Genomic DNA, 55914 nt, shown 5'->3' with positions numbered 1-55914 from the left:
CGACATTCCCGCCACGGCCGCTCAGCACCGACGAAAGCGAGACGACGTGGTGGACGAACTGCGGGGCCAGAAGCCGCTGACCGCGAAGCAGCAGACGATCCTCGACGCCATCCGTGCGTCCATCGCCTCGCGGGGGTACCCGCCGAGCATGCGCGAGATCGGCGACGCGGCCGGGCTGTCCTCGTTGTCGAGCGTGTCCCACCAGCTCGGCCAGCTCGAGCTCGGCGGTTGGATCCGCCGTGACCCGAACCGCCCTCGCGCGCTCGAGGTCCTGGTCGACGAGCCGACGCCCGACGTCACCGGACCCGACGTCGACGCCACCACGCTCGTCCCCCTGGTCGGCCGGATCGCCGCCGGTGTGCCGATCACCGCCGAGCAGCACGTCGACGAGATCGTCCCGCTCCCCCGTCAGCTCGTCGGTTCGGGCGACCTCTTCATGCTCAAGGTCGTCGGCGAGTCGATGATCGACGCCGCGATCTGCGACGGCGACTGGGTGGTCGTCCGCTCGCAGCAGACCGCCGAGAACGGGGACATCGTCGCCGCGATGCTCGACGAAGAGGCGACCGTCAAGGTCTTCCGCCAGCGCGACGGTCACACGTGGCTGCTCCCCCGCAACACCGCGTTCGAACCGATCCTCGGCGATGCGGCATCGGTGCTCGGCAAGGTCGTCGCGGTCCTCCGCTCCCTCTGACCCGCGCACAACCAAGATCGGCTCGAACCACGAGATCTCGTGGTCCGAGCCGATGTGCGTTGTGCGGTGTTGAACGGAACCGCGGCCGGACCGGACCCGCGTGGCGGACGCGGGGCGGGCCTCCCGGCCGTCAGCCGTCAGCCGTCGCCGGCCGTCAGGACGAGACGGGGGCGACCACGTACGGGTCGAGCTCCGCGACCTGGCGCTGGAAGACGCGCACGCGCAGGCGCGTGCCGTCCTCCACGTAGTCGACGGACTCCACCGCACCGGTGTCGTGCAGCGTCGACACCAGGTCGCCGCGGTCGTACGGCACGACGACCGTGAGCTCGACGTCGGGCTCCGGCAGGCGGTCCTCGATGACGCGGAGCAGCTCGTCGATGCCCTCGCCCGTGCGCGCCGACACGAAGACCGCGTCCGACGCCAGGCCGATGAGCACCAGACGCTGGGCGTCGTCGATCAGGTCGGCCTTGTTGAACACGACGATCTCGGGGATGTCGTGCGCACCGACGTCGCCGATGACCTCGCGCACGGTGGCGAGCTGCGCCGCGGGGTCGGGGTGCGAGCCGTCCACCACGTGCACGATGACGTCGGCCTCGCCGACCTCCTCGAGGGTGGAGCGGAACGCCTCGACCAGCTGGTGCGGCAGGTTCCGGACGAAGCCCACCGTGTCCACGAAGGTGAACTCGCGGCCCTTGGTGCTCTCGGTCCGGCGAACCGTGGCGTCGAGCGTCGCGAACAGCTGGTTCTGCACCAGCACACCGGCGCTCGTCAGGCGGTTCAGCAACGAGGACTTCCCCGCGTTGGTGTAGCCGGCGATCGCGACGCTCGGCACCTCGTTGCGGTGCCGGTCGGCACGCTTCGCCTCGCGCGCGGGCCGGAACCCGGCGATCTGGCGGCGGAGCTTCGACATGCGGGTGTGGATGCGACGACGGTCGAGCTCGATCTTCGTCTCACCGGGGCCACGGGACCCCATGCCAGCACCGCCGGAGACCTGGCCACCGGCCTGCCGGGACATCGAGTCGCCCCAGCCGCGCAGTCGTGGCAGCAGGTACTGGAGCTGCGCGAGTTCGACCTGGGCCTTGCCCTCCCGGGTCTTCGCGTGCTGGCTGAAGATGTCGAGGATCACGGCCGTGCGGTCGATGACCTTGACCTTCACGACGTCCTCGAGCGCACGGCGCTGCGACGGGGCGAGCTCGGTGTCCGCGATCACCGTGTCGGCGCCGGTGGCCTTGACGACCATCGCGAGCTCTTCGGCCTTGCCCTTGCCGAGGTAGGTCGCCGGGTCGGGATTCGGCCGGCGCTGCAGGAGTCCGTCGAGGACGACGGCGCCCGCGGTCTCGGCCAGGGCGGACAGCTCGCGCAGCGAGTTCTCGGCCTCTTGCGCATCGCCGTGCGGGTACACGCCGATCAGGACGACCTGTTCGAGCCGCAGCTGGCGGTACTCGACCTCGGTGACGTCCTCGAGCTCGGTGGAGAGGCCGGCGACGCGGCGCAGGGCCGCCCGGTCCTCGCGGTCGTACTGGTCGCCGTCGCCGTCCCAACTCGGGTCGTCGACCGAGCGGGTCTGGATCGCCTGGGCGGGGGCGAAGATGGACGATGCTGCGCGGCGGTCGGCGTTGCGCAACACCCGTTCGACGACACCGTCTGCGCTGTCGTCGTTGGTCTGGTCGTTCTGCTGATGGGTATCCGTCATCCTGTCCACAGGGTACCTCCGGCGGCCCTCGGACACACCGGGTTCCCGCTACGGTTCATCCATGGCGAACGACCACTACTTCTCCGCGAACCCGTCATCGGACACCCGCGAACGCCAGATCGACGTCACCCTCGCTGGCCGACCGCTCACGCTGACGACCGCGGCAGGGGTCTTCAGCCCGGACGGCCTCGACCGCGGCACGCGCGTGCTGCTCGGTGCCGTCCCGCCGCCCGCGCACGACGGCGCGCTGCTCGACATCGGCTGCGGCTGGGGGCCGATCGCGATCACGATGGCGCTGCACTCCCCCGACGCCCAGGTGTGGGGCGTCGACGTCAACGAGCGCGTGCTCGGACTGGCGCGTGCGAACGCCGAGGCAGCCGGAACCGCCAACGTCACGATCGCCCTGCCCGATGACGTGCCGGCCGACCTGCGGTTCCGGACGATCTGGTCGAACCCGCCCATCCGCGTCGGCAAGGACGAGCTGCACGAGATCCTGCTGACCTGGCTGCCCCGGCTCGAGGTCGAGGGCGACGCCTGGTTGGTGGTGTCGAAGGACCTCGGGGGCGACTCGTTGCAGAAGTGGCTCGTCGGCGCGCTCGGCACCGGGTTCCACGTCGCGCGGGCGTCCACGGACAAGGGGTTCCGCGTCATCCGCGTGCGCCGGACGGCGTAGGGACGGCACCGAGCGCCGGCGTCGCCCGGCCGGGCCGCGCCCGCGCCACTTCGTGAGCAGAAATGGTCGAGTCGCCGCAGCGCACCCGACCATTTCTGCTCACGAAGCGAAGCGCGCCGCGCGCGCCGCCCGGCTCGCGGCCCACGCGGCCCACGCGGCCCGCGGCCCCCGCGCCCGGCGTCAGACCGTCAGGTCCCCGGAGAACACGAGCTCGGCCGGCCCGGACAACGACACGTGCTCGCCGTCCTCCGCCGCGAACATCCGAACCGTCACGACCCCGCCCGGCACCCGGACGCGCCAGGTGTCCGGCGCGCCGGAGCCCACCCAGTACCGCGTCGCCAGGGCCGCCGCCACCGCACCGGTGCCGCACGACAGCGTCTCGCCGCTGCCCCGCTCGTGCACCCGCATCGTGATCTCGCCGACGCCGTCGTTGATGAGTGGGTCGCCGGGCAGCACGAACTCGACGTTGGCGCCGTGTTCGGGCGCCGGGTCGAGCACCGGCAGGAAGGTCAGGTCGAGGTCGGCGAGTTCGTCCTCGGTCGCGACGGCGACGACGACGTGCGGGTTGCCCACGTCGATGCCGATCCCGGGACGAGCACCGTCGAGGTTCTTGGCGCGCACCATGACGTCGTCGGAGCCGCCGTCCTCGATGCCGAGTCCCCACCGGCCGAGGTCGGCAGCGAAGCCGTTCGTGGTGCGCTGGATGTCGACGAGGCCCTTGCGGCTGCCGACGGTCAGCGTCTCTCCGGGCGCCAGCTCGACCAGGCCGGACTCGGTCAGGTAGCGCGCGAACACCCGGATCCCGTTGCCGCACATCTCGGCGACCGTGCCGTCGGCGTTGTGGTAGTCCATGAACCAGGTCGCCGCGGGTTCGACGGCCACCAGGGCGCGCCCCTCGGGGATCGCCTCGGACCGCACCGCACGGATCACGCCGTCGCCGCCCACGCCGAAGCGTCGGTCCGCGATCGCGCGGATCCGCTCGGGGGTCAGGTCGACGGTGGCGTCGGGGTCGGCGAACAGGACGAAGTCGTTGCCGGTCCCCTGGCCCTTGGTGAAGTGCAGCTCGGTCACGGGACGATCCTACGGGCCAGTTCCGACAGGTCCCCGCGGTCCGCTCCGGTGACGTCGAGGGTCTCGGCGTCGGCGTAGCGGCGGAACCAGGACACCTGCCGCCGTGCGTACTTGCGCGTCGCGATGCCGGTCGCCTCGACCGCGGCCTCGACCGTGGAGCTCCCCCGCAGCACGTCGAGCGCCTGCGAGTACCCGATCGCGGCCCGCGCCGTCTTGCCCTGCTCGATGCCCTGCTCGCGCAGCGCGGCTACCTCGTCCACGAGCCCGGCGGCGAACATGCCCGCCGCGCGCGCGTGCAGCGCCGCGACGAGTTGCTCGCGGTCCCGTCGCAGGTGCAGGATCCGGGACGGTCGCCACGCGCGGGGCGCGGACGGGAGGCTCGGGGTCACGACCTCGGATCGGCTCGCGATCTCGAGTGCGCGGATCAACCGCCGTGGGTTGCGTGCGTCGATCGTCGCTGCGGCTGCCGGGTCCATGCCGCGCAGCCGTTCGAGCAGGATGCCCGGACCGAGCTCGTCGTGCTCGCGTTCGAGCCGCGCGCGGAGTTCGGGGTCGGTGCCGGGGAACGCCAGGTCGAACAGCACCGACGACACGTAGAGCCCGCTGCCGCCGACGAGCACGGCGACGCCACCGTCGGCACGGATCCGGTCGACCTCGGCTCGGGCAGCCACCTGGTAGGCGGCGACGCTCGCCTCGTCGGTGACGTCGAGCACGTCGAGTTGGTGGTGCGGGATGCCGTGCCGTTCGTCGAGCGACAGCTTCGCGGTGCCGATGTCCATGCCGCGGTACAGCTGCATGGCGTCGGCGTTGACGATCTCGGCGTTCCGGCCGACGGCGCGGAGGCGCTCGGCGATGGCGATGCCGAGGTCGGACTTGCCCGTCCCCGTCGCACCGACGACCGCGATCAGGTCGGCATCGGTCGCGTCGCGGGGGTGCCCGTGGTCCGGGACCGGGTCGCGCCCGAGGTCGTCCGGTCCACCGAGGGCTTCAGCGCCCGACACGGAGCGTGGGCAGCCCGAGCGACACCGGGCGTGGGCCGTCGCTGGGCGCCGTCGGCGTCGGCACGCCGCAGCTCTCGGCCTCGGCACGGTCCCAGGCGTCACCCGCGCGGGTGCGTCGGACGCGCAGCGGAGCATCGTCGTCGGCGATGAGGAAGTGCGGAGCAGCCCGGGTGATCTGGACGGTGACGACGTCACCGGGGCGCGGGACCGCGGAGCCCTCCGGCACGGCGAAGTGCACGAGCCGGGAGTCCTCGGCGCGTCCGGACAACCGGCGGGTGGCGTCGTCCTTCCGCCCCTCGCCCGTCGCGACCAGCACCTCGACGCTCCGGCCGACCTGCGCCGCGTTCTCCTCGGCGGTGATGCGTTCCTGCAGGGCGACGAGCCGCTCGTACCGCTCCTGCACCACCTGCTTCGGCAGTTGGTCGTCCATCGTCGCCGCGGGGGTGCCGGGGCGGATCGAGTACTGGAACGTGAAGGCGCTGGCGAACCGTGCCTGCTCCACCACGCGGAGCGTGTCCGCGAAGTCCGCTTCGGTCTCGCCGGGGAACCCGACGATGATGTCGGTGGAGATGGCAGCGTTCGGGATCTTCGCGCGCACCCGGTCGAGGATGCCGAGGAACCGCTCGCTCCGGTAACTGCGGCGCATCGCCTTGAGCACCCGATCCGAGCCGGACTGCAACGGCATGTGCAGCTGCGGCATCACGTTCGGGGTCTCGGCCATGGCGTCGATGACGTCGTCGGTGAAGGCCGCCGGGTGCGGGCTCGTGAAGCGGATGCGCTCGAGGCCGTCGATGGTGCCGGCCGCGCGCAGCAGCTTGCCGAAGGCCTGGCGATCGCCGAACTCGACCCCGTACGAGTTCACGTTCTGTCCGAGCAGGGTGACCTCGATCGCACCGTCGTCCACGAGCGCCTGGATCTCGGCGAGGACGTCGCCGGGGCGGCGGTCCTTCTCCTTGCCACGGAGCGACGGGACGATGCAGAACGTGCAGGTGTTGTTGCAGCCGACCGAGATCGACACCCACCCGCTGTGGGTCGAGTCGCGCTTGGTGGGCAGCGTCGACGGGAACACGTCGAGCGCCTCGAGGATCTCGATCTGTGCTTCGTCGTTGTGGCGTGCACGCTCGAGCAGGGTCGGCAGTGACCCCATGTTGTGGGTGCCGAAGACGACGTCGACCCACGGCGCCTTCTCGAGGATGACGTTCTTGTCCTTCTGCGCCAGGCACCCACCGACGGCGATCTGCATGCCGGGGTGGTCGCGCTTGATGCCGGCGAGCTGCCCGAGGTTGCCGTACAGGCGGTTGTCGGCGTTCTCGCGCACAGCACAGGTGTTGATCACGACGACGTCGGCCTGCTCGCCATCCGCCGCCGTGTAGCCCGCCGCCTGCAGCGACCCGCTCAGTCGCTCGGAGTCGTGGACGTTCATCTGGCACCCGTAGGTGCGGACTTCGTAGGTGCGCTGGCGCGCTGCGACGGTGGCCATGGTCGTCCCAGTGTAGGTCGGGGCGACTACTCGAAGCGCACGGTCCCGCGGCCCGTCGGAGGCCGACGTCCGCCGCCGTCGAGGGCACGCTGGACGGCGATCCGCACCACGCCCGAGCCGTAGCCCTTGCGCATCAGGAAGCCGGACAACCGACGCTCGGCGGTCGCTCGGTCGAGCCCGCGCAACTGCGGCGCGCGCTTGTCGGCGAGCTCCTGGGCGCGGATGAACTCGTCGTCCTCGTCGTCGGCGGCTTCGTCGAGCGCGGTGTCGATCGCGATCTGGTCGATGCCGCGTCGCCGGAGCTCGGTCACGACGCCCTGCCGCCCCAGACCCTTGCGGGCGTGCAGGCGGTCCACCAGGTCGGTGGCGAGCGCGACGTCGTCGAGCAGCCCGACGCGGGTCAATCGTTCGATCTCGTGCTCGACCACGTCGGGGTCGAGGTCCTGTTGCGTGAGGAGCGTCCGCATCTCGGACTCGCTCACGCCCTTGCGACCGAGCGCGCGCATGCTGAGCCGCTCGGCGTCGGCACGCTGTTCGTCGAGCGGACGAGGAGCATCCGCAGGGTCGAGTTCCCCGCCACCGGCGATCGAGAAGACCGATGCCGTGGTGGCGTCCGCGCCGTCGTCGGCGTAGCCGTCCTGCTCGGCCCGAGCGCTCCGGCCGGACCCGTCACCGATGACCGGCGAGACCCAGTCCGCCTGCGCACGCGCCCCGCGGATCGGCAGTGGGACGGGGGTGTCCGCGTCGTCTTCGAGCACGGGATCCGGGACGTCGGACAGCGGCCGGTCGGGCGTGGGAGGAGCGGTGGGCTCCGCAGATGCCGGGGCCCGACGACGGGACCTCGCACCGAACAGGTCGGTGACCGGTGCGAGGCCGTCGTCGTCGTGGTCGGTGCTCACGCGCCCTTGCGCTCCGCGAGCTTCGGCGCGATCGACTCGACCGGGGCGTCCTCGGCCTTGGCACCGCCGACGCCGAGCTTGGCGAGGATCTTGCCTTCGATCTCAGCAGCCGTGTCCGGGTTCTGGATCAGGAAGGAACGCGAGTTCTCCTTGCCCTGCCCGAGCTGGTCACCGTCGTAGGTGTACCAGGCACCCGACTTCTTGACGATGCCGTGGTCGACACCGAAGTCGAGCAGCGAGCCTTCGCGCGAGATGCCGACGCCGTACAGGATGTCGAACTCGGCCTGCTTGAAGGGCGGCGCCATCTTGTTCTTGACGACCTTGACGCGCGTGCGGTTGCCGACGGCGTCGGTCCCGCTCTTCAGCGTCTCGATGCGACGGATGTCGAGGCGGACGGACGCGTAGAACTTCAACGCCTTACCGCCAGAGGTGGTCTCCGGGGAACCGAAGAACACACCGATCTTCTCGCGCAGCTGGTTGATGAAGATCATCGTGGTCTGCGTCTGGTTCAGCCCACCGGCGAGCTTGCGCAGGGCCTGTGACATGAGGCGGGCCTGCAGACCGACGTGGGAGTCGCCCATCTCGCCCTCGATCTCGGCGCGCGGCACGAGTGCGGCGACGGAGTCGATGACGATGAGGTCGATCGAACCGGAGCGGACGAGCATGTCCGCGATCTCGAGCGCCTGCTCGGCGGTGTCCGGCTGCGACACGAGCAGGGCGTCGATGTCGACACCGAGCTTCTTCGCGTACTCCGGGTCGAGCGCGTGCTCGGCGTCGATGAAGGCTGCGATGCCACCGGCGCGCTGGGCGTTGGCGATGGCGTGGATCGTGAGGGTCGTCTTACCCGACGACTCCGGACCGTAGATCTCGACGATGCGGCCGCGGGGCAGTCCGCCGATGCCGAGCGCGACGTCGAGCGCCACCGACCCGGTCTGGATGACGTTGACGGGGGCGCGTTCGTCCGAACCGAGGCGCATGATCGCACCCTTGCCGAACTGCCTGTCGATCTGTGCGAGTGCGGTCTCGAGGGCCTTTTCGCGGTCTGCCGGTGATGGCATGGGGTGCTCCTTCGTGCTCGTGTTCGGCCGCCTGTAGGCTGTCGCGTCCACGCCGGCCGGTGGTGCAAGGCCGATGGTTCTGCGACAAGGCTTCGGGCTGTTCCCGATGTCCATCAACCTATGGCTGGCCACCGACATCACTGCCGACGGTCACGCGATCTGTGGATGGAACACCCGGGCGACGCCGCTGTGGAGGAACGTACCACCGATCGAACACCCGTTCGAGCAACACGCCGAACAGAGTTTCGGGCGACGGAGCCGGCACGATCGGAGGAGCACGCGCCTCAGTTCTGCGGCTCGGCCAGCCCCTTGCCGTGCCGCCGGTCCAGCGGGACGTCCTGCGAATCGCACAGCGCGTCCCACACCCGGCGGGCGTCGATGCCGGCGTCCAACGCGTCCACGGCCGAGCGGCCACCGAGGTCCTCGAGCACGACGTCACGGGTGACCACGGATCCGTAGGCCTCGCCGAACACCTGGTCGACGGCACGCCAGAACTCACTCACCCGCATCCGCCAAGCCTAGAGCGTCCGCGAACGCAGGGCCTCCCCGCACGCGCAGTACTCCCGGACGCAGAACGCCCCCGCCGGGAGGTTCCGGCGGGGGCGTTCAGTGCGAGGCGCTCAGCGCACCGCGAGGTCGTTGTCGAACTCTGCGACGAGGTCGTCCGGGAGCGTGTCGGGGACGGGAGTGAGTCCCTCGACGATCGCGAGACGGTCGCCCACCTCGCGCATGATCGTGGAGATGGGGGTGTCCAGCGCATCCGCGACGGACGCGAGGATCTCCGAGCTGGCCTCTTTCTGACCACGCTCGACCTCACTGAGGTACCCGAGGGCCACACTGGCCTTGGACGCGACCTGACGGAGGGTCCGGCCCTTCTGCAAGCGGAAGTCCCGAAGCACATCGCCGATTTCCTGACGAACGAGAACCATGAGAACTCCTCCTCTCTGTCGTCTCCGCGCCCGCCCGATCCGGAGGATCGAGTTCGGGTTCAGCAACTTTAGCGTTGCCGGTTGAAGCATGCTAACCAGGCTGGCTGCCGTCCTGCTGGAGATTGCGTGAGATGTAACCCAGTGGAAACGGGACCTATTCCCGGCCCCGGACCACGGACGACATCCGTGTCAGGAGTTCGGAGACGGACGCCGTCCGGATTGCACCGCGGTCCCCGTCGAGGTGGAGTTCCCAGGCAGTGGCGCCGTCCGCCGACGCGATCCCGACGAACACGGTGCCGACGGGCTTGCCGTCCTGCGGGTCCGGCCCCGCGACGCCGGTCGTGCTGATCCCCCACGTCGCCGGCTCGCCGTCGACGGACAGCGCGGTCCGGACACCGGCAGCCATCTGCCGCGCGACCTCCGGGTCGACGGCGCCGTTGGCGGCCAGCAACTCGGCCGAGACCCCGAGCACGCTGTGCTTGACGGGCGTCGCGTAGGCCACGACTCCCCCGCGCACCACGGCGCTCGCCCCCGGTACGCCGACGAGCGTCGACACCACCGATCCGCCGGTGAGCGACTCCGCCACGGCGACGGTCTCACCGCGACGCGTCAGCTCGGCGACCAGGGACTGCGCGATCGCGTCGACCGTGTCGGCCGGACCGGGAGGCACGGTGCCGGTCGCGTCGTCGGCCTGCGTCACGCGGTGGTCCGGTTGTGCTTCCACGCCTGGTACAGGTAGTCGATGCCGCTCAGCACGGTCGCCAGGAAGGCGGCGGTCATCAGGATGCCGTTGACCCAGTGCGCCCAGTCGCCGACGAGCTCCCACCACGGGAACAGTGCCGCCGTCAGGGCGACGGCCTGCAGCACGGTCTTGATCTTGCCGCCGCGGCTGGCCGGGATCACCCGGTCCGACAGCACCGCGAAGCGGAACACCGTGATGCCGATCTCGCGCACCATGATCAGGACGGTCACGTACCAGGGCAGCTCCCCGAGGATCGACAGGGCGACGAGCGCGCCGCCGATCAGGACCTTGTCGGCGATGGGGTCGACGAGCTTGCCGAAGTCGGTGACCAGGTTCTGCCGGCGGGCGATGATGCCGTCGGCACTGTCGGTGACGATCGCGACGACGAAGACGACCGCGGCCCAGATGCGCAGTGGACCGTCGTTGCCGGCGTCGGCGAGGAGCAGCACGAAGAACAGCGGCGCCATGAGGATGCGCACCACGGTGATGATGTTCGCGACGTTCGCCGTCGATGCGGGGCCGGGGCCCTTGCGGAGCAGTCGCCCGCGCCAGGGGAACTTCGCGCCGTGTGTCGTGTCCGTGCCGTCCGAGGCGGTCATCGCCTTCACTCCCTGCCCGTCAGTCCCCACGCGTCCTCATCGGGCTCGTCGTGCACTTCATCGTACCCGCGGGTCATGTCGCCCACGGGGTCGGCGCCGTACCGGTCGCCGTCGTCACTCGGACCGGGCGCGGGGGCCACGGGCGCCGGAGCGGCGGGCGGCTCCTCGCCACGGAGCTTCGCGAGCACTGCGGGCAGCTGGTCCGCGGTGACGAGCACGTCGCGAGCCTTCGACCCCTCGGACGGCCCGACGATGTCGCGGGACTCCATCAGGTCCATCAGTCGACCCGCCTTCGCGAAGCCGACACGGAGCTTGCGCTGCAGCATCGAGGTGGACCCGAACTGCGTCGAGACCACCTGCTCGACCGCCGCGAGGAGCAGCTCGAGGTCGTCGCCGATGTCGGCGTCGATCTCCTTGCGCTCGACCACGGCCTGGACGTCCTGGCGGTACTCGGGCTGGGCCTGCCGTGTGACGTGCTGGACGACCTCGGCGACCTCGCCCTCCTGCACCCAGGCACCCTGGACGCGGAGCGACTTGGACGACCCCATCGGCAGGAAGAGCGCGTCGCCCTGCCCGATGAGCTTGTCCGCACCGGGCTGGTCGAGGATGACGCGGGAGTCCGTGACGCTCGTGACCGCGAAGGCGATGCGCGACGGCACGTTCGCCTTGATCAGGCCGGTGATGACGTCCACCGACGGACGCTGCGTCGCGAGCACCAGGTGGATGCCGGCTGCACGGGCGAGCTGGGTGATGCGGACGATCGACTCCTCGACGTCGCGCGGGGCGACGAGCATGAGGTCGGCGAGCTCGTCGACCACGACGAGCAGGTACGGGTACGGCTTGAGCTTCCGCTCGCTGCCCGCCGGCAGGACGATCTCCTCGTTCTCGATCGCCTTGTTGAAGTCGTCGACGTGGCGGAACCCGAACGACGCCAGGTCGTCGTACCGCATGTCCATCTCCTTCACGACCCACTGCAGCGCTTCGGCCGCCTTCTTCGGGTTCGTGATGATGGGCGTGATGAGGTGCGGGACACCCGCGTAGATCGAGAGCTCGACGCGCTTCGGGTCGACCAGCACCATGCGGACCTCGGACGGCTTCGCGCGCATGAGCAGCGACGTGATCATCGAGTTGATGAAGACCGACTTGCCGGAACCGGTCGAACCGGCGACGAGCAGGTGCGGCATCTTCGCCAGGTTCGCGACGACGAAGCCGCCCTCGACGTCCTTGCCGACGCCGATCGTCATCGGGTGCTTCGACTTGCGGGCGGCGTTCGAGCGCAGCACGTCGCCCAGGGACACGATCTCGCGGTCGGTGTTCGGGATCTCGACGCCGATCGCGCTCTTGCCGGGGATCGGCGAGAGGATGCGGACCTCGTTCGAGGCGACGGCGTAGGACAGGTTCTTCGACAGCGCCGTGACCCGCTCGACCTTGACGCCCGGACCGAGCTCGATCTCGTACCGCGTGACCGTCGGCCCACGGGAGAACCCGGTGACCTTCGCGTCGACCTTGAACTCGGTGAGCACACCGGTGATGGCGGCGACGATGTCGTCGTTCGCCTGACTGCGGGCGACCGAGGGCGTGCCGGAGCTGAGGGTCGTGGCGGCGGGCAGGCGGTACGGCTTCGACGGGTCCTCGTCGGACCCGGCTGCGGCCGCACTCAGCTCGGCGGCGGCGTCGTCCGGCTCGTCGACGACCTCGGGTTCGGACAGGACCGCAGGCACCGCCGGTCGGATGTCGGCGGTCGGTTCCGGACGCGCGGGGACGTCGGTGCCGAACGCCCGGAGCGCCTGCTCGGCGTCCTGCAGGTCCTGCTCGACGGAGTCGTTGAGGTTGACCGACGCGGGCTCGGCGGGTGTCAGGTCGACCAGGCCGGCCGCGGCGCCGGCGTTCGGGTTCGTGGTCGGTGCGGCCGCCGCGGGAGCAGCCGCAGCCGTGGGCGGGGCCGTCGGAGCGACACCGGTCGCCGGGGGCAGGACGGGGCTGTCGTACGCCGGGTCCTCTTCGCGCCCGGACTTGTTCCGGCGCCACCACGGCACGTTGTCGCCGTCCGCCGCGCCTTCGGCAGCGGCCTGCTCGTCGCCGAAACCGAGGTCGTCGAACAGCTGGAAGTCGGTGTCGCTCTTCTTGCCGCGCTTCGACGTGCGGGTGCGGGTGGCGGGCTCGGCCACGGCCGCGGCAGCCTCGGGCTCGGCAGCCGGGGCCGGCGCACCGAACAGGTACGCGTACAGCTCGTGCAGGCGACGACCGACCTTGTTCGGCGGCGTCTTGGTGATGATGAAGAGCGAGAGCACGAGCAGCACGATCGCCACCGGGACCGCGACCCACGCGGTCGCGATGGTCACGAGCCAGCCGATCACGACCCAGCCGAGCACCCCGCCGGCCGCGGCCAGCGCGGGCATGCCGTCGGCTGCGCTCGGCTGACCACCGAAGACGTGGCAGAGCGAGGCGATGGAGACGAGCAGGATCCCCAGGCCGATGCCGATGCGGGTGTTGTCGTGCACGGAGGCCGGGTGCCGGAACAGCCATCCGGCGAAGACGATCATGATCACCGGCAGCGCGAACGCCAACCGGCCGAACAGTCCACCGAACGTGTAGGCGTCGAGTGCGACGGACACGTCGTTCGTCGGGTTGAGCCACTCGACGACCGCACCGGCGATGGCCAGCACGAACAGCAGGAACGGGAACCCGTCGCGCCGCTGGTCCTTCTCGAGCGACTCCTTGCCGAGCAGCCGGAACACCGCGCCGACGCCGTGCGCCATCGCGAGCCAGAAGGTCACGAGCGGGTTCTGCTCGCGGAACACCGGTGTCGGTGCAGCCTGCGGCAGCTTCTTCGTCGTGGCCTGGGTGCGCGACGAACCACGCGTCCCGTTCCCACGGGACGACGTGGACGCGCGCGAGCGCGTGGTCGACTTGGTGCCTCCGGCCATGGGCAGAACCCTAATCCCCACTCAGGACAAACCAAGGGAGGCCCGCCGCAGCGTCCGTGACGGACGCTGGACGGGCCTCCCGGTCGACCGCGATGAACGCGACTGACGCGACTGACGCGCTACGCCTCGATGACCACCGGGACGATCATCGGACGGCGGCGGTGCTTGGTGTTGACCCACCGGCCGACCGTGCGGCGGACGACCTGCGCGAACGCGTGCGAGTCCCGCGTGCCGTTCGCGGCCGCCTCGGCGATCGCCTTGGCGATCTGCGGACGGACGTCGTCGAACACGGAGTCGTCCTCGGCGAAGCCGCGCGACTGGATCTCCGGGCCGATGACGCACTGGCCGGTGGTGAAGTCCACCGCGGCGAAGACCGAGATGAAGCCCTCTTCCGACAGGACACGGCGGTCCTTGAGGTCGGCGTCGGTGATCTCGCCCACGGTCGAGCCGTCGACGTACACGTACCCGATGTCGAGCTGCCCGGCGACCGTCGCGACGCCGTCCTTCAGGTCGACGACGATGCCGTCCTGCCCGAGGATCACGTTGCGCGGCGGCACACCCGTCTGGATCGCCAGGTCGGCGTTCGCGTACAGGTGGCGGTGCTCGCCGTGGACCGGCAGGACGTTGCGCGGACGCAGGATGTTGTAGCAGTAGAGCAGTTCGCCGGCCGAGGCGTGTCCGGAGACGTGCACCTTGGCGTTGCCCTTGTGCACGACCTTCGCACCGAGCTTCGTCAGCCCGTCGATGACGCGGTACACGGCGTTCTCGTTGCCGGGGATGAGGGACGACGCGAGGATGACGGTGTCGCCCTCGCCGATCTCGATCTGGTGCTCGAGGTTCGCCATCCGTGCGAGCACGGCCATCGGCTCGCCCTGCGACCCGGTCGACATGTAGACGATCTGGTCGTCGGGGACGTTCTTCGCCTTCTTCGTGTCGATGAGGACGTTCTCGGGCACCCGGAGGTAGCCGAGGTCGGCGGCGATGGTCATGTTGCGGATCATCGAGCGCCCCATGAACGCGACCTTGCGGTTCGCGGCCGCGGCGGCGTCGAGGACCTGCTGCACACGGTGCACGTGCGACGAGAAGCTCGCCACGACGACCTTCTTGCGTGCCCGCATGATGATGTTCTCGAGCACCGGTCCGATGTCCCGCTCGGGCGCGGTGAAGCCCGGCACGTCGGCGTTGGTCGAGTCCGGCAGGAACAGGTCGACGCCGGCCTCACCGAGACGCGCGAACGCACGGAGGTCGGTGATGCGGTCGTCCAGCGGGAGCTGGTCCATCTTGAAGTCACCCGTGTGCAGGACACGACCGGCAGGGGTCGTGATCGCGACGGCGAGGGCGTCCGGGATGGAGTGGTTCACGGCGACGAACTCGAGGTGGAACGGGCCGAGCTGTTCGGTCTGGTCCTCGGCCACGACGAGCGTGTACGGCTTGATCCGGTGTTCCTTGAGCTTCGCCTCGACGAGCGCGAGGGTCAGCGTGGAGCCGATCAGCGGGATGTCGTCGCGGAGCTTCAACAGGTACGGGACGGCGCCGATGTGGTCCTCGTGACCGTGCGTGAGCACGACACCGAGGACGTCGTCGAGGCGGTCACGGATCGGCGCGAAGTCCGGCAGGATCAGGTCGACCCCGGGCTGGTGCTCCTCGGGGAAGAGCACGCCGGCGTCGACGATGAGCAGCTTGCCCTCGTACTCGTAGACGGTCATGTTGCGACCGATCTCGCCGAGTCCCCCGATGGGGATGACGCGGAGGGTGCCGGGTTCGAGCGGCTGCGGTGTGGAGACTTGTGTGGGCATTCGGTCCTACGGATTCGGGCGACGCGCGGGGAGCGCGCCGCGGTGTTCGCTAGCGGGTGGTGCCTGGCACCTTTGGCAGTGCGCCGCCGGCCGCTGCGTTGCGGTCGGGGCGGAAGTTCGAGAAGTCGGCGCCGGGCACGTCGCGCACGGCTTCGAGCGAGGTCTCGATGGCGTACGCCTCGGAGTCCTCGGGGCCGACGAGCGGCAGACGGACGCGCGGGCTGCCGATGCGGCCGAGCCCGTGCAGGATGTACTTCGCCGCGACGGTGCCGGGCACGTGGGTCATCACGGCGCGGACGAGCGGCTCGACGCGCTTGTGCTCGGCGGTGGCGGTCGCCAGGTCGCCGCGGTTCACGGCGTCGACGATGGTGCGGTACGGCGTGCTCGTGATGTTCGCGGTGACGCCGATCAGGCCCGTCGCGCCGATGGACAGGTGCGGGAGCACGTTGGTGTCGTCGCCGGAGAAGTACATCAGGTCGGTGTTGTTCAGCACGCGGGACACCTCGGCGAAGTCGCCCTTGGCGTCCTTCACGGCGAGGATGTTCGGGTGCTTCGACGCGCGCAGGATCGTGTCGTAGGTGATCGGGATGCCCGTGCGCCCCGGGATGTCGTACAGGATCACCGGCAGGTCGGTGGCGTCGGCGATCATCCGGAAGTGGGTGAGCACGCCCGACTGGGTCGGCTTGTTGTAGTACGGCGTGACGATCATGACGCCGTCGGCGCCGGCCCGCTCGCTCTGCTTGTAGAGGTGGATCGCGTGCGCGGTCTCGTTCGAGCCACCGCCCGTGATGATCTTCGCGCGGCCCGCGGCGACGGACTTGCCGACCTCGACCAGACGGAGCTTCTCGGGATCGGTCAGGGTGCTCGTCTCGCCGGTGGTGCCGGTGACGACGATGCCGTCGGCGCCGGCCGTGATGCAGTCGTCGATGTGCTGCTCGACGCCGGGCCAGTCGACCTCGCCGTCGGCCGTGAACGGGGTCACGAGGGCGACGAGGACCTGACCGAAGGGATTCTCACGCGGGGACACGGGCACCAGCGTACCGGGGATGGGCGCGATGGCCGCCGTCCGGGTGGACGGTCGCCTGCCTGCGGCGCGGACGGGAGGCCCGGATCACGTCCGTCAGGCGCTGCCCGCCCGGTGGGAACCAGGTTCCGGACACCACACCACGCGATTGCGCGGTGCCGTGTCCGGAACCTGGTTCCGAACGCTCAGGGGCGCCGCCACTCGAGGAAGCGGTAGCGGGTCCCGGTGCGGGATTCCTGCCACGGGCCCTCGTCGACGAGCGACCAGTCGGCCGACCCGGCGAGCGTCGGAGCGACGGTGTCGCCGGGCACGTCGACGTCGATGACGGTCTCGGACACCCGCTCGGCACGGTCCAGCGCTGCGGCGTAGACCTGCCCGCCGCCGATGACCCAGACGGTCTCGTCGGCACCGTCGGCACCGTCGAGGGCGGCCGCCAGCTCGTGCACGACCTCGGCGCCGTCCGCCGACCACGACGGGTCGCGGGTGAGCACGACGTTGCGCCGACCGGGCAGCGGACGGAACCGCTCGGGCAGGGACTCCCAGGTGCGACGGCCCATCAGCACCGTGGCGTCACCGGTGACCTGCTTGAAGTGCGCGAGGTCCTCGGGCACGTGCCAGGGCATGCCACCGTCGGCCCCGATGACCCCGCCGGTCGACCGGGCCCACACCATGCCGATCATCAGACCGCGACCGCGGCCTTGATCGACGGGTGGTGGTGGTAGCCGACGACCGTGAAGTCCTCGTACTCGTAGTCGTCGATCGAGTCCCTCGGTGCGAGCTCCAGGGTCGGCAGGGCGTACGCCGTGCGGGACAGCTGCTCCTCCACCTGCTCGACGTGGTTGTCGTAGACGTGGCAGTCGCCGCCGGTCCAGACGAAGTCACCGACCTCGAGCCCGGTCTGTGCGGCGATCATGTGGGTGAGCAGGGCGTACGACGCGATGTTGAACGGGACCCCGAGGAACATGTCCGCGCTGCGCTGGTAGAGCTGGCACGAGAGCTTGCCGTCGTTGACGTAGAACTGGAAGAACGCGTGGCACGGCGCGAGTGCCATGTCCGGGATGTCCGCCACGTTCCAGGCCGACACGATGAGCCGTCGGCTGTCCGGGTTCGTGCGGATCTGGTCGATCACCTGGGCGATCTGGTCGACGTGCTCGCCGGACGGGGTCGGCCACGAGCGCCACTGCACGCCGTAGACCGGGCCGAGGTCGCCGCCCTCGTCCGCCCACTCGTTCCAGATCCGGACGCCGTGTTCCTGCAGCCAGGTCGCGTTGCCGTCGCCGCGCAGGAACCAGAGCAGCTCGTACGCGATCGACTTGAAGTGCACGCGCTTCGTGGAGACGAGCGGGAAGCCCTTCGACAGGTCGTAGCGGAGCTGCGCACCGAACAGACTGCGGGTCCCGGTGCCGGTGCGGTCGCCCTTCGGCGTGCCCTCGGTGAGGACCCGTCGGAGCAGGTCTTCGTAGGGGGTCGGCACGGTGGGGTCGGGCTGCACGGTCTCGCTGTCGCTCACACACAGAAGACTACGTCGGCATGAGTAGCGTTGGCGGCATGGCAGACACGGCGGCAGAGCCGCTCTCGATCCTGATCGCCGGCGCGTCCGGTTTCATCGGCACCCCGCTCGTCCGCGCCCTGCGCGAGGCGGGCCACCACGTGACCACGCTCGTGCGACGCGAGCCGCACACGGCCACCGAGTTCCGCTGGGCCCCCGGACAGCGTCCGCTCGACCCCGCCATCGTCGACGGCGCCGACGTGGTGATCAACCTGGCGGGTGCGAACATCGGCAAGTTGCCGTGGACCGCGAAGTACCGCGAGGAGATCCGGCGCTCGCGCGTCGACGCGACCGACACCCTGGTCGAGGCGATGCGGCACGCCAGCACGCCCCCGGCGCTGTTCCTGTCCGGATCGGCCTCGGGCGTGTACGGCGACCGCCCGGCGGACGTCCTGCAGGACGACGCGGCGCCCGGCACCGGGTTCCTCGCCGAGGTCTGCACCGCATGGGAGGCCGCGGCGAACGCGGCGCCGGACGGCGTGCGCGTCATCACCCTGCGCACCGGCATCGTCATCGGCGAGGGCGGCGGCGCGCTCGCACCGATCCTGCCGCTGACCCGGTTCGGGCTGGGCAGCCGCCTCGGCACCGGCGGACAGCACTGGCCGTGGATCGCGCTCGAGGACGAGGTCGGCGCCATCGTGCACCTGGCCACGAGCCCGTCGGCGTCCGGGGTCAGCGGGCCGGTGAACCTGGCCGGGCCGGAGGCCGTCGTCGCCGACCGCATCACGAAGCGCGTCGCCGAGGACCTGCACCGGCCGTACCTGTTCCGGATCCCGGAGTTCGCGTTGCGCCTCGCACTGCAGGACGCGGCGGACGAGATGCTGCTGTCGAGTCAGCAGATGGTGCCGACGAAGCTGCTCGAGTCCGGCTACGCCTTCCGCTACACCCACGCGTCGGACGCGGTCGACGCGGTCCTCTGACCGGGGGTCAGGCGCTCGCCCGCGACAGCGCGGTGCGCATCGCGGCGCGGGCGCGCTTCCGGTCTCCCGCGGCGTCGTAGACGACCCCGAGCCGGTACCACGCGCGCCAGTCGGCAGGATCCTGCTCGACGGCAGCCTGGTACTTCGGGAAGACCTCGTCGGCGGCTTCGCGCGTCGGACGTCCCGACGGTCGCACGGGCACGACGTCCTCCGGCGCACCGCCCTCGGCCTCGAGCCGGGAACCGAGCCGGGTGATCCGGACACCGAACCGGAACTCGAGCACGAGCAGGAGTGCCCCGATCGCGGCGACGACGAACAGGGCGACGCCGATGCCGATCCCGATCGGGATGCCGGTCGCGATGAACGCGACGGCCCGCTGCCCGACGAGCACGATGTAGAGCGCCAGCAGCAGGGTCATCAGCGCCGCACCCCAGAACGGCGACCGGATCGCGCGCCCGGCCCGCGCTGCACGTCCCACCGGGTCAGCCGATGCCGAGGACGCTGCCGAGCCCCACGGTGAGTCCGCGGGCGGACCCGAGTGCCGACAGTGCCGCCCGGATCCCGGCGACGTAGGCGACGTCGTCGTTGGTGTCGTGCCGGATGGTCAGGGTCTCGCCGGGGCCGCTGAGCAGGACGTCCTGCACCGCCTTCACCCCGGGCAGCCGGAGCGAGTGGATCGGCACGCTCGCCACCTGCTGACCGCGGGCGCGCTGGTCGACGTGCGGGGCCTCGACCGGACCGACGTCGCGCCGGGCCTCGGCGATCAGTTCGGCGGTGCGCACCGCGGTGCCGGACGGCGAGTCGATCTTGCCGGCGTGGTGCGTCTCGACGATCTCGACCGAGGGGAACCACGGCGCCGCGATCGTGGCGAGGTGGGTGCCGAGCACCGAGCCGATCGAGAAGTTCGGGACCACGAGGACGCCCTGGTCGGGACGCTCCTGCAGGGCGGTGCGGAGCTTCGCGAGACGGTCGGCCGACCACCCCGAGGTGCCGACGAGCACGTTCGCCCCGCTCGACAGGGCGTTCTCGACGATCGCGGGGCTGAGCGCCGGCACCGTCACGTCGACGACGAGCGCGGCGCCGCCGAACACCGACGGAGGCGCCTCGTGGGCACCGTCCTTCGACGACAGACGGGCGACGAGCTCGAACTCCGGGAGTTCCTCGACGACGGAGGCCACGAGGCCCCCGAGACGACCGGTGGCGCCGACGACGGCGACGGGAGTGACCATGCGGTCCATCCTAGGATCGACCCATGTCAGTCGAGGTCAGGACCGTGCCCGCCGATCTGCCCGAGGTCTACGTCCTGCTCGACGCGTACCTGGACGAGCGCGAGGCGACGTTCCCGAGCGCGCAGGGCGCCTACTCGCGCAAGCGGACACCGGCTGCCGAGTTCACGCCGCCGAACGGGGTCTTCGCGGTGGCCTACGACGGCGGCACCGCGGTCGGGTGCGGCGGGCTCCGGCGGATCCCGGACGGGGTCGACGAGACGGGCGCCGACGACGTCCGGTTCGAGGTCAAGCACGTCTTCGTGACCCCGGGCGGACGGGGCAAGGGCATCGCTTCGGCGCTGATGGACCTGCTCGAACGGGAAGGTACGGCGCTGGGAGCGACGAGCATCGTGCTCGACACGAACGACTCGCTCGTCGCCGCGGGCGCGATGTACCGCGGTCGGGGCTACGAACGCGTCGCAGCGTTCAACGACAACCCGAACGCGACCGCCTGGTACCGCAAGCCGACGACCCGCTAGACGGGCTGGTCGACCGGCAGCCCGGTCCGCAGCTCCACCGGCAGGTGGGCCAGGTCGTTCAGGGCGACCACCTCGGCCGGCTTCGCGGAGCGGATCCGGATGATCGTGAGTGCGGTGTGCGCGACGTTCGTGCCCATCCAGCGCCACTCGGGGGCCTGGAACGCCTCGCGCACGAACCAGCCGATCACGGCGTTGTGCGTGATGAGCAGGTCGTGCCGGTCCTCGCGCGCCGGGGTGAACCACTCGGAGACGGCATCACCCATCTGGGCCTGTCCGGCGACGATCTCCTCTTCGGTGACGCCGCCGTACCAGCCCTGGTAGGCGTGCGGCATGTCCGGGGTCGGGCCGGAGGGGACGCAGTCGAACAGCAGCGTCGACGGTTCGGGCTGGATCGAGGGCAGCCGTTGCGCCAGGAACGCAGCCGTCTCGCTCGGGGCCTGCAACGGGGAGTGGTACACGCCGTCGAAGGGCAGGCCACCCAGGCGGTCGGCGACGAGCATCGCCTGCCGCTTGCCGCGCTCCGACAGCTTGCCGTCGCGGAGGCCGTGCTCGGCGTCCTGGTGTTCGCCGTGCCGGACGAGGTACAGGTAGTGGGACATGTCCGTGCTCAGCTGCCCATCCCGATCGCTGCGGCGAGTTCGTCCTGCTGCACCGCTCCGACCACCGACGTGATCGTCGGACGGGTCAGGAGGTCGCGGGCGAGTTCGAGCACGCCGTCGGTGGTGACCCGGTCGACGCGCTCCAGTGCGGTCGACAGGTCGGTGTACTCCCCGGTGCCGAGCTCGGACCGGCCGAGGCGCGTCATCCGGGCGTCGGAGTCCTCGAGCGAGAGGGTCAGGGCGCCCTCGATCTGGCCCTTCGCGCGGCGGAGCTCGTCGTCGGTGATGCCGTGGTCCACCATGCGGCGGAACTCGGCGTCGATGATCTCGATGACCCCGGGGACGTTGTCGGGCGCGCAGCCCGCGTAGACGCCGAAGGCGCCGTTGTCGAGGTAGGCGGGCGCGAACGACGACACCGCGTAGGCGAGGCCGCGGCGCTCGCGGACCTCTTGGAACAGCCGGGAGCTCATGCCCCCGCCGAGCACGGCGTTCAGGACGCTGAGCGACGGCCGGCGGTCGTCGCGCAGGTCGAGTCCCTGCGAGCCGCGGAGCATGCTCACCTGCTCGGTCGGCCGGTGCACCACCGACAGCTTCGGCTCGATGGGGTCTGCGACGGTCTGGGGGGTGCGGCGGGCGAGCGGTTCGGCGCGCGGGGCGTCGTGGAACACGGCGGCGACCGCGTCGCAGAACCGGTCGTGGTCGACGGCACCGGCGGCGGTCACGACGATGCCGTTCGGTGCGTAGTGCTCGCGGTAGTGGGCCAGGACCTCGTCGCGCTGGACCGCACGGATGCTGTCCGGGGTGCCACCGATGGGGCGACCGAGCGGGTGTCCGCTGAAGGCCGCGGCGAAGAACGCCTCGCCCGCCACGTCGGCCGGGTCGTCGGCGGCCATCGCGAGCTCTTCGAGGATGACGCCGCGCTCGACGGCGAACGCCTCGGGGTCGAGCACCGAGCCGGTCACCATGTCCCCGATGACCTGCACGGCCATCGGGACGTCGGCGTCCCGCACCCGTGCGTAGTAGCAGGTGTACTCCTTGGCCGTCGCGGCGTTGTGCTCACCGCCGACCGAGTCGAACGCGATGGCGATGTCGAGCGCCGAGCGGGTCTCGGTGCCCTTGAACAGCAGGTGTTCGAGGAAGTGGGTCGATCCGAACTGCCCGTCGCGTTCGTCCCGCGAGCCGACGCCGACCCAGAACCCGATGCTCGTGGAGGCGGCACCGGGAACGGCTTCGGTGAGCACACGCACACCCGACGGCAGCACGGTGCGGCGGACGAAGGCCCCGCCGGACGTCAGGAACGACGTGTCCGGGGCCCCGAGCGGCAGTGGCACTGGCTGGTTCATCGCAGACGAGCCTACTGATGCTCCGGAGCCCGCATCCCAGTTTCCACAGGCCTGCCGACTGTCACTCGAAGAGGGGTACAGAAATTGCGGACAGACCGACTCGTCTGTCTGTCCTCCTTGTGGTACAGTCGTTCACGCCGGATCGAAAGCCCCCCTAAGTTCCGATCCGGCGGCTCGGGACATCAGTCCTCGCGGCCACGAGTCCCCCCACTCGTCCGCGGAGCCGATGAACCAAGGAGCCACGCTGTGACGGTCGATTCCCCCCAACCGGCCGTCCAGCGTCTCCTCGGTCCGAGCACGAACCTCGCGTCGCCGGACGGGTCGAGCGTCCCCCCGACTCCCCGCTCCGGCGGCGCGAAGGTCCGCGTCCTCGAGACGGCCACGCGACTCTTCTACGAAGAGGGCATCCACAGCGTGGGCGTCGACCGCCTCATCTCCGAGGCGAGCGTCACGAAGGCGACGTTCTACAAGCACTACGGGTCGAAGGACAACCTGATCCTCGCCTACATCCGCACCCAGCACGAACGGGTGCAGGAACGCATGGAGCGACTCGTCGCCGACGCCGGCTCCCCCGCAGCAGCCGTCCGTGCCTGGGTCGCCGCCCTCGCCGACGAGGTCAACGACCCCGACTTCCGCGGGTGCGCCTTCCTGAACGCCGCCGCCGAGTACCACGACCCCCGTGACCCCGTGCGCGAGGTGGTCGCCACCCACCGCGACTGGTACACCGACCGGCTCGCCACCCTGCTGCAGGAGTCCGGCCACCAGCTGCCGGGCGACGGCGCCGACGAGCTCATGCTCGCGCGCGACGGTGCGATGGCCGGTGCCTACGCCGGTGACGCGATCGCCGCGACGGCCGCCCTCGGTCGCGTCGTCGACCGCGTCCTCGCCGACTGACGTCCGGCGGTCGAGGCCGCCTTCCCTGACGCTGACGCCTTCGCGAAAGCGACAGATCACCGCGAACAGTTCGCGGGATCGTGTCGCCTTCGCGGCACGGATGCACCCGCGTGACGCAGATCTGTCGCTTCCGCAGGGCGGTCGAGGCGACCGCGGACAGACGGGAGGCCCGTGGCGGGCCCGCACCGCGCCTCCAGGCCGTCGCGTGCGGACTCTCACAGCCCCGCGCGCGCGCCGAGCGCAGCCCGAGGCTGCGGGTGTTGGCTGGTGGCATGGCCAACGACCCCAACTGGAACCTCCCCGAGGTCCCCTCGTTCACCCTGACCAGCCCCGACTTCACCGACGGCGGCGAGCTGCCGACCTCGGCGCGCGGCACCGACGCCGGTGGTGAGGACCGCTCCCCCGCACTCGAGTGGTCCGGCGCACCGGAGGGCACGAAGAGCTTCGTCCTCACCGTGTACGACCCCGACGCCCCCACCGGCTCGGGCTTCTGGCACTGGAGCCTGACGGACATCCCGGGCTCCGCGACCTCGCTGCCCGCCGGCGCCGGCACCGACGACGCCCTGTTGCCCGCCGAGGCACTCCGCCGGCGCAACGAGTTCGGCACCGACACGTTCCTCGGCGCAGCCCCGCCCGCGGGCCACGGTGTGCACCGCTACTTCTTCACGCTGAGCGCCCTCGACGTGCCGCTGCTCGAGGCACCGGCCGACGCGACCCCCGCGGTCGTCGGGTTCGTGCTGCGCGAGCACCTGCTCGGCCGAGCCCAGCTCGTCGGCACGCAGGAGACCCCCGCCGCGTAGAAGGATCCCGCAACGACGAACGGCCGCCGTCCCGCGAGGGACGACGGCCGTTCGTGTGCCAGGGGTTGATCAGACGGTGGCGTCCGTCGACTCCTCGCGAGCACCGCTGGAGTCGGTGTCCGACTCCTCGGCGACGACCGGCGCGAGCGACAGCTTGCCGCGGTCGTCCACCTTGGTGACCTCGACCAGGACCTTCTGACCGACGCCCAGGACGTCCTCGACGTTCTCGACACGCTTGCCACCGGCGAGCTTGCGCACCTCGGAGACGTGGAGCAGACCGTCACGGCCCGGGAGCAGCGACACGAAGGCGCCGAACGTGGCGATCTTCACGACGGTGCCGAGGAACTGGTCCCCGATCTCCGGGTTGGTCGGGTTCGCGATCGCGTTGACCGACGCACGAGCGGCCTCGGCCGACGGACCGTCGACGGCACCGATGTAGACGGTGCCGTTGTCCTCGATCGAGATGTCGGCACCGGTCTCGTCCTGGATGCCGTTGATCGTCTTGCCCTTCGGGCCGATCAGCTCGCCGATCTTGTCGACGGGGATCTGCACCGAGATGACGCGAGGAGCGGTGTCCGCCATCTCGTCGGGAGCGTCGATCGCCTCGTTGAGCACACCCAGGATGGCCGAGCGGGCCTCCTTGGCCTGCTTCAGCGCCGCGTCGAGCACCGTCGACGGGATGCCGTCGAGCTTGGTGTCGAGCTGGATCGCGGTGACGAACTCCGAGGTACCGGCGACCTTGAAGTCCATGTCGCCGAGGGCGTCTTCCGCGCCGAGGATGTCGGTCAGCGCCGCGTAGCGGGTCTGACCGTCGACGGTGTCGGACACCAGGCCCATCGCGATGCCGGCGACCGGGGCCTTGAGGGGCACACCGGCGTTGAGCAGCGAGAGGGTCGAGGCGCAGACGGAACCCATCGAGGTCGAGCCGTTGGAGCTGAGCGCCTCGGAGACCTGACGGATGGCGTACGGGAACTCTTCACGCGTCGGCAGCACCGGCACGAGGGCGCGCTCGGCGAGGAAGCCGTGCCCGATCTCGCGACGCTTCGGCGAACCCACACGGCCGGTCTCACCGGTCGAGTAGGGCGGGAAGTTGTAGTGGTGCAGGTAGCGCTTCTTCGTGACGGGCGACAGCGAGTCGATCTGCTGCTCCATCTTGAGCATGTTCAGCGTGGTGACGCCGAGGATCTGCGTCTCGCCGCGCTGGAAGATCGCCGAACCGTGGACGCGCGGGATCACGGCGACCTCGGCGTCGAGCGGACGGATGTCGGCGAGGCCGCGGCCGTCCATGCGGATCTGCTCGGTCAGGATGCGGCCGCGGACGACCTTCTTCGTGACCGACTTGTACGCGGCGCTGACCTGCGAGTTGGCGACCTCGGGCAGCTCGCCCGCGGTGACCTGCTCCGCGATGGCGGCCTTGACGCGCGACTTGAGCGCGTCGTCGGCGTCCTGACGCTCGGTCTTGGCGGCGATCTTGTAGACGTCACCGAGCTCGGAGAGCGCGAGGGCCTCGACGGCCGAGTAGACCTCGGGCGCGTACGGCGGGAAGACCGGGTAGTCCTGGATCTCCTTGGCCGACTGCGCGGCGAGCTTGGCCTGGGCGTCGACGAGCGACTTGAGGAACGGCTTGGCCGCCTCGAGCCCCTGCGCGACGACGGCCTCGTCGGGCTTGGTGGCGCCGCCCTGGATGAGCTCCCAGCTGTGCTCGGTGGCCTCGGCCTCGACCATCATGATGGCGACGTCCTCGTTGCCCGCCTCGTCCGTGACGACACGGCCGGCGACGGTGAGGTCGAAGACGGCGTCAGCGAGCTGCGACGCCTTCGGGAACGCGACCCACTGGTCACCGATGAGCGCGAGGCGCACACCGGCGATCGGGCCGGAGAACGGCAGACCGGAGATCTGCGTCGAGGCGGACGCGGCGTTGATGGCCAGCGCGTCGTAGAACTCGTCCGGAGCGATGCTCAGGACGGTGATGACGATCTGGACCTCGTTGCGCAGGCCGTCGACGAAGGACGGGCGCAGCGGCCGGTCGATCAGACGGCAGACCAGGATGGCCTCGGTCGACGGGCGGCCTTCGCGGCGGAAGAACGAGCCGGGGATCTTGCCGGCGGCGTAGGAGCGCTCCTCGACGTCGACGGTCAGCGGGAAGAAGTCGAATCCTTCACGCGGGTGCTTGCCGGCGCTGGTGGCCGAGAGGAGCATCGTTTCCTCGTCGAGGTACGCGGCGACCGCGCCCTGCGCCTGCTGTGCGAGCCGACCGGTCTCGAACCGGACGGTGCGCTTGCCGTACTTGCCGTTGTCGATGACGGCTTCGGCGAACTTGATCTCGGGACCCTCCAAAAGGGTGCCTCCTTGAAGTGTGTTCGGCAGGCCTTGGCGACGGCACTCGATGGTGCGTGCGCGCCGATCGTTCCGGACGCATGTCTGGCCAGCAGTAGAAGCACTCGGGAAACCGTTCCGGCCCGCGAGCCACCACCGATGACCAGCTCCGTGCCCGGCCTGCGCAGTGTTTTTTCGTGCGTCCGGGGAAACGGTCCCCGGACACGATGGACTTTACCAGTCCACAGGGAATCGGCGGCGCGGCTCGCTGACACCCGGGCGAGCCTCGGTAGCCTGCTGCCATGCGTCTCACCCCCTCGCGGGGCGTGCTCGTCGCGGCCGCCGTGGTCGTCGGCGCGCTCGTCGCCCCGGTCCTCACCGCTGTCCCGGCGACCGCGACGGAGTACCCGACCTGGCAGGACGTGCAGCGGGCCAAGGGCAACGAGACCGCCAAGCGTGCCGAGGTGACCAAGGTCCAGGCCGCGCTGCAGTCGGCGCAGGACGAGGCCGCAGCGAAGTCGCAGGCCGCGCTGACGGCCTCGTCGAAGGCGGACGCGGCCGAGGCGGAGCTGGCGGAGGCCACCCAGGCCGCCACGAGCCTCCAGACCCAGGCGCAACGCGCGTCGGAGACGGCCGAACGCGCGCAGACGCGCGCCGGTCAGCTGGCGGCGAACCTGTACCGCGACGGCAGCACGAACCAGATGACCACCCGGATCGCGACCGCCGGCAACCCGGACCAGCTGCTCTACCAGCTGGGCGCCCTCGACCAGCTGTCGTCCACCTGGTCCGGCGTGATGGACGAGGCGTCAGTCGCCGCCGGCACGGCGTCGTCGCTGCACGAGCAGGCCGAACGCGCCGAGGCCGAGCGGGCGACACGTGCGCAGGCAGCCGAGGAACGCTCCGCGGCGGCGAAGTCGGCCGAGGCCGTGGCGAACGCCGCCGTCGAGTCGACCGAGCAGCACAGCGACGAGCTGTACGCGCAGCTGGCGTCGCTCCGGGACACCACCGCCGAGCAGGCCGCCGGGTACGAGCTCGGGCAGAAGGTCGCGGCGCAGAAGGCCGAACAGCAGCGCAAGCGCGCGGCGGCGGCCGCAGCACAGGCGGCGGCAGCAGCCTCGGCGAGCGCCGACACCGGCGGTGGGAGCACCAGCGCCAGCGGCGGTTCGGGCACGAGCTACCCGAGCACCGGCGGGGTCGTCGTGGACCCTGCTGCCGCCCAGGCCTACGCCCGGAGCGCCCTGGGTTCCTACGGCTGGGGCGACGACCAGTTCTCGTGCCTGGTGTCGCTCTGGACGCAGGAGTCCGGCTGGCGGGCGAACGCACTGAACGCCTCGAGCGGCGCCTACGGCATCCCGCAGTCGCTGCCGGCCGAGAAGATGTCGGCGGCCGGAGCGGACTGGCGGACGAACGCGAACACGCAGATCAACTGGGGGCTCGCCTACATCAAGAGCGCGTACGGGTCGCCGTGCGGCGCCTGGGGGCACGAGATGAGCGTCAACCCGCACTGGTACTGAGCTCCCGCGCTCACCGCCCCACCAGCCGCAGCGCCTGCAGCGGGCACATCGCCACCGCGTCCGCGGCGGCGGCGCGTTCGTCCGGCCGAACCGGCACGTCGCGGGTGCCGCCGCCGTCCCGCGCGATCGGGTAGCCCCACTCGTCGCGCGCCAGCCGCTCGGCGAACAGCTCGGTGCACAGCCCGCGTCCCCGACAGCGGGTCCAGTCGACGTGCAACGCGACGGGACCGGCGGCGGTGGCACCGCCCGGTGCGCCGCTCACGGTCGTCCCCCGACCAGGCACGTGCCCCGCAGGTGCGCCTGCACGTCGTCGTGGAACACGTCGAGCGCGCTCCGCACCATCCGCGCGACGCCGTCCGGGTGGTGGCAGGCCCCGCGGCCGTCGACGAGGGCAGCGATCCGCCGGACCTCGCCGGCCAGGTCGCCCACTCGATGCCCGGAGGCGAGGTCCGCGACCACGTCGGCGATCCGCGGCAACCCGTTCACGCACGGCCCGCAGCGCCCGGCGGACGCTCCGGCGAGCGCCGCGGCGAGTCCCGCGGTGACCCCGACCGGGCAGCTCCGGTCGTCGAGCACGGCCAGCACGCCGGCCCCGGGCGCCGCACCCCACGGTGCCAGTCCGTCGACGTCGAAGGGCGCGTCGAGCGCTGCGGCCGGCACCCAGGTGCCGCCCCACCCGCCGACCAGGACGGCTCGCGTCCGTCGCGGATCGGCCGCCGGCAGCCGGGAGGCCCCCAGCAGCTGCCCGAGCGGCGCACCCCCGGCGGTCTCCAGCACCACGGCACCGGCCGGGTCCGTCACGTCGCTGACGGTCACGAGGCGGGTGCCGGGAGCGCCCGCGCTGCCCACGCTCCGCGCCCACGCCGCCCCGTACCGTGCGACGAGCGCCGCCTGCGCGAGGGTCTCGACGTTCGACACCAGGGTCGGTCGTCCGCTCGGTCCACGCTCGGCCAGCCGGACGGTGCGGTCCTCCGGCAGACCTCGGCCACCGGCGACGGCCGAGGCGAGCGCCGTGGCCTGCCCGGCGACGAAGGCACTGTGCGGCAGGGCGCGGACCGCGATCGCGACCGGGTCGGTGCCGGCCCGGGCGTCGGTGCGTTCGACCAGGGCGTGCCGGACCCGGTCGGCGAGCCGCTCGCTCGTGGCGACCACGGCCTCGGTCGCACCGATCGCCAGCGCCGCGACCACGATGCCGTCGAGCACCAGGTGCGGTGCCCGTTCGAGCAGGACGGCGTCCTTGCGGCTGGCGGGTTCGCCCTCGGCGCCGTTCGCGATGACGATCGGGGCACCGCTTCGGCGGCGCCGTCCCGCGACGGTCTCGAGCTTCCGGGCGAGCGGGAACCCGGCTCCCCCGCGGCCGTCGACGCCGGCCAGGGCGATCTCGCCGACGGTGGTCGGCCCGACGTGCGGGAGCGGTCCGTGCGTCCGGTGGTGGTCGTCGAGTCCGGGCCCCGGGGCGGCGAGGAGGCGTTGTGTGCCGGTCGGTGGCGGGACGGTGAGCGGGTGGGTCAGGGTCATCGGAGGGCCTCCCTCGGGGTCGGACGGAACGCGGTGACGCCAGCGGTGCAGCGCCAGGCGACGGCACCGAGGACGGCTGCGGCGCAGACCCCGGCGATCACCAGGAACCAGGCCGACGTGCCGTCGGTCCCGGTACCGATCGCGTGCGCCATCGCGATCGGCCACATGGCGTAGGCGGCCCAGTGCACAGCGCGGAACACGCGTGGCCCGATCACCCGGCGGAGCATCCCCGTGACGACGAGCACCACGAGCAGGTCCACCGACAGCGTGCCGAGCCCGAGCCAGAACCAGCGGTACGCACCGGCGAACGGCACGAGGGCGTCGAGCAGGCGGAGTTCGGCCTCGGTGTCGAGCAGCAGCGTCACCACGTGCACGCCCACGAACACGGTGGACGCCAGGGCGACGTCCCGGTGCACGAGCTGCACGCCGAACCGTGGCAGGCCGGGGAGCGGTCGTCCGCCGCGGGTCACGATGCCGAGCAGGACCGTCAGGGTCAGTAGCAGGACCGCGGCGACGCCCGTCCCGCGGCCGACCACCCAGAGCGCGGTGTCCATCAGACGGCGTCCGCCCCGCCGAGGTGGTCGACCTGGTCGTCGGGCCAGCCGCCGATCCGCAGCACCGAGCCGTCGGCCGCGACGAGTCGGGCAGCACGGCCGCTCTGCCGGAGCCACTCCACGGCGCCGTGACCCCGGACGACCGCGGCGGTGGTCATGGTGTTCGCCGTGGTGCACGACGGGGCGACGACCGTCACGGACCGCCACACCGGGTCGGCGGGCAGGCCCCACCGCGGGTCGAGGATGTGGTGCCGCACGGTCCCGTCCTGCTCCCAGCGGCGCTTCTGCGTGCTCGAGGTCGCGACGGACCACCCGGAGGCGATGCGGACGTGGTCGACGGGGTCGCCCTCCTGGTCCTGCACGCGCACCTGCCAGCCGCCGGCGGGGTCCGGGCCGGCCGTGGCGACGTCCCCGCCGAGCGAGACGAGGGCGCCGATGCCGAGCCGCGCGGTGATGCTCGCGGCGGCCATGTCCGCGGCGGCGGCCTTCGCCGTGGCGCCGAGGTCGAGCGTGACGCCCGCGGGGACCCGCAGGAACGTGCCGGACAACAGGATGCGCTGCCAGGCGGGTCGACCGTCGAGCGCTCGGGCGACGGTGTCGGGCGACGGGACCGGGGGCGCGTCGGCGAACGCGGCGTCGTACCCGAGGGACGCCATCCGCCGGCCGAGCGTCGGGTCGACGTCCCCGTCCGACAGTCGCGCGGCGTCGACGGCCTGGTGCACGAGCGTCGCCAGCAACGGCGAGACCTCGGTGCCGCGCACCAGGTCGTCGGCGCGGGACAGGAGCTCGGAGTCGTCGCGGAACCGACTGCACGCGGCGTCGACCGCCGCCGTGACCTCGCGGACGCACGACTCGGCGGCGGCGAGGTGGCGGCGGTCGCGGTGGTCCAGGACGACCCGGGCGGTGGTGGTCCAGAGGTCCCACTCGGCGGCGGCGCGCACGGTCAGGAACCCGTCGTCGTCGCGTCCGACGACCCACCGGTGGTGCCCTGCGAGACCCCGATGTCGGTCGACGTTTCGGTCGACGACGACGAGGACGAGGACCCGGAGTCGGTGGCGGCATCACTCGACGTCCCGGTACCCGAACCGGAATCCGTGGTGGTGCTCGTGGACGTGTCGGTCGTCGTCGTGCCGGCCTGCTCGTGCCCGAACCACAGCCCGGCGCCCGTGACCGTCGCGACCGCGAGTCCGCCCAGGCTCACGAGCGCACTCGTGATCCGTGCGGATCGCCTGCCGGTGCCTCTGGTGTCCATCGGTCCTCCTCGTCGTCATGACGAGGTTCCCGAGGCCACCGATGAGCGAGCCGCCAGCCGGCCGCACTCCGACCCCACGAACCCTGTGGCCCGCCTAAGAGCGGGCCGCGGGGTCAGCGATCCGGGTCAGTGGCCGAGGCCACCGAGCAGGCTCGCGAAGTCCGCGGTCGCGGGGAGCGCGTCGGCTTCCTGCGGGGCCCGACGGGAGGCCCGGATCGCCCAGGCCAGGTCGACTCCGGCCCGGCGGATGCGTCCGTCCAGGGCCGCGGCGTCACCGTCGCTCCCCCAGTCGTCGGTCGCGGCGAAGACACCGGTCGGCACCACCGCTGCGCGGAGGTACGCGAACACCGGGCGCAGGGCGTGGTCGATGGCGAGCGAGTGCCGCGAGGTCCCGCCGGTGGCGCCGAGGAGGACGGGCAGGTCGGCGAGCGAGTCCTTGTCCAGGATGTCCAGGAACGACTTCGCGAGACCGCTCACGCCGGCCGTGAAGATCGGCGTGACGAAGACGACCGCGTCGGCCTCGACCACTGCGGCCGTGGCGGCGGACAGCGCAGGCGCGGCGAACCCGGTGAGCATCGCGTCGGTGATCTCGTGCGCGAGCGGCCGGAGCTCGACGTGCAGGAGGTGTGCTGGCGTGCCCTCGGCGACGAGCGCGGCGACGGCGGCCTCGCCCAGGCGGTCGGCGAGCAGGCGGGTGGAGCTGGGCTCGGAGAGTCCGGCGGAGACGACGGCGATGGTGGTCATGGTGGTTCCCGACTTTCGATGCGTTTGCATGAACATCGTACCGAACCGTGCGCCACGCGTAACCATTCCCGCAGAACGGAGAACGCCCCGGTCCTCTCGAAGAGGACCGGGGCGTTCGGTCAAGCCGTGGGGCGTCGACTAGCGGCGCAGGCCGAGGCGCTCGATGAGCGCACGGTAGCGGGCGATGTCGACGTCGGAGAGGTAACCGAGGAGACGGCGACGCTGACCGACCATGAGCAGCAGACCACGACGCGAGTGGTGGTCGTGCTTGTGCTCCTTGAGGTGCTCGTTCAGGTCGTTGATACGACGCGTCAGAACGGCGACCTGGACCTCGGGGGAACCGGTGTCGCCCGGGTGGGTCGCGTACTCTTCGATGATCTCCTGCTTGACCTTCGCGTCAAGTGCCATGCGTAGATCCCCTTTCAGTCCGTTGCGCGGTGCCCGTGCCTGATGCACGAGCGCTCTTTGTCCGCGGCCGTTCGACGGCAACCGCGCAAGACTACCAGAGTCCTAGGCCGTCCTGGCGCGCAGGCGACGACGACGCGGCGCGGGCAGCAGGCTGCGGACGAGCCCGACGAGCGTCGCGCCGAGCAGTCCGCCGAGGCCGTTCGACAGCACGTCGCGGGGGTCGGCGACGCGGTAGGGCAGGTAGGTGGCCTGCGCGAACTCGATGCCGGTCGACAGGGCGACCGCGACCAGGGCCCCGAGGATCCACCAGCGCCGTGGCAACCAGAGCGCGGCGAGCATGCCGACCGGCACGAACATCGCGATGTTGGCGAGGAACTCGGTGCGCTCGTACGTGAACCAGGCACCGTGCGGCAGCTGCTGGACCCAGGCGATCGCGTGCAGCACGAACGAGTTCTGTGCCGATGTGAACACCTGCGGGGTCAGCGTCATCCGCCAGATCACCCAGGCGTACGCCGCGGTCACGGCGAGGAGGAGGAGTCGACGGAACATCCCGGTATTGTGCAACACCGTCCTGCGCGGTCGCTGGAGCGCTCCTGGCAGAAGCCGTCGGCGGACCTGGACGAACGCCCCGGTGGCCTGGTCAGGACTCCCCCGCACCTGTCAGCATGGAGAGCGAACAGGGAGGACCGCCGGATGCCGGAGGACCAGGGGATGCGCAGGTCGGCGCGCCGGCAGTGGCTGTGGATCGCGGCCGCGGTCGTCGCCGTCGCCGCGGTGGTCACGACGCTCGTCGTGGTCGTGCCGCACGGCAGCGGGCCGGACGCCGACCCGACGGCGAGCGGACGTGACGTCGCGACGCGGAAGACCGTGGAGCAGGCGTTCCCCGGCGGACTCGCGCACCAGCCGTCGGCGGTGAACCAGCCGGGTATCCGCGAGCGCCAGGCACGAGCCGCCGGACACGACGACACCGCGGCGCAGATCGCCCGCATCGCCGACCAGCCGATCGCGACCTGGCTCACGAACACCTCGCGGTCCGAGACGCGCGCGACCATCCGTGCGGTCGTCCGGAACGCCGAGCAGCAGCGGGCCACCCCGGTGTTCGTGCTGTACACCGTGCCGGACCGCGACTGCGGCAGCTACTCGAAGGGCGGCACGACCGACGACGCCTACCTGCCGTGGATCCGGTCCGCCGTGCGGGCGATGGCCGGGTCCGGGGCCGTCGTGCTCGTCGAGCCGGACGCGATCGCGCAGATCCAGAACTGCCAGCGCCTGCGCGACTCCCGGCTCCCCCTGCTCCGGAAGGCCGTGGACGCGCTGACCGGGCACGGGCTGACGGTGTACCTCGACGGCGGCAACGAGAACCGTGTCCCGACCGCGACGATGGCCGACTGGCTGCGGCAGGCGGGTGTCGATCAGGTGCAGGGCTTCTTCACGAACGTGTCGAACTTCTACCGCGTCGACCAGGAACGCGCCTACGCCGACGAGCTCGCCGACGCGATCGGTGGTGATCCGCACTTCGTCATCGACGTCTCCCGCAACGGGCAGGGCTGGCGCGGGACGTGGTGCAACCCCGAGGGCGCGGGGCTCGGCCAGGCCCCGCACGTCACCGGTGGATCGAGCCGACTCGACGCCCTGCTGTGGGTCAAGACGCCGGGGCTCAGCGACGGCACGTGCAACGGCGGACCGGCCGCCGGACAGTGGTGGGAGAGCTACGCGCTCGGTCTCGTCGAGAACCGCAAGCGCGACTGACCCGTGGCCGGGGTGTCGGTGCCCGGTGGTTGCATGAGCGCATGACCCCGACCGACAGCCGGCGCTCCGTCGTCCCGCCCTACCTGCTCCACGCCGTGGCCCAGGCGGCCGAGTTCCCCCGCGCAGCATCGGCCGCCCGCACCGCACTGGCGTCGCTCGAGCTCGTGCAGACCCCGAAGCACCGGCACCTGGTCGCCCCGCGCGGCGTCAGCGGCACCGCCGACCGGTCACCGCAGCGCACGATCGCCGATGCCCGCGGCACGACGACCCTGCCGGGCACGGTGGTCCGGAACGAGGGCGGCCCCGAGACCGGTGACCCCGCCGCCGACGAGGCGTACGCCGGACTCGGCGCGACCCACGCCTTCTGGCTCGACGTCTTCGGCCGGGTGTCGATCGACGGCGCCGGGCTCCCCCTCGACGCCACGGTCCACTTCGGGCAGGACTACGACAACGCCTACTGGGACGGCAGCCGGATGGTGTTCGGTGACGGCGACGACGAGGTCTTCCGGCGGTTCACGATCGCCCTCGACGTCATCGGTCACGAGCTGGCGCACGGCGTCACGCAGTACACCGCCGACCTGACCTACCAGGGGCAGTCCGGGGCGCTCAACGAGTCCGTCAGCGACGTGTTCGGCTCCCTCGTGGCCCAGTACGCGGCCGGGCAGACCGCCGAACAGGCCAGCTGGCTCATCGGCGAGGGGCTCTTCACCGACGCCGTCCACGGCGACGCCCTGCGGTCGATGCGGGCACCCGGTACCGCCTACGACGACCCGGTGCTCGGCAAGGACCCGCAGCCCGCGACGATGGCCGACTTCGTCGTGACGACCGACGACGCCGGCGGGGTGCACACCAACTCCGGCATCCCGAACCACGCGTTCTTCCTGGCGGCGACGGCGATCGGCGGGTACGCCTGGCAGGGTGCCGGTGCCGTGTGGTGGGACGCCCTGACCTCGGACGCCGTCACCGCCTCGATCGACTTCGCCGGGTTCGCCGCCGTCACGATCGACGCCGCCGCCACCCGGTTCGGCGACGGGGCAGCGGAGCACGCCGCCGTGCAGGACGCCTGGCGGACGGTGGGCGTGCTCGCCTGAGCACGCCACCGGCGCGTACGGTCGGGAGCATGCGCATCGAGGTCCGTCGTTCCGGGGGCTTCGCCGGCACCATGCGGCGCTGGCGGGTCGACACCGACACGAGCGGTGACCCCGCGGCGTGGTCCGAGGTCGTCGACGCGCTCCCCCGCACCGCCGCGACGGAGTCGCCGTCCGGGGCACCGGTCCCCGACGACTTCACGTGGACGATCACCGTCGAGCGCACGACCGTGAGGATCCCGGGCCGACGCCTGGACGGACCGTGGGCCGACCTCGTCGCGCGCGTCCGATCCGCAGGCGACCCGTCCTGAGACGGCGGGGGTGTGGCGAAGTCGCCACGGGCCTCCCGTCCGCACCGCGTCCGCCGTACCGCCGCGGATCGTGAGCAGGAATGGTCGCGTCCGCGCTGCCGACCCGACCATTTCTGCTCACGAAGTGGCCGCGGGAGCGCGCGACCCGCGGGTCAGGCGACGTCGATGACCGTCAGGCGCCGTGTCGGGCGGGTCATCGCGACGTAGACCGCGGCAGCGGGGCGCGCAGCGTCGCCACCGACACGGTCGGGGTCGACGAGCAGCACGCCGTCGAACTCGAGGCCCTTGGCGTCGGCCCCGGTCAGCACCGTGAGCGACCCGGCGTGCGGCGCGGCGAGCCCGCGCACGTCGGCCTCCGTGCGGGCGAGGCGCTGTCGGACGGCGTCGACCTCGGACTCGGGGACGATGACGCCGATCGTGCCCGCCCCGATCCGCTCGCGTTCGGCATCGGCGACCGACACGACGGTGTCGAGCAGGTCGGCGCGGGCGACGCGGACGCGCTCGACGGGATCGCCGTCGCGCACGGCCTCGTTCCGGGTGACGGTCAGGCCGGCACCGTCGGCGAAGACACCGGCGGCCTCGACGATCGACCGCGGGGTGCGGTAGTTCACGGTGAGCTGTTCGATGCGGTGGTCGAGCGGCACGAGCGGCGCCCGGCCACGGCGACGACGGGCCAGCGCGCCGAGCACGTCGTCCCAGGTGCGCGCGGCCCCGGGCGAGGAACCCTGCGCCATGTCGCCCACGATCGTGAAGGACCGCAGCGGGTTGCGGCGGGCGAGCACGCGCCACTGCATCGGCGACAGCTCCTGCGCCTCGTCGACCACGATGTGCCCGTAGGTCCACTCACGGTCGTCGGCCGCGCGTTCGGCCGTCGACCGGGGGTCGCCGCCCTCGGCGAACGAGCCGGCCACCTGTTCGGCGGTGACGATGCCCTCGACGCCCATGTTCTCGATCGCCTGGCGGGCGTTCTCGATGTCACGGTTCCGACTGGCCTTCGCCGCGCGCTTGGCGGCGCCGCCGGTCGGGTCGAACGGGCCGAGCAGTTCGGCGGCCTCGTCGAGCAGGGGGACGTCCTCGACCGTCCACGCCGCACCACGGGCACGGTGCAGCAGGGCGCGGCGCTCCGGGGTCCAGTCGGGGGTCAGCGACGCGAGCCAGTTCGGGCGGGCGTACAGGTCCTCGAGGAACTTCTCCGGCGGCAGCGGCAGCCACGCGGTGTTGAGCAGCACCCGGGCGTCGTACGAGCTCCGGATGTCCTCGCGCAGGACCTTCTCGTCGGCCTCGTCCACCGTCGTCCCACGCTCGCGCAGCTGGTCGGCGAGCAGCCGGGTCATCGCGTCGAGTGCGAGCTTGTTGAACGTCACACGCGCGGCGTTGTGGGGCTTGCCGCGGTCCTGTGCGCGCTTCATCGCGTCGGCCACGAGCTGCGGCGGCACGACGAGCCGCTCGCCCTCGACGTCGAGCGTCACCGACTCGGTCGGCACCACCTGACGGGAGCGCACCGCGCGGCGCAGGAGCGCGGCCGTCTGCGCGGAGCCCTTCACGGCCGCGACGTCGCGGGCGTCGTGCGTCGTCGCGTGCACACCCGGGTAGAGCGACCCGAGCGAGGCCATCACGACGCCGGTCTCGCCGAGCGACGGCAGGACCTGTTCGATGTACGTCAGGAACGCCGGCGACGGACCGACCATCAGGACCCCGGAGCCCCGCAGCCGCTCGCGGTACGAGTACAGCAGGTACGCGGCACGGTGCAGCGCCACGGCGGTCTTGCCGGTGCCGGGGCCGCCCTGCACGATCAGGACGCCCTCGAGCGGGGAGCGGATGATCCGGTCCTGCTCGCCCTGGATCGTGGCGACGATGTCGGTCATCCGGCCGGTGCGTTCCGCGGTCACCGCGGCGAGCAGCGCTCCCTCGCCCTGCAGGTGGGTGCGTTCGTCGTCGTAGAGCGCGGCGTCGAAGACCTCGTCCTCGACACCGACGACCCGACGACCCTCGAGTGACAGGTGGCGTCGCGAGCGCATCCCCATCGGGTGCGCCGCGGTGGCCTGGTAGAAGGCGCTGGCACCGGGCACGCGCCAGTCGAGCAGCAGCGGGCGGTGGTCGGCGTCGCGGAGCCCCACCCGGCCGATGTACCGGAAGGCGTCCTCGGCGCTGTCGGGCTCGGAGACCTCGAGCCGGCCGAAGACCAGACGGTCCCCCACACGCTCGAGCGTCGCCACGGTGTCTTCGTAGAGCCGGGCGTACGCATCGCGCTCGCTGCGGCTCTGGTGGTTCCCGCCGACCGCCTGACGACGGGTCTCGGCGAGACGCTGTTCGGCCTCGGCGGTCAGCTCGTCGAGACGGCGGAAGAGGCCGTCCACGTAGCCGCGCTCGCGGTCGATCTCGGTCGGTTCGGACACACGCAACCCTTCGGGAAGAGGGGAATCCAGTGTACTGCCCGCTGGAGCCCCGCAGTTCCCGAAGGGTCGTCGCTCACATCTCTTCGTGCGTGTCCGGGTCGGCGTCCCAGAGCCGGCCGCGCTCGAGGCCGGAGATGGCCTGCACCTCGGCGTCGGTCAGCTCGAAGCCGAACACGTCGAGGTTCTCGCGCTGTCGGGTGGCGTCGGCCGACTTCGGCACCGGCACGGCGCCGAGCTGGACGTGCCACCGCAGCACGACCTGGCCGGGGGTCACGCCGTGGGCCGCTGCGGCGTCGGTAATCGGCTGCTCGGTGAGGAGCTCCGAGCGGACCGCGAGCGGGCTCCAGCTCTCGGTGACGATGCCGAGCTCCTGGTGCACCTTCCGCAGTGCCGCCTGCGGGAAGTACGGGTGCAGCTCGACCTGGTTCACCGCCGGTGCGACGCCGGTCGCGTCGATGATGCGGCGCAGGTGCTCCGGCGTGAAGTTCGAGACGCCGATCGAGCGGACCTTGCCGCTGTCGCGCAGGTCGACGAACGCCTTCCAGGTGTCGACGAACTTGTCCACCGACGGGTTCGGCCAGTGGATCAGGTACAGGTCGACGTGGTCGAGCCCGAGGTTGCCCAGGGTCTCGTCGATCGAGCGGTGCGCCTCGTCGTAGCCGTGGTGCCGGCCGGGGAGCTTCGAGGTGACGACGAGGTCCTCGCGCGCCACCTCGGACTCGCGGACGGCACGGCCGACGGCGTCCTCGTTGCCGTAGTTCAGCGCGGTGTCGAGCAGCCGGTAGCCGCTGGCGATGGCGGTGCCGACCGCGGCCGCACCCTCGTCGCCGTTCAGCCCGTAGGTGCCGAGGCCGAGCTCCGGGAACCGGTGGCCGTCGTTCAGCTCGATGGTCGGGGCACCGACCTGCATCAGCGCACCCCGAGCAGGTCGATCACGAAGATCAGGGTCTTGCCGGAGAGGAAGTGGCCGCCACCGGCGGGACCGTAGGCGAGCTCCGGCGGGACGACGAGCTTGCGGCGGCCGCCGACCTTCATGCCGGGGATGCCCTCCTGCCAGCCACGCACGAGCGCCGCGAGCGGGAAGTCGATGGGCTCACCGCGGTTCCACGAGCTGTCGAACTCCTCGCCGGTCTCGTACTCGACGCCGGCGTAGTGGACCTTGACGGTCGACCCGGCGCTCGCGACGTCGCCGTCACCCTCGACGATGTCGGTGACGACGAGGTCGGTGGGGGCCGGGCCCTCGGGCGCGTCGAACTCGGGCTTGCTGTTGAGGTCAGTCATGCGATCCAGTCAACCAGAGCGCGGCAACGGCAGACGCAACGACCGTCCAGGCCGCAGAATGGTTCCACCGTGACACGACCCACTCCCGCACCGCCGCGCCGCCGCCTGCTCGCCGACCTCACCCCGCTCCGCCGATCCCCCGCCTTCGCCCGGCTCTGGGCGGGCACCGCCATCGCCGGGATCGGCACGCAGATGACCACGGTGGCGGTCGGGCTCGAGGTGTACGAGATCACGCACTCCACCTTCGCCGTGGCGCTCGTGGGGGTCATCGCCCTGCTGCCGATGGTGGTCGCGGGCCTGTACGGCGGCATGCTCGCCGACGCCTTCGACCGGCGCACGGTCGCGCTCGTGTCGTCGATCATCGCCTGGGTCGCGGTCGCCCTGATCGCCACCCACTCGTGGCTCGGGCTGCACAGCGTCGCGCTGCTCTACGTCCTGGCGACCGTGAACGCCGTCGCCGCGACCGTGAGCAACGCCTCGCGCTCGGCGATCGTCCCGCGACTGGTCGGCACGGACCTGCTGCCCGCGGCGAGCGCGCTGGGCGGGATCGCCTCGGGCTTCCAGGTCACGGTGGGTCCCGCGGTCGCCGGTGTGCTGATCGCGAGCGTCGGGTTCGCGCCGACCTACACGATCGACGTCGTCCTGTTCACGTTCGCGTTCCTCGGGGTGTTCACGCTGCCGCGGATGGCCGCCGACCACGGTGCGCTCCGCCCCGGGCTCAGCTCGCTCATCGAGGGTGCGAAGTTCCTGCGGCGCTCGCGCAACATCACCATGACGTTCGTGCTCGACATCGTCGCGATGACGTTCGGGCAGCCCCGCGTCCTGTTCCCCGCGATCGGGGCGCTGGTGATCGGCGGCGGATCGATCACCGTCGGCACGCTCACGGCCGCGTACGCGATCGGTGCGCTGCTGTCGAGCGTCTTCTCCGGGCCGCTCGGGCACGTGCGCCGCCAGGGCGAGGCCGTCGGCTGGGCCATCACGGCGTACGGCGGCGCGATCGCCGCGTTCGGTGTGGTCATCGCGCTGGCGCACGTGCTGGGTGGGCGCTCGGGCGAGGCGTTCGGTGTCGAGATCCTGCCGGCGCTCGGGCTCGCGGCGCTGTTCCTGGCGATGGCCGGCGGTGCGGACAACGTCAGCTCGGTGTTCCGGAACACGATCCTGCAGGCGGCGTCGCCGGACGGCATGCGCGGTCGGCTGCAGGGCATCTTCATCGTGGTCGTCACCGGAGGCCCGCGGCTCGGTGACCTGTACGCCGGCCTGGTCGTCGCGGCCGGCATCGCGTACCCGCCGATCATCGGCGGCGTGCTCATCGTCGCGCTCGTCGCGCTGCTCCTCCGCCTGGTCCCGTCGTTCCGCCGCTACGACGCCTTGCACCCCCACGCCGACTGACGGCCGCGCGGCCGCAGCACCGGACCACCCCCTTCCGCGAAAGCGACAGATCTGCGCGAACCTTCCGCGGACGTCTGTCGCTTTCGCGAGGCGGACGGGAGGCCCGTGGCGGGCCCGCCACGGGCCTCCCGTCCGCCACGTGTCGGGTACCGTACAACGCATGCCGGACAGCGCATCGCGCGATCTCCAGCGGACGGGAGTCCGCGCCGTCGTCCGGCGCACCTACCACTCGGTCATCCGGCACCGCGTCGTCGACGCGGCCGCGTCGCTGACGTTCTTCGCACTGCTGACCGTGTTCCCGACGGCGCTGACGGTGGTGTCCGCGCTGTCGATCGTGGACCGCGAGGGCGACAGCCTGTCCGACATCATCGGCGTGCTCGGGTTCATCCTGCGACCGGAGACGGCGGAGCACCTCGAGACCCCGCTGCGGCAGCTGCTGACCCTCGACAACCCGTGGCTCGGCTTCGCGATCGGTGTCGTGCTGACGCTGTGGTCGCTGTCCGGGTACGCGACGGCGTTCGGGCGCGCCATGAACACCTCGTACGAGGTCGAGGAGGGGCGGCGGATCTGGAAGTTCCGCAGCATGATGCTGCTCGTCACGCTGCTCGTGATGGTGGGCGGAGCGATCGCGATCGTCATCCTGCTCGGCACCCCGACGATCTCGGCGGCGATCGTCGCCTCGTTCGGTTGGGCGCCGTGGATCGACGACGTGTGGAACGTCGTGAAGTGGCCCGTGCTCGCCGCCGACCTGGTCGTGATGGTCGCGGTCCTGTACTACGCGACCCCGAACGTGAAGACGCCGCAGCTGCGGTGGGTGTCCGCCGGTGCCGCGTTCGCCATCGTCACGTGGGCCCTGGCGACGGTCGGCTTCGCGGTCTACGTCGAGACGATCGGCGGCGGCAACCGTGCGTACGGGTGGCTCGGCGGCGGGATCCTGCTGCTCGTCTACCTGTACATCTCGAACTTCGTGCTCGTGGTCGGCGGCGAACTCGACTCCGAGGTGATCCGGATGCGGCAGCTCCTCGCCGGCATCGAGGCCGACGAGTCGATCCGGTTGCCGCTGCGCGACGTGACGCGGAACTTCACGCTGGCCCGCTGGCGCGACGCCGACATCGCGGCTGCTCGGCACGTCCGGAACGTCGCGGCGCAGGTCGCTGCCGACGAGGACGCCGAGCCGACCCCGGCGCAGGAGCACCTGCGCGACGTCGCGCAGCAGGTGCGCGTCGGCGAGGCACCGATGCCGTGAGGCGGTCGCGCGTGGGCTTCAGCGCTCGCGCGCCGCTCGGTCCAGCATCTCCTCGGTGACCACCGGGATCGCACCGGTCGCGAGCTCGATGCCGGACAGCCGCGCCGGGCTCAGCACACGCTGCACCTGGTCCTCGTCCATCAGGCCGGCCGCGACGACGAGCGTCGAGATCGGCGTCGACGTCGTCAGTGCCGTGTGCGCGATCGACGCCGCCGCCGCGTAGCCGATGTACGGGGTGAGCGCCGTGACCACCCCGACGTTCGTGTCGACCTGCGCCGCGAGCTTTGCCTCGTTCGCCTCGATACCGGTCACGCAGTGCTCGCGCAACGTGGCACAGCCCCGGGACATCCACTGCAGCGACTGGAGGATCGAGTGCGCGATGATCGGCTCGAACGCGTTGAGCTGCAGCTGGCCGCCCTCGGCCGCCATCGTCACCGTGGTGTCGGCGCCGACCACGGCGAACGCGATCTGGTTCACGACCTCGGGGATCACCGGGTTCACCTTGCCCGGCATGATCGACGAGCCCGCCTGGCGCGCCGGCAGGGTGATCTCGCCGAGCCCCGCCTGCGGCCCCGACGCGAGCAGCCGCAGGTCGTTGCAGATCTTCGAGAGCTTCGCGGCACTGCGCTTCACCGTGCCGGACAGGGTCATGAAGGCACCGGCGTCGCTCGTCGCCTCGATCAGGTCCGGCGCCGTCACGACGTCGATGCCGCTGGCGTCCTGCAGCTGCCGGCGGACCTCGTCGCGGTAGAGCGGGTCCGCGGTGATCCCGGTGCCGATCGCCGTCGCGCCGAGGTTCATCTCGGCCAACAGCGGCAGGACCTTGCGGAGCAGGTCGGCGTCCTCCTGGATGGTGTGCGAGAACCCGGTGAACTCCTGCCCGAGGGTCATCGGCACGGCGTCCTGCAGCTGCGTCCTGCCGACCTTGAGCACGTCGGCGAAGGCGTTCCCCCGCTCGGCGAACGCCGCGGAGAGCTGCTCGAGCTGCTCGATGAGCCGCCGGGCGGAGAAGATCATCGCGATCTTGATGCTCGTCGGGTACGTGTCGTTCGTCGACTGGCTGCGGTTCACGTGGTCGATCGGGTGCAGGTACCCGTAGTCGCCCCGCTCGCGGCCGAGGAGCTCGAGAGCCCGGTTCGCCAGGACCTCGTTCGTGTTCATGTTCGTGCTCGTGCCCGCGCCGCCCTGCACGACGTCGACGACGAACTGCTCACGCAGGGCACCGTCACGCACCTCCTGCGCAGCACGGTCGATGGCGTCGGCGCGCTCCTCGTCGAGGACCCCGATCGCCCGGTTCGCCCGCGCCGCCGCCTGCTTCACGGTGGCGAGGGCCTCGATGAGGTCCGGGTACACCGAGATCGGCACCGACGTGATCGGGAAGTTCTCCAGCGCGCGCAGGGTGTTGATGCCCCAGTAGGCGTCGATCGGGACCTCGCGCGACCCCAGCGAGTCGCTCTCGGTACGGGTCTGCGCCCCTGCGGGGGCCTGTGCTGCTTCGTTGCCGGTCACACGTCGAGGCTAGCCCAGTCCGTCCGGCCGGTCCGGGACGAGCTCGGGGTGTGTGCGGGCCCGCGCCGGGCGGGGTGCGTGCGTGCGTGCGCGCGCGTGCGTGCGCATGGTGAGCAGAAATGGTCGGGCCGACGGAGGGCACTCGACCATTTCTGCTCACGAAGCGTCGACCGCGCCCCGCGCCGGAGTCAGTGGAACTGGGGGACGATGAGGTAGATGCCGTACAGGACGACGGCGCCGCAGACCGCGTAGCAGAGGATCGCGAGCGCCCGGAAGGCACGCACCGCGGTCGACGCTCCGGCCGGGTTCGGGAACCCGGCGGTCGCCGGACCGATCGTGCCGTCGTCCTTCACGGTGAACTTGCCGGCGCGGGTGTCCGCGGCGCTCCAGAAGCGGAGGCCGACCGAGTAGACGGCGACGACGAAGCAGGACGAGACCACGGCGACGAGCGCCACGGTGAGGAATGCGAACCAGTCGATACCCATCAGCGACGGCCTCCCTTGCGTGCGGCCATGCGGCGGAGCGTGCGCTCGCGGCTCAGTGCGGCGCGACGGTCCGCGACGGCGTCCGCACGCTTCTTGCGCTGCAGGTCACGCAGTTCCTTGCGGGTGTACACGGCGTTCGCGGCGACGTCGACCTCGATGGCCGATGCCTGCTCGTGCGGCTTCCGGAGCGACCACAGGTACAGGCCGAGGATCACGGCGGCACCGACGACCGCGTCGATGACGAGCCCGACGACGCCGAGGCGTGCGATGCCCGACGCCACGGCGCCCACGGCTGCGGCGGCGGGCAGCGTGATGAACCAGGCGATGACGATCTTGCCGGCGGTGGACCACTGGATCTTCGAGCCGCGGCGGCCGAGCCCGGCACCGATGATCGAGCCCGAGGACACCTGCGTGGTCGAGAGCGCGAAGCCGAGGTGGCTGGACGCCAGGATCGTCGCGGCGGTCGACGCCTCGGCCGCGAAGCCCTGGGTCGCACGGATCTCGGTGATGCCGGACCCGAGGGTGCGGATGATGCGCCACCCGCCCGTGTAGGTGCCGAGGGCGATCGCCAGGGCACAGGCCACGACGACCCAGAACTGCACGCCCTGGTTCGACGACTGCGCCCCCGACGCGATCAGCGTCAGCGTGATGACACCCATCGTCTTCTGGGCGTCGTTCGTGCCGTGCGCGAGCGACACCATCGACGAGGTGAAGATCTGCCCGACGCGGAAGCCACCGCGCTCGTTCGGGAACACCGGGCGCTTCGTGATCCGGTACGCGATGCGTGTCGACAGGAACGACACGAGCGACGCGATCACCGGGGACGCGAAGGCGGGGATGATCACCACCGTCAGCAGCGCGACGTAGTTCACGGACTGGAACCCGGCGCCGACGATCGCGGCTCCGATCAGTCCGCCGAACAGCGCGTGCGACGACGACGAGGGCAGCCCGCGGAGCCACGTGATCATGTTCCACACGACCGCTCCGATGAGCCCCGCGAAGATCATCTCCGGTGAGATCGCGACGCCGCCCGGGCCCTCGTTGATGAGGCCGTGCGAGATCGAGGTCGCCACCGCGGTGCTGAGGAACGCACCGACGAGGTTGAGCACCGCGGCGACCGTGACCGCGACCTTGGGCTTCATGGCCCCGGTCGCGATCGGAGTCGCCATCGCGTTGGCGGTGTCGTGAAAACCGTTTGTGAAGTCGAAGAAGAGGGCCAACGCGATGACCAGGACGACTATGAGTGTGATGTCCACCGCGGGCCAGTGTTCCCCATCGACGGCCTCCGGAGCAAACCTGATCGGCAACCCGTTGTTCACCGGAGCTTCAGACTCGTTCAGATTCGGAACCATGCCGATGCGAGAATGAGTCCCATGGACACCGTCGAGCTCCTCATCCTGTTGGTCGGATCGCTCGCGGTGACCGGGTTCGCACGGGCGAAGGGACTCCCCGCTCCCCTGCTCGTGACGGCGGTCGCGCTCGCGGCGTCGTTCCTGCCGGGGCTCCCCGCGATGGAGATCGACTCCGAGGTGATCCTGACGGTGATCCTGCCGCCGCTGCTCTACTCGGCGGCCCTCGACGTGTCGTGGCAGAGCTTCCGCACGTCGATCAAGCAGATCCGGCGTCTCGGCATCTTCCTGGTCATCGTGACGGCACTCGTCGTCGGCGCGGTGGCGTACTTCCTCATCCCGGACATGACCCTGCCGGCGGCGATCCTGCTCGGTGCGATCGTGGCCCCGCCGGACGCCGTGTCGGCCGCCGCGATCGGCCGCAAGCTCGGGCTCCCCCGCCGGGTGATGACGGTGCTGTCCGGCGAGAGCCTGATCAACGACGCCGCGTCCCTGACCCTGGTGCGCGTGTTCACGCTGATCATCGCGGGCACGTCGCTGACGATCTGGCAGGACCTCGGCATCTTCGGCCTGGCGATCGGCGTCGGGCTCGCCGTCGGCATCGTGCTCGGCGTCGTCGTGCACTGGATCCGGATGCGCCTGAACGACCCGGTGGTCGAGACGATCATGAGCATCCTGCTGCCCTTCGTCGCGTACATCCTGGCCGAGGACCTCTCCGGCTCCGGCGTCATCGCGGTCGTCACGGCCGGCCTGTACATCGGCTACAACTCGCCGAAGGAGGGCTACGCCACCCGGCTGCAGGAGCGCCCGCTGTGGACCAGCATCGACGTCATCCTCGAGGGCTTCGTCTTCGCCCTGATCGGCCTGCAGCTCAACACGGTGGTGCAGGACCTGGTCGAGAGCGAGCGGAGCCTCGGGCAGACCCTCACCGCCGCGGCCGTGGTGCTCTGCGTCGTGATCCTGGTGCGGCCCCTCTTCATCTTCGAGTCGTACGTGCGCAACCGCTTCAACGGGCGGTGGCTCCGTCCACTGCGCATCAAGCTGTCCCGCGGGCACCCGTCCCTGCGGTGGATGCGCGGTACGGCCGAACCGAAGCTCAACTGGCGCGAGCTGACCGTGATCTCGTGGACCGGCATGCGCGGCGTGGTCACCCTGGCCGCCGCGGTGTCGGTGGTCGCGAGCCCGACGCAGATCCCCGCACAGGACACGATCTTCATCATCGCCTTCTTCGTCACCGTCGGCACCCTGCTGCTGCAGGGCCTGACCCTGCCGTTCGTCATCCGCGCCCTCAAGGTGCAGGACCCGGCCGAGGGCGAGGAGGACGTCCGCAGCGAGATGCGCCTCAACCAGCGCACGACCGAGGCGGCGATCGAGCTGCTCGAGAAGCGCCGCCCGGACTGGTCGAAGCAGTACGGCGCCGTCGCCGTCGACTCCGTGGTGAACCGGCTGAAGGCCCGGCTCGAGCGGCAGGTCGAGACCTTCCGGCAGGACGCTCTCGAGGAAGAGGACGAGGAGCGGAACGCCCCGATGCGGCTGCGCGGCTCGCAGATCCAGGACATCCGGCGCGAGCTGCTCGACCGCCGCCGCGAGATCGTGCTCGAGGAGCGCGAGAAGGGCAACCTCGACGAGGAGGTCATGCGCCGCGTGCTCGTGACCCTCGACGCCGAAGAGCTCGCGATGGACTCGGCGCAGGCCTCACGCAGCCGCTCCTGAGGGCCCCGGCGTATCCTGGCGCTCCGTCCGAGAACAGGAGCACAGCGCGAACGTGAGCACGCCGCGGAACGACGTCCCCAGGAACGACGACACCCCGGAACGTCCCGGAGCGTCCCGGCCGACGTCGGCACCGAAGCCACGCAGCACCCGGCCCTCGGCCCGCGGAACGAAGCCCCGTCGCGGTGCGAAGGTCGCCGGGTCATCCCGACCGGCCCCGCGTCGTCAGGCGCCCGTCCCGGAGCCGCAGCAGCACGGCGCCTACCGCCGCTGGTACGCCACCCTGCACCCGTCGCTCCAGCTCATCGGCCTGCAGCTCTGGATGCCGCTCTTCTTCATCGTCGGCTTCTGCCTCTGCTACGTCTTCGCCTTCCACGCACCGCACCCGCACGACGTGCCGATCGCCCTGGTCGGCAGCGACCCGACGCTCGTCGCCGCCGTGCAGAAGGCGTTGCCGGGCGAGTTCGTCTTCCACACGTACGACTCGTTGGCCGCGGCGAAGCGTGACGTCCTCGCCGGCTCGATGGCGGTCGCCTACGACCCCGCGACGAACGAGTTCTTCAAGGCGAGCGCACACCAGTTCCAGGTCGCGAGCCTCGTCCCGGCGACCCTGACCGCGGTCCTGACCGGCATCGGGGTCGCGAGTCCGACGGTCACCGAGCTCGCTCCCCTGCCCGCGTGGGACGAGTACGGCACCGTGCCGATGTACGTCATGCTCGCCTGGTGCATCGGCGGCTACATGGTCGCGATGTTCATCGGGATCATGGGCGGTCCGCTCCGGCACCGCACCCGCATGGCCGTCATCGTCGTCGGTGGCCTCGTCATCTCCCTCATCACGAACACGCTCGCCGGACCGGTGGTCGGTGCGATCCACGGCCACTGGATCCAGCTCGTGCTCATCGCGTGGGGGTGGATCGTCGCGATCGGTCTCGCCGTCAACGGGCTGAGCTACTTCGTGGGCCGGTTCATCGCCGCTCCCGCCATGATCTGCTTCGTGTTCCTGTCGATGCCGTCGTCCGGGGGCGCGTACCCGAAGTGGTTCATGCCAGAGCCGTTCGCCTGGCTCAACAACGTCGTCGTCGGGTCGAGCATGGTCGACATGATCAAGCACCAGATCTACGGCGTCGGTCCGGGCCCGGCGCGTGGCCTGATCACGATGGGCTGCTACGCCGCGGCCGGCCTGGTGCTCATGTACTTCGGCAAGAAGTGGTGGGAACGGCGCCGCATCCGCGCCATCGTCACCGGCCGGACCACGATGTTCCAGGACGCCAACACCGCGAACCGCGAGTTCCTCGGCAAGGAGCGCGACGCCGAGCTCGAGCGCCACGGCCTCGAGTCGACGGAGACGGGCACCCTGAGCGTCCTGAGCGACGACGACTGGGAGGACGCCCGCGTCGGCGGCGACGTCTTCACGGGTGGTCGCGACGGCCTCGAGACCGAGACCACCCCCACGGGCCGCATCCCGGTGCAGCGGCCGGGAGGAGCGGGGACCGGACCACGCACCCGTCCCGTCCCACGCACCGAGGGTTCCAGGGCCCCGGTCCGGTCCGACACGTCGGCTCGCGTCGAGGCCACGGACGACCAGCCGCACGGCCGGCACGCCGACCGGTGAGCCACGGCGGCCGGGTATCCTGGGTCGCATGAACCCCCGCATCACCTGGCACCGCGTCCTCGTCACCGTCGTCGTCGTGCTCCTCGTGCTGACGGTCGGCTTCTACGTCGCGAGCATCGTGCTCGCCCCCGCCGACGGCCGGAACACCGCCGGGCTCTTCGTCGGTTGGGCGATGTTCGCCATGGTCGGCGCGATCGTGTTCGGGATCATCGACTTCTTCGTCCGGCCCCTCGGTGGTCGGAGCGGCGACGCCGAGGTCATCGCCGCTGCCGAAGAGGCGCGCACCGGCAGCACCCGCACCCACCAGCAGACCCGCTGACGCGGACTACGCGGGTGTCTCGACGCCCGTCCCGGTGAAGCCCGCGACCGTCGCGTCGTCGTCGGCGAACGTGAAGCGTGCACGCACCGAACCCCCACGCAGCACCCCCGGCAGCCAGTACTTCGCGTCGTCCCACATCGCCCCGTAGGGGACGTCGGCGACGGGGATCCACCGCGGTTCGAGCTCGTCGGAGCCCGACGGGCTGCCCTGCCAGCGGCGGCACACGAAGACGTCCGAGACCTGGGACCAGGACGGTCGGTACGGGAACCGGTAGTCCAACGTGCCACGGGCCTCCAGGTCGACCGCGTCGAGCCGCAGGCCGACCTCTTCACGCACCTCGCGCACGGCGGTCTCGACCGCCGTCTCGCCGGGCTCACGCTTGCCGCCGGGGCCGACCAGTCGGCCCGTGCCGAGGCCGCGGCGCTTCTCGCCCAGCAGCACCTCGGGGCCGTCCGCACCATCACGGAGCAGGTAGACGACGACCACTCGGGGGTGCTGGGACTTGCTCTCGTCGCGCGGGGTCACCCGTCCAGTGTGGCCGAAGAAGTGCCGTACGCTCTTCCCATGGCAGGCGGGCTGCGGGGGCACCATGGCTGAGCCCCGCAGGACCGGGCGCAGCCTCGAAGTGCTGCGCGCCGAGGCGGCCGAGGAGATCTCGATGCTCGTCGAGCACCGGAGCCGACAGGGCGAGGACCCCTGGGAGTTCATGCCCACGCTCCCCACGGTCGACGAGCAGGTCGTGCTGATCCTCCGGGCCGATGCGGTCGACCTCGACGCGGCCATCGGCAAGCGGAACGCGCAGTGGTCGATGCACCCCGCGTCCGGTCAGGGCACGGCCCTCGGCGAGGAGTACCACCGGTTGCGCCGGATCGCGCTGCAGCACCCCGAACTGACGCAGGCGGTGTGGAAGCTCATGGGCGCGCTGCCCGACGCGAGCTGACGGCCGCACACCGCGCTCGGACGCCCGTGCGGTTGGATGGGCACATGACCGAAACCGTGCTCGCGATCCTCAACCAGCCCTCCCGCGACGCCGCGCCGCACGACCCCGCAGCGGACGCCTTCACCTGGGCGAAGCCGCTCGAGGAGCACCTGCAGGTCCAGGACCTCGGCATCACCCGGGGCGACGGCGTGTTCGAGACCATCACGGTGGTCGACGGTCGCCCCCAGGCACTCGAGGCGCACCTCGCCCGGTTCGGCCGCTCCGCCGCGATGCTCGACCTGCCCGCGCCGGACCCCGACGCGTGGCGGCAGGCGATCGAGGCCGTCTGCGCCCGGCTCGACCCGGTCCGCGAGGCCTTCGCCAAGACCGTCCTGACCCGTGGTGTCGAGGGCACCGACCGCCCCACCGGGTGGGTGTACGCCGCGCCGTCCGTCGACTCCACCGCGGCGCGCACCGAGGGCATCTCCGTCGTGGTGCTGGACCGCGGGTACCGGCACGACGTCGAGCGCACCTCGCCGTGGCTGCTGCAGGGCGCGAAGACGCTCTCGTACGCCGTCAACATGGCCGCCCTGCGCGAGGCCGCACGCCGCGGGGCCGACGACGCCCTGTTCGTGTCGAGCGACGGCTACGTGCTCGAGGGCACGCGCGCGAACCTGATCCTGAAGGTCGGCGACCGGCTCGTCACGCCGCGCACCGACATCGGGATCCTCGCCGGCACCACGCAGGCCGACGTCTTCCGCTTCGCCGAGCAGGCCGGCATCGAGACCGCCTACGAGCTCGTCACCCTCGCCGACCTGCAGGCCGCCGACGCGCTCTGGCTCGTGTCGAGCGTCCGTCAGGCGGCGCCGATCCGCTCGGTGAACGGCGACACCCGGGCGATCGACGCGGACCTGACGGACCGCATCAACGAGTTCCTGCTGGCGCGCGAGGTCTGAGCCGGCCGGGTCCGCCGACCGTCACCACCCAGCGCCCCGGCGCCACGGACGGGAGGCCCGGATCGCGACGTCCGGGCACGTCGCGATCCGCGCCTCCCGGCTCTCCCCCGCTACCAGCGCGGGGTGGTGACGCCGACGCCGTCCGCCCACTCGAAGACGGGCTCGCCGTCGATCCAGACGCGTGTCGCGCGGCTGGTGGCGTCGAGCGGGTCGCCGTCCCAGAGCACGAGGTCGGCGTCGTAGCCCTCGGCCAGCCGTCCGACGCGGTCCCCGAAGCCCAGGAACTCGGCCGGGTTGACGGTGAGCGCCTCGAGCGCGGTCTGCGCGGGGAGGCCCTCCTTCACCGCGGCCGTCGCCTGGTCGACGAGCATGCCGATCGGCACGACGGGGGCGTCGGTGGTGATCGCGACCCGGACGCCGGCCGCGGCGATGGTGGCGAGGTTCGGGATGCCGCGGTCCCGGAGCTCCACCTTCGATCGGCTCGTGAACAGCGGGCCGTAGATGACCGGGATGTCCTTCTCGGCGAGCAGGCTCGCGATCTTGTGCGCCTCGGTGCCGTGGTTCACGACGAGTCGGTACCCGAACTCCTCGGACAGCCGGATGGCGGTCGCGATGTCGTCGTGGCGGTGGGTGTGCTGGTCCCAGACGAGCTCGCCGTCGAGGACCCGGACCAGGGCCTCCTTCGACAGGTCCCGCGCGAACGGCTCGCCCTTGGCCGCGGCGGCGTCGCGGGCGGCACGGTAGTTCTGGGCTTCGACGAAGGCGTCACGGATGATCTTCGCGACGCCCAGGCGCGTCGACGGCGTCTGGCCCTTGCCGCCGTACACGCGCTTCGGGTTCTCGCCGAGGGCGCTCTTGATGCTCACCGAGTCCGAGATGAGCTGCTCGTCGACGGTCCGGCCGCCCCAGGTCTTGATGGCGACGGTCTGGCCGCCGATCGGGTTGCCCGAGCCGGGCTTCACGACGATGCTCGTGATGCCGCCGGCGAGCGCATCGCGGAAGCCCTCGTCGTCGATGTCGATCGCGTCGATCGCACGGACCCCGGCCATGTTGGGGCCGGTCATCTCGTTCGTGTCGTTGCCGGCCTCGCCGTTCGCCTCCTCGTGGATGCCGACGTGGCCGTGCGACTCGACGAACCCGGGCACGAGCCAGGCACCGGCTGCGTCCACGACGGTGACTCCCGGTGGCGGTGTGACGTCCGGACCGACCGCCGTGATGCGGCCGTCCTCGACGACGACCGCGCCGCCGTCGAAGGCGGGGGCGGAGACGGGGATGACGTGGGCACCGGTGATCGCGAAGGAGTTGCGCATGCCACCAACGCTACGCGGGCGGCGCACACGCGAGATACGAACTCCTGGCGTCGGGCGTCCGGAGGTCTCTACGCTCGCGGCATGGCACATCGGATCGACCCCGCGGACCTCCACGGCACGTCGCCCGCACCCGGCAGCTGGCCCGCGCACGGCAGTGCGGAGCGTCCGTGGCGCAGTTCCCGTCGGGGCTCCCGCGACGACCGCCTGACGACGTCCGTGCGGGTGTCGCTGCCGCCGCGGATCGCCCGGGTCCGGTGGGTGCCCGGCGATGCCACCGAAGCGCTCCTCGACCGCGCCGCGGCCGCGCTCCGTGCACTCGACGTCCACCACGGTTCCCGACTCACGCCGCTCGGCTCGGTGATCGGCCGGACCGAGGCGGTGGCGTCCTCACGGATCGAGGACGAATCCGCGTCGCTCGACGACTGCGCCCGAGCACTCGTGGGCATCCGCGCGAACCCGACTGCGACCGTCGTCGTCCGCGCCGCCGGAGCGATCGAGGGGTTGGTCGCAGCAGCGGACACGGGCGTGATCACCGAGGCCGCGCTGCTCGAGGCGCACCGGCTGCTCATGCGCGACGACCCGGTCGACGGGCGGTACGCCGGGCGCTACCGCAGCGTCCAGAACTGGATCGGTGGCGGTGACACCCCGCGGCTGGCGACGTACGTCCCGCCTCCGCCGGAGCTCGTCGCGCCGCTCATGTCCGACCTCTTCGCGTTCCTGCACCGGACGGACCTGCACCCGATCGCCCAGGCTGCGATCGGGCACGCCCAGTTCGAGTCGATCCACCCGTTCACCGACGGCAACGGCCGGATCGGACGTGCGGTGATCAGCGCCGTGCTGCGCCGCCGGGGCGTCACGACGACGGTGACCGCACCGATCGCCACCGCGCTCGCAGCGGAACGGGGCCGGTACTTCCGGCACCTCGAGCGGTACCGCGACGGGGTCGTGGACGCCCTCGTGGCAGACGTCGCGATCGCCATCGGCACCGTGTGCGACGAGGCGATCGTGACCGCCCTGCTCCTCGACGAACACGCGGCCGACCGGGCTGCAGGGCCGTGCGCCGACGGGCTGCACGCGGTCGTCGGCCGGGCGCTCTCCGACGATCCGGTCCTGACGGAGACCCGGCTGCAGGAGCTCGTCCCGGCCGGGGCCGCTGATGCCGTCGCCGCGGACCTCGTGCGGACCGGGGTGCTGCGTCCGGTCACCGAGCGGCAGCGCGACCGGGCCTGGGTGGCGCCGGCGGTGGTCGACGAGCTCGAGGCCTTCGAGCAGCGCGTGCAGGCTGCGGTCACCGGGCGATCGAACCCGGTCCGTGCGGTGGCATGACGCCCGGCTCGCCGCGGGGCGGTGCGAATAGGGTGGGACGGTGAGCACCGAGCACTCCCAGGCCACCCCTCCCACCGCCGCCAAGCGGCCCGTGACGCGGACCCACCACGGCATCGATTTCGTCGACGACTACGAGTGGCTGCGCGACAAGGAGTCGCCGGACACCCTGGCCTACCTCGAGGCCGAGAACGCGTACACCGACGCCGCGACCGAGCACCTCGCGCCGCTGCGCGACCGCGTCTTCGCCGAGGTCAAGAGCCGCGTCCAGGAGACCGACCTCTCGGTGCCGGTGCGCATGGGCGACTGGTGGTACTTCACCCGCACGGCCGAGGGCAGCCAGTACGGCGTGCACTGCCGCGCGCCGATCGCCGGTCCGGACGACTGGACCCCGCCGGCCGTCGTCGAGGGTGAGTCCACCCTGCCCGGCGAGCAGGTCGTGCTCGACGGCAACGCCCTGGCCGACGGCCACGAGTTCTTCTCGCTCGGCACCTACGACATCAGCGACGACGGCACCCGCCTGGTGTACGGCATCGACGTCGAGGGCGACGAGCGGTACACCCTGCACGTCCGCGACCTGACGACCGGCGCCGACCTCGGCGACGCCATCCCGAACACCGGGGCCGGCGCCACCTTCGACCCCGCCGGCCGGTACGTCTTCTACCCGACGGTCGACGAGTCGTGGCGCCCGGACAAGATCTGGCGGCACGCGGTCGGCGCGGCTGCGGCCGACGACGTCCTGGTGTTCGAGGAACCGGACGACCGCTACTGGGTCGGCGTCGGCGTGACCCGATCGTCGCAGTACATCGTCATCGAGCTCGGGTCGAAGATCACCTCGGAGGCCCTGGTGCTCGACGCAGCCGACCCCACCGGCGAGTTCCAGGTCGTCTGGCCGCGGCGCGACGGTGTCGAGTACGAGATCGAGCACGCCATCGTCGGCGGCAGCGACCGGTTCCTCGTGCTGCACAACGACGGCGCCGAGAACTTCGAGCTCGTCGACGTCCCCGCCGACGACCCGACGTCCGAACGTGACCGCCGTGTGGTCGTGGCGCACGACAGCGAGCGCCGCATCGAGTCCGTCGACGCCTTCGCCGGGCACCTCGCGCTCGAGTACCGATCCGAGGCGCTCCCCCGCATCGCGATCATCCCCATCGAGGGCGACGGGTACGGCGACGCGCACGAGGTCCCGTTCGACGAAGCACTGTTCTCGGCCGGGCTCGGCGGCAACCCCGAGTGGGACCAGCCGACGCTCCGCATCGGGTTCACGTCCTTCGTCACCCCGTCCGAGGTCAGCGACCTCGACCTGGCGACCGGCCAGGTGACGGTCCTCAAGCGCCAGCCCGTGCTCGGCGGCTACGACCCGGCCGACTACGCGCAGGAGCGCGACTGGGCCACCACCTCGGACGGCACCCGCGTCCCGATCTCGCTCGTGTGGCGCCGCGACGCCGTCGACGCGGACACCCCTTCGCCGCTCCACCTGTACGGCTACGGCTCGTACGAGCACTCGATCGACCCCGGCTTCAGCGTCATGCGCCTGTCGATGCTCGACCGCGGTGTCGTCTTCGCGGTCGCCCACGTGCGCGGTGGGGGCGAGATGGGCCGCCACTGGTACGAGAACGGCAAGACCCTGACGAAGAAGAACACGTTCACCGACTTCGTCGCGGTCGCCGACCACCTGATCGCGTCCGGCCGCACCACCGCGGACCGGCTCGTGGCCGAGGGCGGCAGCGCCGGCGGGCTGCTGATGGGTGCGGTGGCGAACATCGCGCCGGATCGGTTCGCCGGGATCGTCGCCGCGGTGCCGTTCGTCGACGCGCTCACGAGCATCCTCGACCCCGACCTGCCGCTGACCGTCATCGAGTGGGACGAGTGGGGCGACCCGCTGCACGACGCGGAGGTCTACCGCTACATGAGCGAGTACACCCCGTACGAGAACGTCCGCGACGACGTGCAGTACCCGCGGATCCTCGCCGTGACGTCGCTCAACGACACCCGTGTGCTGTACGTCGAGCCAGCGAAGTGGACCGCGAAGCTGCGCGAGGTCGGGGCGCCGGTGCTGCTGAAGACCGAGATGTCCGCGGGCCACGGTGGCGTGAGCGGTCGGTACGCCTCGTGGAAGGAGCGGGCGTTCGAGCTGGCCTGGCTGCTGGACGTGCTGGGTCTGGCGGACGAGGCACCTGCCGCGTCCTGACCACTTCGTGAGCAGAAATGGTCGGGTTGC

Annotated in this window: 55 protein-coding genes; 19 read left to right on the top strand and 36 right to left on the bottom strand. The window is 71.4% G+C overall.

The genetic code is table 11. The features are described from left to right. Nucleotides 1-46 precede the first annotated feature (46 nt). Nucleotides 47-691 (top strand): transcriptional repressor LexA, encoded by a 645-nt coding sequence (gene lexA, locus ACGH48_RS06810; RefSeq protein WP_123313540.1) that lies wholly within the window; start codon nt 47-49, stop codon nt 689-691. 154 nt (nt 692-845) lie between these two features. On the opposite strand, the gene hflX is transcribed toward lexA, so the two are convergent. Further along, complete coding sequence (gene hflX, locus ACGH48_RS06805; protein ID WP_396290718.1) at nt 846-2384, bottom strand: GTPase HflX; 1539 nt, start codon at nt 2382-2384, stop codon at nt 846-848. A 61-nt stretch (nt 2385-2445) separates the two neighbouring features. Here hflX and ACGH48_RS06800 point away from each other — a divergent pair, with 61 nt between their 5' ends. Further along, entirely contained in the window at nt 2446-3057 is a 612-nt protein-coding gene (locus ACGH48_RS06800) for a methyltransferase (RefSeq protein WP_340196213.1), read from the top strand. A gap of 180 nt (nt 3058-3237) precedes the next feature. On the opposite strand, the gene dapF is transcribed toward ACGH48_RS06800, so the two are convergent. The 14 genes from dapF to ACGH48_RS06730 all read right to left on the bottom strand — a co-directional run bounded on the left by dapF (nt 3238) and on the right by ACGH48_RS06730 (nt 18093). Beyond that, nucleotides 3238-4128: a diaminopimelate epimerase gene (gene dapF / locus ACGH48_RS06795; protein ID WP_111084599.1), complete on the bottom strand. Its 891-nt coding sequence runs from the start codon at nt 4126-4128 to the stop codon at nt 3238-3240. Then, nucleotides 4125-5036: a tRNA (adenosine(37)-N6)-dimethylallyltransferase MiaA gene (miaA, locus tag ACGH48_RS06790; protein WP_396291109.1), complete on the bottom strand. Its 912-nt coding sequence runs from the start codon at nt 5034-5036 to the stop codon at nt 4125-4127. The genes dapF and miaA overlap by 4 nt, the downstream gene beginning before the upstream one ends. A 79-nt stretch (nt 5037-5115) precedes the next feature. Further along, complete coding sequence (gene miaB, locus ACGH48_RS06785; RefSeq protein WP_396290717.1) at nt 5116-6609, bottom strand: tRNA (N6-isopentenyl adenosine(37)-C2)-methylthiotransferase MiaB; 1494 nt, start codon at nt 6607-6609, stop codon at nt 5116-5118. Nucleotides 6610-6635: 26 nt separating this feature from the next. Further along, nucleotides 6636-7508, bottom strand: a complete 873-nt coding sequence (locus ACGH48_RS06780; protein ID WP_396290716.1) for a regulatory protein RecX — start codon at nt 7506-7508, stop codon at nt 6636-6638. Beyond that, nucleotides 7505-8566 carry a recombinase RecA gene (gene recA / locus ACGH48_RS06775; RefSeq protein ID WP_123313535.1) on the bottom strand — a complete coding sequence of 354 codons (1062 nt, stop codon included), beginning with the start codon at nt 8564-8566 and terminating at the stop codon, nt 7505-7507. The genes ACGH48_RS06780 and recA overlap by 4 nt, the downstream gene beginning before the upstream one ends. Before the next feature lie 284 nt (nt 8567-8850). After that, the gene (locus ACGH48_RS06770) at nt 8851-9075 is read right to left on the bottom strand and encodes a DUF3046 domain-containing protein (RefSeq protein ID WP_123313534.1); all 225 of its coding nucleotides are present in this window, start codon (nt 9073-9075) and stop codon (nt 8851-8853) included. A gap of 111 nt (nt 9076-9186) precedes the next feature. Further along, nucleotides 9187-9495, bottom strand: a complete 309-nt coding sequence (locus ACGH48_RS06765) for a helix-turn-helix domain-containing protein (protein ID WP_027464765.1) — start codon at nt 9493-9495, stop codon at nt 9187-9189. 154 nt (nt 9496-9649) lie between these two features. Next, nucleotides 9650-10165 carry a CinA family protein gene (locus ACGH48_RS06760; RefSeq protein ID WP_396291108.1) on the bottom strand — a complete coding sequence of 172 codons (516 nt, stop codon included), beginning with the start codon at nt 10163-10165 and terminating at the stop codon, nt 9650-9652. Between the two features lie 26 nt (nt 10166-10191). After that, on the bottom strand, nt 10192-10836 hold the full coding sequence (gene pgsA / locus ACGH48_RS06755; RefSeq protein ID WP_396290714.1) for a CDP-diacylglycerol--glycerol-3-phosphate 3-phosphatidyltransferase: 645 nt from the start codon (nt 10834-10836) through the stop codon (nt 10192-10194). A gap of 5 nt (nt 10837-10841) precedes the next feature. Next, a complete protein-coding gene (locus ACGH48_RS06750) occupies nt 10842-13763 on the bottom strand; it encodes a DNA translocase FtsK (RefSeq protein WP_123313532.1) in 2922 nt (973 codons plus the stop codon). 119 nt (nt 13764-13882) lie between these two features. Then, nucleotides 13883-15559, bottom strand: coding sequence for a ribonuclease J (locus ACGH48_RS06745; protein WP_340196207.1), 1677 nt, complete (start codon nt 15557-15559; stop codon nt 13883-13885). A gap of 49 nt (nt 15560-15608) precedes the next feature. After that, nucleotides 15609-16586 (bottom strand): 4-hydroxy-tetrahydrodipicolinate synthase, encoded by a 978-nt coding sequence (gene dapA / locus ACGH48_RS06740; protein ID WP_123313656.1) that lies wholly within the window; start codon nt 16584-16586, stop codon nt 15609-15611. A 182-nt stretch (nt 16587-16768) separates the two neighbouring features. After that, nucleotides 16769-17263: a dihydrofolate reductase gene (locus ACGH48_RS06735; protein ID WP_396290713.1), complete on the bottom strand. Its 495-nt coding sequence runs from the start codon at nt 17261-17263 to the stop codon at nt 16769-16771. After that, a complete protein-coding gene (locus ACGH48_RS06730; RefSeq protein WP_396290712.1) occupies nt 17263-18093 on the bottom strand; it encodes a thymidylate synthase in 831 nt (276 codons plus the stop codon). Before ACGH48_RS06730 ends, ACGH48_RS06735 begins: the two co-directional genes overlap by 1 nt. 38 nt (nt 18094-18131) lie before the next feature. On the opposite strand from ACGH48_RS06730, the gene ACGH48_RS06725 reads away from it, so the two are divergent. Continuing rightward, nucleotides 18132-19052 (top strand): TIGR01777 family oxidoreductase, encoded by a 921-nt coding sequence (locus tag ACGH48_RS06725; RefSeq protein WP_396290711.1) that lies wholly within the window; start codon nt 18132-18134, stop codon nt 19050-19052. 7 nt (nt 19053-19059) lie between these two features. On the opposite strand, the gene ACGH48_RS06720 is transcribed toward ACGH48_RS06725, so the two are convergent. Both ACGH48_RS06720 and ACGH48_RS06715 read right to left on the bottom strand, forming a co-directional pair. After that, nucleotides 19060-19530, bottom strand: a complete 471-nt coding sequence (locus ACGH48_RS06720) for a tetratricopeptide repeat protein (RefSeq protein WP_396290710.1) — start codon at nt 19528-19530, stop codon at nt 19060-19062. Nucleotides 19531-19534: 4 nt separating this feature from the next. Then, nucleotides 19535-20281, bottom strand: a complete 747-nt coding sequence (locus tag ACGH48_RS06715; RefSeq protein WP_228505012.1) for a 4-hydroxy-tetrahydrodipicolinate reductase — start codon at nt 20279-20281, stop codon at nt 19535-19537. Nucleotides 20282-20304: 23 nt separating this feature from the next. Here ACGH48_RS06715 and ACGH48_RS06710 point away from each other — a divergent pair, with 23 nt between their 5' ends. After that, nucleotides 20305-20799, top strand: a complete 495-nt coding sequence (locus ACGH48_RS06710; RefSeq protein WP_396290709.1) for a GNAT family N-acetyltransferase — start codon at nt 20305-20307, stop codon at nt 20797-20799. Here the strand turns inward: ACGH48_RS06710 and ACGH48_RS06705 are convergent. Further along, entirely contained in the window at nt 20796-21398 is a 603-nt protein-coding gene (locus tag ACGH48_RS06705; RefSeq protein ID WP_123313525.1) for a histidine phosphatase family protein, read from the bottom strand. The two genes, ACGH48_RS06710 and ACGH48_RS06705, sit on opposite strands and share 4 nt — an antisense overlap. Before the next feature lie 8 nt (nt 21399-21406). Beyond that, the gene (locus ACGH48_RS06700; RefSeq protein ID WP_123313524.1) at nt 21407-22741 is read right to left on the bottom strand and encodes a pitrilysin family protein; all 1335 of its coding nucleotides are present in this window, start codon (nt 22739-22741) and stop codon (nt 21407-21409) included. A gap of 246 nt (nt 22742-22987) precedes the next feature. Between ACGH48_RS06700 and ACGH48_RS06695 the strand changes: the two genes are divergently transcribed. After that, nucleotides 22988-23635 (top strand): TetR/AcrR family transcriptional regulator, encoded by a 648-nt coding sequence (locus ACGH48_RS06695; protein WP_123313523.1) that lies wholly within the window; start codon nt 22988-22990, stop codon nt 23633-23635. A 272-nt stretch (nt 23636-23907) separates the two neighbouring features. Next, nucleotides 23908-24435, top strand: coding sequence for a YbhB/YbcL family Raf kinase inhibitor-like protein (locus tag ACGH48_RS06690; protein WP_123313522.1), 528 nt, complete (start codon nt 23908-23910; stop codon nt 24433-24435). 69 nt (nt 24436-24504) lie between these two features. Here the strand turns inward: ACGH48_RS06690 and ACGH48_RS06685 are convergent, their stop codons facing one another. Next, complete coding sequence (locus tag ACGH48_RS06685; protein ID WP_123313521.1) at nt 24505-26772, bottom strand: polyribonucleotide nucleotidyltransferase; 2268 nt, start codon at nt 26770-26772, stop codon at nt 24505-24507. A 281-nt stretch (nt 26773-27053) separates the two neighbouring features. Between ACGH48_RS06685 and ACGH48_RS06680 the strand changes: the two genes are divergently transcribed. Beyond that, nucleotides 27054-28265: a coiled-coil domain-containing protein gene (locus ACGH48_RS06680; RefSeq protein WP_396290708.1), complete on the top strand. Its 1212-nt coding sequence runs from the start codon at nt 27054-27056 to the stop codon at nt 28263-28265. A gap of 10 nt (nt 28266-28275) precedes the next feature. Here the strand turns inward: ACGH48_RS06680 and ACGH48_RS06675 are convergent, their stop codons facing one another. From ACGH48_RS06675 to ACGH48_RS06640, 8 genes are all read right to left on the bottom strand, one after another. After that, complete coding sequence (locus ACGH48_RS06675; protein ID WP_396290707.1) at nt 28276-28527, bottom strand: ferredoxin; 252 nt, start codon at nt 28525-28527, stop codon at nt 28276-28278. Continuing rightward, entirely contained in the window at nt 28524-29783 is a 1260-nt protein-coding gene (locus tag ACGH48_RS06670; protein WP_396290706.1) for an NADH-ubiquinone oxidoreductase-F iron-sulfur binding region domain-containing protein, read from the bottom strand. The genes ACGH48_RS06675 and ACGH48_RS06670 overlap by 4 nt, the downstream gene beginning before the upstream one ends. Further along, on the bottom strand, nt 29780-30337 hold the full coding sequence (locus ACGH48_RS06665; RefSeq protein ID WP_396290705.1) for a ferric reductase-like transmembrane domain-containing protein: 558 nt from the start codon (nt 30335-30337) through the stop codon (nt 29780-29782). The genes ACGH48_RS06670 and ACGH48_RS06665 overlap by 4 nt, the downstream gene beginning before the upstream one ends. Beyond that, on the bottom strand, nt 30337-31278 hold the full coding sequence (locus ACGH48_RS06660) for an FAD:protein FMN transferase (RefSeq protein WP_396290704.1): 942 nt from the start codon (nt 31276-31278) through the stop codon (nt 30337-30339). Before ACGH48_RS06660 ends, ACGH48_RS06665 begins: the two co-directional genes overlap by 1 nt. A 2-nt stretch (nt 31279-31280) precedes the next feature. Next, nucleotides 31281-31589, bottom strand: a complete 309-nt coding sequence (locus ACGH48_RS06655) for a hypothetical protein (RefSeq protein WP_396290703.1) — start codon at nt 31587-31589, stop codon at nt 31281-31283. A gap of 126 nt (nt 31590-31715) precedes the next feature. Next, entirely contained in the window at nt 31716-32333 is a 618-nt protein-coding gene (locus ACGH48_RS06650) for a CE1759 family FMN reductase (protein WP_396290702.1), read from the bottom strand. A gap of 138 nt (nt 32334-32471) precedes the next feature. Next, nucleotides 32472-32741, bottom strand: coding sequence for a 30S ribosomal protein S15 (gene rpsO, locus ACGH48_RS06645; protein WP_070416523.1), 270 nt, complete (start codon nt 32739-32741; stop codon nt 32472-32474). 102 nt (nt 32742-32843) lie between these two features. Beyond that, the gene (locus tag ACGH48_RS06640) at nt 32844-33290 is read right to left on the bottom strand and encodes a VanZ family protein (RefSeq protein WP_111084575.1); all 447 of its coding nucleotides are present in this window, start codon (nt 33288-33290) and stop codon (nt 32844-32846) included. A gap of 144 nt (nt 33291-33434) precedes the next feature. Here ACGH48_RS06640 and ACGH48_RS06635 point away from each other — a divergent pair, with 144 nt between their 5' ends. The 3 genes from ACGH48_RS06635 to ACGH48_RS06625 are packed head-to-tail and all read left to right on the top strand — an operon-like array spanning nt 33435 to nt 35889. Continuing rightward, nucleotides 33435-34490 carry a glycoside hydrolase family 6 protein gene (locus tag ACGH48_RS06635; protein ID WP_396290701.1) on the top strand — a complete coding sequence of 352 codons (1056 nt, stop codon included), beginning with the start codon at nt 33435-33437 and terminating at the stop codon, nt 34488-34490. Between the two features lie 41 nt (nt 34491-34531). Continuing rightward, nucleotides 34532-35581 (top strand): M4 family metallopeptidase, encoded by a 1050-nt coding sequence (locus ACGH48_RS06630; RefSeq protein ID WP_396290700.1) that lies wholly within the window; start codon nt 34532-34534, stop codon nt 35579-35581. A 29-nt stretch (nt 35582-35610) separates the two neighbouring features. Then, on the top strand, nt 35611-35889 hold the full coding sequence (locus ACGH48_RS06625) for a protealysin inhibitor emfourin (RefSeq protein ID WP_396290699.1): 279 nt from the start codon (nt 35611-35613) through the stop codon (nt 35887-35889). Nucleotides 35890-36041: 152 nt separating this feature from the next. Here the strand turns inward: ACGH48_RS06625 and ACGH48_RS06620 are convergent, their stop codons facing one another. The 3 genes from ACGH48_RS06620 to ACGH48_RS06610 form a co-directional block, all read right to left on the bottom strand. Next, nucleotides 36042-38285 carry an AAA family ATPase gene (locus ACGH48_RS06620; protein WP_260233115.1) on the bottom strand — a complete coding sequence of 748 codons (2244 nt, stop codon included), beginning with the start codon at nt 38283-38285 and terminating at the stop codon, nt 36042-36044. A gap of 73 nt (nt 38286-38358) precedes the next feature. Continuing rightward, the gene (locus tag ACGH48_RS06615; RefSeq protein ID WP_340196194.1) at nt 38359-39195 is read right to left on the bottom strand and encodes an aldo/keto reductase; all 837 of its coding nucleotides are present in this window, start codon (nt 39193-39195) and stop codon (nt 38359-38361) included. Next, nucleotides 39195-39566, bottom strand: a complete 372-nt coding sequence (locus ACGH48_RS06610; RefSeq protein ID WP_123313509.1) for an FKBP-type peptidyl-prolyl cis-trans isomerase — start codon at nt 39564-39566, stop codon at nt 39195-39197. Before ACGH48_RS06610 ends, ACGH48_RS06615 begins: the two co-directional genes overlap by 1 nt. 69 nt (nt 39567-39635) lie before the next feature. Between ACGH48_RS06610 and ACGH48_RS06605 the strand changes: the two genes are divergently transcribed. Beyond that, nucleotides 39636-40955, top strand: a complete 1320-nt coding sequence (locus ACGH48_RS06605) for an MFS transporter (RefSeq protein ID WP_396290698.1) — start codon at nt 39636-39638, stop codon at nt 40953-40955. Between the two features lie 160 nt (nt 40956-41115). Continuing rightward, the gene (locus tag ACGH48_RS06600) at nt 41116-42201 is read left to right on the top strand and encodes a YihY/virulence factor BrkB family protein (RefSeq protein ID WP_396290697.1); all 1086 of its coding nucleotides are present in this window, start codon (nt 41116-41118) and stop codon (nt 42199-42201) included. Between the two features lie 18 nt (nt 42202-42219). Here ACGH48_RS06600 and ACGH48_RS06595 read toward each other — a convergent pair whose 3' ends face one another. From ACGH48_RS06595 to ACGH48_RS06585, 3 genes are all read right to left on the bottom strand, one after another. Beyond that, on the bottom strand, nt 42220-43710 hold the full coding sequence (locus tag ACGH48_RS06595; protein ID WP_396290696.1) for an aspartate ammonia-lyase: 1491 nt from the start codon (nt 43708-43710) through the stop codon (nt 42220-42222). Nucleotides 43711-43898: 188 nt separating this feature from the next. Then, the gene (locus ACGH48_RS06590) at nt 43899-44195 is read right to left on the bottom strand and encodes a hypothetical protein (RefSeq protein WP_123313505.1); all 297 of its coding nucleotides are present in this window, start codon (nt 44193-44195) and stop codon (nt 43899-43901) included. Then, nucleotides 44195-45451, bottom strand: coding sequence for an inorganic phosphate transporter (locus tag ACGH48_RS06585; RefSeq protein ID WP_123313504.1), 1257 nt, complete (start codon nt 45449-45451; stop codon nt 44195-44197). The genes ACGH48_RS06590 and ACGH48_RS06585 overlap by 1 nt, the downstream gene beginning before the upstream one ends. A gap of 117 nt (nt 45452-45568) precedes the next feature. On the opposite strand from ACGH48_RS06585, the gene ACGH48_RS06580 reads away from it, so the two are divergent. Genes ACGH48_RS06580 through ACGH48_RS06570 form a run of 3 tightly spaced genes read left to right on the top strand, consistent with a single transcriptional unit; the run spans nt 45569 to nt 49185 of the window. Further along, nucleotides 45569-47257, top strand: a complete 1689-nt coding sequence (locus ACGH48_RS06580; protein WP_396290695.1) for a cation:proton antiporter — start codon at nt 45569-45571, stop codon at nt 47255-47257. Between the two features lie 52 nt (nt 47258-47309). Next, on the top strand, nt 47310-48866 hold the full coding sequence (locus tag ACGH48_RS06575) for an ABC transporter permease (RefSeq protein ID WP_123313502.1): 1557 nt from the start codon (nt 47310-47312) through the stop codon (nt 48864-48866). Between the two features lie 28 nt (nt 48867-48894). Then, entirely contained in the window at nt 48895-49185 is a 291-nt protein-coding gene (locus tag ACGH48_RS06570) for a hypothetical protein (protein ID WP_123313501.1), read from the top strand. A gap of 6 nt (nt 49186-49191) precedes the next feature. On the opposite strand, the gene ACGH48_RS06565 is transcribed toward ACGH48_RS06570, so the two are convergent. After that, entirely contained in the window at nt 49192-49710 is a 519-nt protein-coding gene (locus ACGH48_RS06565) for an 8-oxo-dGTP diphosphatase (protein ID WP_185021424.1), read from the bottom strand. A gap of 64 nt (nt 49711-49774) precedes the next feature. Between ACGH48_RS06565 and ACGH48_RS06560 the strand changes: the two genes are divergently transcribed. After that, nucleotides 49775-50125, top strand: a complete 351-nt coding sequence (locus tag ACGH48_RS06560) for a tryptophan synthase subunit alpha (RefSeq protein WP_123313499.1) — start codon at nt 49775-49777, stop codon at nt 50123-50125. A gap of 44 nt (nt 50126-50169) precedes the next feature. After that, a complete protein-coding gene (locus tag ACGH48_RS06555; protein ID WP_396290694.1) occupies nt 50170-51060 on the top strand; it encodes an aminodeoxychorismate lyase in 891 nt (296 codons plus the stop codon). A gap of 110 nt (nt 51061-51170) precedes the next feature. Here ACGH48_RS06555 and ACGH48_RS06550 read toward each other — a convergent pair whose 3' ends face one another. Beyond that, nucleotides 51171-52370: an amidohydrolase gene (locus ACGH48_RS06550; protein WP_396290693.1), complete on the bottom strand. Its 1200-nt coding sequence runs from the start codon at nt 52368-52370 to the stop codon at nt 51171-51173. Nucleotides 52371-52451: 81 nt separating this feature from the next. On the opposite strand from ACGH48_RS06550, the gene ACGH48_RS06545 reads away from it, so the two are divergent. Together ACGH48_RS06545 and ACGH48_RS06540 are read left to right on the top strand one after the other, a co-directional pair. Beyond that, the gene (locus ACGH48_RS06545) at nt 52452-53696 is read left to right on the top strand and encodes a Fic family protein (RefSeq protein WP_396290692.1); all 1245 of its coding nucleotides are present in this window, start codon (nt 52452-52454) and stop codon (nt 53694-53696) included. Between the two features lie 40 nt (nt 53697-53736). Then, nucleotides 53737-55884 (top strand): S9 family peptidase, encoded by a 2148-nt coding sequence (locus ACGH48_RS06540; protein ID WP_396290691.1) that lies wholly within the window; start codon nt 53737-53739, stop codon nt 55882-55884. Nucleotides 55885-55914 lie beyond the last annotated feature (30 nt).

Source organism: Curtobacterium pomorum, from assembly GCF_044497295.1.
GTDB lineage: Bacteria > Actinomycetota > Actinomycetes > Actinomycetales > Microbacteriaceae > Curtobacterium.
This window is presented reverse-complemented; position numbering and strand designations above follow the sequence as displayed.

What these genes read in the sequence shown, in the direction of transcription:
- ACGH48_RS06650 (WP_396290702.1), bottom strand. Translation starts at nt 32,333, where the DNA reads ATGACCACCATCGCCGTCGTCTCCGCCGGACTCTCCGAGCCCAGCTCC.
- ACGH48_RS06750 (WP_123313532.1), bottom strand. Translation starts at nt 13,763, where the DNA reads ATGGCCGGAGGCACCAAGTCGACCACGCGCTCGCGCGCGTCCACGTCG.
- ACGH48_RS06700 (WP_123313524.1), bottom strand. Translation starts at nt 22,741, where the DNA reads ATGAACCAGCCAGTGCCACTGCCGCTCGGGGCCCCGGACACGTCGTTC.
- ACGH48_RS06765 (WP_027464765.1), bottom strand. Translation starts at nt 9,495, where the DNA reads ATGGTTCTCGTTCGTCAGGAAATCGGCGATGTGCTTCGGGACTTCCGC.
- ACGH48_RS06560 (WP_123313499.1), top strand. Translation starts at nt 49,775, where the DNA reads ATGGCTGAGCCCCGCAGGACCGGGCGCAGCCTCGAAGTGCTGCGCGCC.
- rpsO (WP_070416523.1), bottom strand. Translation starts at nt 32,741, where the DNA reads ATGGCACTTGACGCGAAGGTCAAGCAGGAGATCATCGAAGAGTACGCG.
- ACGH48_RS06655 (WP_396290703.1), bottom strand. Translation starts at nt 31,589, where the DNA reads ATGGACACCAGAGGCACCGGCAGGCGATCCGCACGGATCACGAGTGCG.
- ACGH48_RS06550 (WP_396290693.1), bottom strand. Translation starts at nt 52,370, where the DNA reads ATGCGCAACTCCTTCGCGATCACCGGTGCCCACGTCATCCCCGTCTCC.
- ACGH48_RS06590 (WP_123313505.1), bottom strand. Translation starts at nt 44,195, where the DNA reads ATGGGTATCGACTGGTTCGCATTCCTCACCGTGGCGCTCGTCGCCGTG.
- ACGH48_RS06680 (WP_396290708.1), top strand. Translation starts at nt 27,054, where the DNA reads ATGCGTCTCACCCCCTCGCGGGGCGTGCTCGTCGCGGCCGCCGTGGTC.
- ACGH48_RS06800 (WP_340196213.1), top strand. Translation starts at nt 2,446, where the DNA reads ATGGCGAACGACCACTACTTCTCCGCGAACCCGTCATCGGACACCCGC.
- ACGH48_RS06735 (WP_396290713.1), bottom strand. Translation starts at nt 17,263, where the DNA reads ATGATCGGCATGGTGTGGGCCCGGTCGACCGGCGGGGTCATCGGGGCC.
- ACGH48_RS06640 (WP_111084575.1), bottom strand. Translation starts at nt 33,290, where the DNA reads ATGTTCCGTCGACTCCTCCTCCTCGCCGTGACCGCGGCGTACGCCTGG.
- ACGH48_RS06745 (WP_340196207.1), bottom strand. Translation starts at nt 15,559, where the DNA reads ATGCCCACACAAGTCTCCACACCGCAGCCGCTCGAACCCGGCACCCTC.
- ACGH48_RS06705 (WP_123313525.1), bottom strand. Translation starts at nt 21,398, where the DNA reads ATGTCCCACTACCTGTACCTCGTCCGGCACGGCGAACACCAGGACGCC.
- ACGH48_RS06600 (WP_396290697.1), top strand. Translation starts at nt 41,116, where the DNA reads ATGCCGGACAGCGCATCGCGCGATCTCCAGCGGACGGGAGTCCGCGCC.
- ACGH48_RS06715 (WP_228505012.1), bottom strand. Translation starts at nt 20,281, where the DNA reads ATGGTCACTCCCGTCGCCGTCGTCGGCGCCACCGGTCGTCTCGGGGGC.
- ACGH48_RS06725 (WP_396290711.1), top strand. Translation starts at nt 18,132, where the DNA reads ATGGCAGACACGGCGGCAGAGCCGCTCTCGATCCTGATCGCCGGCGCG.
- ACGH48_RS06665 (WP_396290705.1), bottom strand. Translation starts at nt 30,337, where the DNA reads ATGGACACCGCGCTCTGGGTGGTCGGCCGCGGGACGGGCGTCGCCGCG.
- ACGH48_RS06545 (WP_396290692.1), top strand. Translation starts at nt 52,452, where the DNA reads ATGGCACATCGGATCGACCCCGCGGACCTCCACGGCACGTCGCCCGCA.
- hflX (WP_396290718.1), bottom strand. Translation starts at nt 2,384, where the DNA reads ATGACGGATACCCATCAGCAGAACGACCAGACCAACGACGACAGCGCA.
- pgsA (WP_396290714.1), bottom strand. Translation starts at nt 10,836, where the DNA reads ATGACCGCCTCGGACGGCACGGACACGACACACGGCGCGAAGTTCCCC.
- ACGH48_RS06670 (WP_396290706.1), bottom strand. Translation starts at nt 29,783, where the DNA reads ATGACCCTGACCCACCCGCTCACCGTCCCGCCACCGACCGGCACACAA.
- ACGH48_RS06610 (WP_123313509.1), bottom strand. Translation starts at nt 39,566, where the DNA reads ATGACTGACCTCAACAGCAAGCCCGAGTTCGACGCGCCCGAGGGCCCG.
- ACGH48_RS06770 (WP_123313534.1), bottom strand. Translation starts at nt 9,075, where the DNA reads ATGCGGGTGAGTGAGTTCTGGCGTGCCGTCGACCAGGTGTTCGGCGAG.
- ACGH48_RS06710 (WP_396290709.1), top strand. Translation starts at nt 20,305, where the DNA reads ATGTCAGTCGAGGTCAGGACCGTGCCCGCCGATCTGCCCGAGGTCTAC.
- ACGH48_RS06690 (WP_123313522.1), top strand. Translation starts at nt 23,908, where the DNA reads ATGGCCAACGACCCCAACTGGAACCTCCCCGAGGTCCCCTCGTTCACC.
- ACGH48_RS06625 (WP_396290699.1), top strand. Translation starts at nt 35,611, where the DNA reads ATGCGCATCGAGGTCCGTCGTTCCGGGGGCTTCGCCGGCACCATGCGG.
- ACGH48_RS06570 (WP_123313501.1), top strand. Translation starts at nt 48,895, where the DNA reads ATGAACCCCCGCATCACCTGGCACCGCGTCCTCGTCACCGTCGTCGTC.
- ACGH48_RS06580 (WP_396290695.1), top strand. Translation starts at nt 45,569, where the DNA reads ATGGACACCGTCGAGCTCCTCATCCTGTTGGTCGGATCGCTCGCGGTG.
- miaB (WP_396290717.1), bottom strand. Translation starts at nt 6,609, where the DNA reads ATGGCCACCGTCGCAGCGCGCCAGCGCACCTACGAAGTCCGCACCTAC.
- ACGH48_RS06615 (WP_340196194.1), bottom strand. Translation starts at nt 39,195, where the DNA reads ATGCAGGTCGGTGCCCCGACCATCGAGCTGAACGACGGCCACCGGTTC.
- ACGH48_RS06630 (WP_396290700.1), top strand. Translation starts at nt 34,532, where the DNA reads ATGACCCCGACCGACAGCCGGCGCTCCGTCGTCCCGCCCTACCTGCTC.
- ACGH48_RS06555 (WP_396290694.1), top strand. Translation starts at nt 50,170, where the DNA reads ATGACCGAAACCGTGCTCGCGATCCTCAACCAGCCCTCCCGCGACGCC.
- recA (WP_123313535.1), bottom strand. Translation starts at nt 8,566, where the DNA reads ATGCCATCACCGGCAGACCGCGAAAAGGCCCTCGAGACCGCACTCGCA.
- ACGH48_RS06635 (WP_396290701.1), top strand. Translation starts at nt 33,435, where the DNA reads ATGCCGGAGGACCAGGGGATGCGCAGGTCGGCGCGCCGGCAGTGGCTG.